At 72.6% G+C, this 55306-nt stretch carries 57 protein-coding genes and 2 pseudogenes; 27 read left to right on the forward strand and 32 right to left on the reverse strand.

What is annotated here, in order from left to right; genetic code table 11:
• Window positions 1-330: 330 nt before the first annotated feature.
• The 5 genes and pseudogenes from tatC to MCBG_RS05275 form a co-directional block, all read right to left on the reverse strand.
• The gene (gene tatC, locus MCBG_RS05255; RefSeq protein ID WP_043324366.1) at window positions 331-1284 is read right to left on the reverse strand and encodes a twin-arginine translocase subunit TatC; all 954 of its coding nucleotides are present in this window, start codon (window positions 1282-1284) and stop codon (window positions 331-333) included.
• Window positions 1285-1305: 21 nt separating this feature from the next.
• The gene (tatA, locus tag MCBG_RS05260) at window positions 1306-1620 is read right to left on the reverse strand and encodes a Sec-independent protein translocase subunit TatA (protein ID WP_043324368.1); all 315 of its coding nucleotides are present in this window, start codon (window positions 1618-1620) and stop codon (window positions 1306-1308) included.
• A 216-nt stretch (window positions 1621-1836) separates the two neighbouring features.
• A complete protein-coding gene (locus tag MCBG_RS05265; RefSeq protein WP_043324371.1) occupies window positions 1837-2085 on the reverse strand; it encodes a hypothetical protein in 249 nt (82 codons plus the stop codon).
• A 10-nt stretch (window positions 2086-2095) separates the two neighbouring features.
• Complete coding sequence (locus tag MCBG_RS05270) at window positions 2096-3103, reverse strand: helix-turn-helix transcriptional regulator (RefSeq protein WP_043324373.1); 1008 nt, start codon at window positions 3101-3103, stop codon at window positions 2096-2098.
• A pseudogene (locus MCBG_RS05275) lies at window positions 3100-4099 on the reverse strand (helix-turn-helix transcriptional regulator). Before MCBG_RS05275 ends, MCBG_RS05270 begins: the two are co-directional and overlap by 4 nt.
• 104 nt (window positions 4100-4203) lie before the next feature.
• Here MCBG_RS05275 and MCBG_RS05280 point away from each other — a divergent pair.
• Window positions 4204-5193 (forward strand): cation diffusion facilitator family transporter, encoded by a 990-nt coding sequence (locus tag MCBG_RS05280; protein ID WP_043324375.1) that lies wholly within the window; start codon window positions 4204-4206, stop codon window positions 5191-5193.
• 44 nt (window positions 5194-5237) lie between these two features.
• On the forward strand, window positions 5238-6323 hold the full coding sequence (locus tag MCBG_RS05285) for a DUF3866 family protein (protein ID WP_043324377.1): 1086 nt from the start codon (window positions 5238-5240) through the stop codon (window positions 6321-6323).
• Window positions 6324-6335: 12 nt separating this feature from the next.
• Here the strand turns inward: MCBG_RS05285 and MCBG_RS05290 are convergent, their stop codons facing one another.
• Window positions 6336-6884, reverse strand: coding sequence for a carboxymuconolactone decarboxylase family protein (locus tag MCBG_RS05290; RefSeq protein WP_043330172.1), 549 nt, complete (start codon window positions 6882-6884; stop codon window positions 6336-6338).
• Between the two features lie 239 nt (window positions 6885-7123).
• Here MCBG_RS05290 and MCBG_RS05295 point away from each other — a divergent pair, with 239 nt between their 5' ends.
• Window positions 7124-8068 carry a hypothetical protein gene (locus MCBG_RS05295; RefSeq protein WP_043324379.1) on the forward strand — a complete coding sequence of 315 codons (945 nt, stop codon included), beginning with the start codon at window positions 7124-7126 and terminating at the stop codon, window positions 8066-8068.
• Between the two features lie 7 nt (window positions 8069-8075).
• Here MCBG_RS05295 and MCBG_RS05300 read toward each other — a convergent pair whose 3' ends face one another.
• The 8 genes from MCBG_RS05300 to arc form a co-directional block, all read right to left on the reverse strand.
• Entirely contained in the window at window positions 8076-8294 is a 219-nt protein-coding gene (locus tag MCBG_RS05300; protein WP_030504132.1) for a hypothetical protein, read from the reverse strand.
• 62 nt (window positions 8295-8356) lie between these two features.
• On the reverse strand, window positions 8357-9715 hold the full coding sequence (pafA, locus tag MCBG_RS05305; RefSeq protein WP_030504131.1) for a Pup--protein ligase: 1359 nt from the start codon (window positions 9713-9715) through the stop codon (window positions 8357-8359).
• A gap of 149 nt (window positions 9716-9864) precedes the next feature.
• The gene (gene prcA / locus MCBG_RS05310; RefSeq protein WP_043324381.1) at window positions 9865-10698 is read right to left on the reverse strand and encodes a proteasome subunit alpha; all 834 of its coding nucleotides are present in this window, start codon (window positions 10696-10698) and stop codon (window positions 9865-9867) included.
• A 63-nt stretch (window positions 10699-10761) separates the two neighbouring features.
• Window positions 10762-11601 (reverse strand): proteasome subunit beta, encoded by an 840-nt coding sequence (gene prcB / locus MCBG_RS05315; protein WP_030504129.1) that lies wholly within the window; start codon window positions 11599-11601, stop codon window positions 10762-10764.
• Complete coding sequence (locus MCBG_RS31495; protein ID WP_223201082.1) at window positions 11520-11801, reverse strand: endonuclease domain-containing protein; 282 nt, start codon at window positions 11799-11801, stop codon at window positions 11520-11522. Before MCBG_RS31495 ends, prcB begins: the two co-directional genes overlap by 82 nt.
• Window positions 11779-11985 carry a ubiquitin-like protein Pup gene (locus tag MCBG_RS05325; protein WP_030504127.1) on the reverse strand — a complete coding sequence of 69 codons (207 nt, stop codon included), beginning with the start codon at window positions 11983-11985 and terminating at the stop codon, window positions 11779-11781. Before MCBG_RS05325 ends, MCBG_RS31495 begins: the two co-directional genes overlap by 23 nt.
• Before the next feature lie 107 nt (window positions 11986-12092).
• A complete protein-coding gene (gene dop / locus MCBG_RS05330; RefSeq protein ID WP_036344014.1) occupies window positions 12093-13610 on the reverse strand; it encodes a depupylase/deamidase Dop in 1518 nt (505 codons plus the stop codon).
• A 167-nt stretch (window positions 13611-13777) separates the two neighbouring features.
• Entirely contained in the window at window positions 13778-15559 is a 1782-nt protein-coding gene (arc, locus tag MCBG_RS05335; RefSeq protein ID WP_043324384.1) for a proteasome ATPase, read from the reverse strand.
• Window positions 15560-15736: 177 nt separating this feature from the next.
• Here arc and MCBG_RS05340 point away from each other — a divergent pair, with 177 nt between their 5' ends.
• On the forward strand, window positions 15737-16030 hold the full coding sequence (locus tag MCBG_RS05340; protein ID WP_043324386.1) for a ferredoxin: 294 nt from the start codon (window positions 15737-15739) through the stop codon (window positions 16028-16030).
• A gap of 61 nt (window positions 16031-16091) precedes the next feature.
• Here MCBG_RS05340 and MCBG_RS05345 read toward each other — a convergent pair whose 3' ends face one another.
• The 3 genes from MCBG_RS05345 to MCBG_RS05355 all read right to left on the reverse strand — a co-directional run bounded on the left by MCBG_RS05345 (window position 16092) and on the right by MCBG_RS05355 (window position 18923).
• Window positions 16092-16664, reverse strand: a complete 573-nt coding sequence (locus MCBG_RS05345) for a hypothetical protein (RefSeq protein ID WP_043330176.1) — start codon at window positions 16662-16664, stop codon at window positions 16092-16094.
• A gap of 175 nt (window positions 16665-16839) precedes the next feature.
• Window positions 16840-17784, reverse strand: a complete 945-nt coding sequence (locus tag MCBG_RS05350) for a tRNA (adenine-N1)-methyltransferase (protein ID WP_043324388.1) — start codon at window positions 17782-17784, stop codon at window positions 16840-16842.
• Complete coding sequence (locus tag MCBG_RS05355) at window positions 17781-18923, reverse strand: M50 family metallopeptidase (protein ID WP_369799271.1); 1143 nt, start codon at window positions 18921-18923, stop codon at window positions 17781-17783. Before MCBG_RS05355 ends, MCBG_RS05350 begins: the two co-directional genes overlap by 4 nt.
• A 118-nt stretch (window positions 18924-19041) precedes the next feature.
• On the opposite strand from MCBG_RS05355, the gene MCBG_RS05360 reads away from it, so the two are divergent.
• From MCBG_RS05360 to MCBG_RS05375, 4 genes are all read left to right on the forward strand, one after another.
• Window positions 19042-19956, forward strand: a complete 915-nt coding sequence (locus MCBG_RS05360) for a RecB family exonuclease (RefSeq protein WP_043324392.1) — start codon at window positions 19042-19044, stop codon at window positions 19954-19956.
• A 606-nt stretch (window positions 19957-20562) separates the two neighbouring features.
• Window positions 20563-21246, forward strand: a complete 684-nt coding sequence (locus MCBG_RS05365) for a response regulator (protein ID WP_043324394.1) — start codon at window positions 20563-20565, stop codon at window positions 21244-21246.
• A 261-nt stretch (window positions 21247-21507) separates the two neighbouring features.
• On the forward strand, window positions 21508-22272 hold the full coding sequence (locus tag MCBG_RS05370; protein WP_043324396.1) for an ABC transporter ATP-binding protein: 765 nt from the start codon (window positions 21508-21510) through the stop codon (window positions 22270-22272).
• Window positions 22272-24821, forward strand: coding sequence for an ABC transporter permease (locus MCBG_RS05375; RefSeq protein WP_043324398.1), 2550 nt, complete (start codon window positions 22272-22274; stop codon window positions 24819-24821). Before MCBG_RS05370 ends, MCBG_RS05375 begins: the two co-directional genes overlap by 1 nt.
• 52 nt (window positions 24822-24873) lie before the next feature.
• On the opposite strand, the gene MCBG_RS05380 is transcribed toward MCBG_RS05375, so the two are convergent.
• Window positions 24874-25512, reverse strand: coding sequence for an HAD family hydrolase (locus MCBG_RS05380; protein ID WP_043324400.1), 639 nt, complete (start codon window positions 25510-25512; stop codon window positions 24874-24876).
• A gap of 115 nt (window positions 25513-25627) precedes the next feature.
• Window positions 25628-26368, reverse strand: a complete 741-nt coding sequence (locus tag MCBG_RS05385; protein ID WP_043330177.1) for a neutral zinc metallopeptidase — start codon at window positions 26366-26368, stop codon at window positions 25628-25630.
• Window positions 26369-26533: 165 nt separating this feature from the next.
• Between MCBG_RS05385 and MCBG_RS05390 the strand changes: the two genes are divergently transcribed.
• Window positions 26534-26899 carry a hypothetical protein gene (locus MCBG_RS05390; protein WP_051610953.1) on the forward strand — a complete coding sequence of 122 codons (366 nt, stop codon included), beginning with the start codon at window positions 26534-26536 and terminating at the stop codon, window positions 26897-26899.
• 9 nt (window positions 26900-26908) lie between these two features.
• Here MCBG_RS05390 and MCBG_RS05395 read toward each other — a convergent pair whose 3' ends face one another.
• Entirely contained in the window at window positions 26909-27088 is a 180-nt protein-coding gene (locus MCBG_RS05395) for a hypothetical protein (RefSeq protein ID WP_043324402.1), read from the reverse strand.
• Between the two features lie 257 nt (window positions 27089-27345).
• Between MCBG_RS05395 and MCBG_RS05400 the strand changes: the two genes are divergently transcribed.
• The 5 genes from MCBG_RS05400 (at window position 27346) to MCBG_RS05420 (ending at window position 30462) form a co-directional block, all read left to right on the forward strand.
• Complete coding sequence (locus tag MCBG_RS05400) at window positions 27346-27681, forward strand: YnfA family protein (protein WP_043324404.1); 336 nt, start codon at window positions 27346-27348, stop codon at window positions 27679-27681.
• A 72-nt stretch (window positions 27682-27753) separates the two neighbouring features.
• Window positions 27754-28755, forward strand: coding sequence for an RNA polymerase subunit sigma-70 (locus MCBG_RS05405; RefSeq protein WP_369799272.1), 1002 nt, complete (start codon window positions 27754-27756; stop codon window positions 28753-28755).
• 5 nt (window positions 28756-28760) lie between these two features.
• Window positions 28761-29441 carry a DUF6069 family protein gene (locus MCBG_RS05410; protein ID WP_223201083.1) on the forward strand — a complete coding sequence of 227 codons (681 nt, stop codon included), beginning with the start codon at window positions 28761-28763 and terminating at the stop codon, window positions 29439-29441.
• Window positions 29442-29587: 146 nt separating this feature from the next.
• Entirely contained in the window at window positions 29588-29989 is a 402-nt protein-coding gene (locus MCBG_RS05415; protein WP_043324410.1) for a hypothetical protein, read from the forward strand.
• 71 nt (window positions 29990-30060) lie between these two features.
• A complete protein-coding gene (locus MCBG_RS05420) occupies window positions 30061-30462 on the forward strand; it encodes a hypothetical protein (protein ID WP_043324412.1) in 402 nt (133 codons plus the stop codon).
• Between the two features lie 141 nt (window positions 30463-30603).
• Here MCBG_RS05420 and metH read toward each other — a convergent pair whose 3' ends face one another.
• Window positions 30604-34119 carry a methionine synthase gene (gene metH, locus MCBG_RS05425; protein WP_181373792.1) on the reverse strand — a complete coding sequence of 1172 codons (3516 nt, stop codon included), beginning with the start codon at window positions 34117-34119 and terminating at the stop codon, window positions 30604-30606.
• Between the two features lie 241 nt (window positions 34120-34360).
• On the opposite strand from metH, the gene MCBG_RS05430 reads away from it, so the two are divergent.
• Together MCBG_RS05430 and MCBG_RS05435 are read left to right on the forward strand one after the other, a co-directional pair.
• Window positions 34361-35230, forward strand: coding sequence for a PAC2 family protein (locus tag MCBG_RS05430; protein WP_030504102.1), 870 nt, complete (start codon window positions 34361-34363; stop codon window positions 35228-35230).
• A gap of 115 nt (window positions 35231-35345) precedes the next feature.
• Window positions 35346-36143: a GntR family transcriptional regulator gene (locus tag MCBG_RS05435; RefSeq protein WP_043324416.1), complete on the forward strand. Its 798-nt coding sequence runs from the start codon at window positions 35346-35348 to the stop codon at window positions 36141-36143.
• A gap of 433 nt (window positions 36144-36576) precedes the next feature.
• Here MCBG_RS05435 and mshC read toward each other — a convergent pair whose 3' ends face one another.
• From mshC to MCBG_RS05455, 4 genes are all read right to left on the reverse strand, one after another.
• On the reverse strand, window positions 36577-37815 hold the full coding sequence (gene mshC, locus MCBG_RS05440) for a cysteine--1-D-myo-inosityl 2-amino-2-deoxy-alpha-D-glucopyranoside ligase (RefSeq protein ID WP_043324419.1): 1239 nt from the start codon (window positions 37813-37815) through the stop codon (window positions 36577-36579).
• A 67-nt stretch (window positions 37816-37882) separates the two neighbouring features.
• The gene (locus MCBG_RS05445) at window positions 37883-38701 is read right to left on the reverse strand and encodes an SCO1664 family protein (protein ID WP_043324421.1); all 819 of its coding nucleotides are present in this window, start codon (window positions 38699-38701) and stop codon (window positions 37883-37885) included.
• Window positions 38698-39279, reverse strand: coding sequence for a DUF3090 domain-containing protein (locus tag MCBG_RS05450; RefSeq protein ID WP_043324423.1), 582 nt, complete (start codon window positions 39277-39279; stop codon window positions 38698-38700). The genes MCBG_RS05445 and MCBG_RS05450 overlap by 4 nt, the downstream gene beginning before the upstream one ends.
• A gap of 86 nt (window positions 39280-39365) precedes the next feature.
• Window positions 39366-40079: a histidine phosphatase family protein gene (locus MCBG_RS05455; RefSeq protein WP_043324425.1), complete on the reverse strand. Its 714-nt coding sequence runs from the start codon at window positions 40077-40079 to the stop codon at window positions 39366-39368.
• Window positions 40080-40334: 255 nt separating this feature from the next.
• Between MCBG_RS05455 and MCBG_RS05460 the strand changes: the two genes are divergently transcribed.
• Window positions 40335-41519: a DDE-type integrase/transposase/recombinase gene (locus MCBG_RS05460; RefSeq protein WP_083297081.1), complete on the forward strand. Its 1185-nt coding sequence runs from the start codon at window positions 40335-40337 to the stop codon at window positions 41517-41519.
• Window positions 41520-42066: 547 nt separating this feature from the next.
• A complete protein-coding gene (locus MCBG_RS05465; protein WP_043323960.1) occupies window positions 42067-42657 on the forward strand; it encodes a hypothetical protein in 591 nt (196 codons plus the stop codon).
• 56 nt (window positions 42658-42713) lie between these two features.
• Here the strand turns inward: MCBG_RS05465 and MCBG_RS05470 are convergent, their stop codons facing one another.
• Window positions 42714-43550, reverse strand: coding sequence for an undecaprenyl-diphosphate phosphatase (locus MCBG_RS05470; RefSeq protein ID WP_043324430.1), 837 nt, complete (start codon window positions 43548-43550; stop codon window positions 42714-42716).
• The gene (locus tag MCBG_RS05475; RefSeq protein WP_043324433.1) at window positions 43547-44599 is read right to left on the reverse strand and encodes an LLM class F420-dependent oxidoreductase; all 1053 of its coding nucleotides are present in this window, start codon (window positions 44597-44599) and stop codon (window positions 43547-43549) included. Before MCBG_RS05475 ends, MCBG_RS05470 begins: the two co-directional genes overlap by 4 nt.
• 163 nt (window positions 44600-44762) lie before the next feature.
• On the opposite strand from MCBG_RS05475, the gene MCBG_RS05480 reads away from it, so the two are divergent.
• Both MCBG_RS05480 and MCBG_RS05485 read left to right on the forward strand, forming a co-directional pair.
• On the forward strand, window positions 44763-45731 hold the full coding sequence (locus MCBG_RS05480) for an aldo/keto reductase (RefSeq protein WP_030504007.1): 969 nt from the start codon (window positions 44763-44765) through the stop codon (window positions 45729-45731).
• 70 nt (window positions 45732-45801) lie between these two features.
• Window positions 45802-45993, forward strand: a complete 192-nt coding sequence (locus tag MCBG_RS05485; protein WP_043324435.1) for a DUF5703 family protein — start codon at window positions 45802-45804, stop codon at window positions 45991-45993.
• Between the two features lie 54 nt (window positions 45994-46047).
• On the opposite strand, the gene MCBG_RS05490 is transcribed toward MCBG_RS05485, so the two are convergent.
• Window positions 46048-46701 carry a hypothetical protein gene (locus tag MCBG_RS05490; RefSeq protein WP_030504008.1) on the reverse strand — a complete coding sequence of 218 codons (654 nt, stop codon included), beginning with the start codon at window positions 46699-46701 and terminating at the stop codon, window positions 46048-46050.
• 62 nt (window positions 46702-46763) lie between these two features.
• Window positions 46764-48092 (reverse strand): M20/M25/M40 family metallo-hydrolase, encoded by a 1329-nt coding sequence (locus MCBG_RS05495; protein ID WP_043324436.1) that lies wholly within the window; start codon window positions 48090-48092, stop codon window positions 46764-46766.
• Between the two features lie 127 nt (window positions 48093-48219).
• On the opposite strand from MCBG_RS05495, the gene MCBG_RS05500 reads away from it, so the two are divergent.
• From MCBG_RS05500 to MCBG_RS05510, 3 genes are read left to right on the forward strand one after another with little or no spacing between them, the layout of a single operon-like run.
• Window positions 48220-48837, forward strand: a complete 618-nt coding sequence (locus tag MCBG_RS05500; RefSeq protein ID WP_043324439.1) for a hemerythrin domain-containing protein — start codon at window positions 48220-48222, stop codon at window positions 48835-48837.
• A 47-nt stretch (window positions 48838-48884) separates the two neighbouring features.
• Window positions 48885-49871 carry a LysR family transcriptional regulator gene (locus MCBG_RS05505; protein WP_043324440.1) on the forward strand — a complete coding sequence of 329 codons (987 nt, stop codon included), beginning with the start codon at window positions 48885-48887 and terminating at the stop codon, window positions 49869-49871.
• A gap of 20 nt (window positions 49872-49891) precedes the next feature.
• Window positions 49892-50128 (forward strand): hypothetical protein, encoded by a 237-nt coding sequence (locus MCBG_RS05510; protein ID WP_043324442.1) that lies wholly within the window; start codon window positions 49892-49894, stop codon window positions 50126-50128.
• A 47-nt stretch (window positions 50129-50175) separates the two neighbouring features.
• On the opposite strand, the gene MCBG_RS05515 is transcribed toward MCBG_RS05510, so the two are convergent.
• From MCBG_RS05515 to MCBG_RS05520, 3 genes and pseudogenes are all read right to left on the reverse strand, one after another.
• Window positions 50176-50526 carry a DUF3140 domain-containing protein gene (locus MCBG_RS05515; RefSeq protein WP_043324444.1) on the reverse strand — a complete coding sequence of 117 codons (351 nt, stop codon included), beginning with the start codon at window positions 50524-50526 and terminating at the stop codon, window positions 50176-50178.
• On the reverse strand, window positions 50526-50696 hold the full coding sequence (locus MCBG_RS32900) for a hypothetical protein (RefSeq protein WP_166456064.1): 171 nt from the start codon (window positions 50694-50696) through the stop codon (window positions 50526-50528). The genes MCBG_RS05515 and MCBG_RS32900 overlap by 1 nt, the downstream gene beginning before the upstream one ends.
• 62 nt (window positions 50697-50758) lie before the next feature.
• A pseudogene (locus tag MCBG_RS05520) lies at window positions 50759-53310 on the reverse strand (ATP-dependent Clp protease ATP-binding subunit).
• 112 nt (window positions 53311-53422) lie between these two features.
• On the opposite strand from MCBG_RS05520, the gene MCBG_RS05525 reads away from it, so the two are divergent.
• From MCBG_RS05525 to MCBG_RS05540, 4 genes are all read left to right on the forward strand, one after another.
• Window positions 53423-53800: a PIN domain-containing protein gene (locus MCBG_RS05525; protein ID WP_043324447.1), complete on the forward strand. Its 378-nt coding sequence runs from the start codon at window positions 53423-53425 to the stop codon at window positions 53798-53800.
• Window positions 53801-53974: 174 nt separating this feature from the next.
• Window positions 53975-54235 carry a hypothetical protein gene (locus MCBG_RS05530; RefSeq protein WP_030504016.1) on the forward strand — a complete coding sequence of 87 codons (261 nt, stop codon included), beginning with the start codon at window positions 53975-53977 and terminating at the stop codon, window positions 54233-54235.
• 9 nt (window positions 54236-54244) lie between these two features.
• Entirely contained in the window at window positions 54245-55123 is an 879-nt protein-coding gene (locus tag MCBG_RS05535) for a hypothetical protein (RefSeq protein ID WP_043324449.1), read from the forward strand.
• The coding region (locus MCBG_RS05540; protein ID WP_043324451.1) for a hypothetical protein at window positions 55116-55306 on the forward strand (191 nt) is incomplete at its 3' end. The genes MCBG_RS05535 and MCBG_RS05540, both read left to right, overlap by 8 nt.

Raw genomic sequence — 55306 nt, forward strand, 5'->3', positions numbered from 1 at the left:
GGTCGACGGCGCCGAGACCATAGCCGCCATCCTCCACCCCGACGCGCTCCCCGCCGCCGCTCCCAACGCAGCCCGCCGCATCACCTGACCCCCCGGCCCCGGCCCGGCCCCGGCCCCGGCCCCGGCGATCTTGCACTTCCTGCCCGGGCAAAGTGCGGAAACCGGTCATCCGAGGGGCAGCAAGTCCATGATCAACGTGAGGGCGGGCCGTCGCGCGGGCATCGAGTTCAAGGTCGGCGGAGGGCACTCGGCGCGGCGGCGAGGGGCGGCTGCGGAAACGCGGACGCCGCCCCCGTGCGATGGGGACGGCGTCCGGGTGAGCGGGGTCGGTCAGGTCATGTCGTCGTAGCGGCGTTCGATCGGCTTCGGGGCGACGACGGGCTCGGGCGCCCCGATCGGCTCGGACGCCTCGATCCGGCCCCCGGCGGGCACCGGCTCGGTCGACAGGTCCAGCGGTGACACCTCGTCGTCGGCGATGCCGGCGTAGACCTCACGCCCGCGACCGCGCCGCTTGTCGTTGATGAACGCCACCCCCACCGCGGCGAAGTAGAGCGCGCAGAGGCAGATCGCCAGCGCGGTCATGCCGAACGGGTCGGGCGTCGGCGTGACTACGGCGGAGAACGCGAAGAACACGAACACCGCCACCCGCCACCAGCTGAGCAGCCGCTTGGCGCTGGCCAGGCCGACGAAGTTGAGCATCAGCACGATCAGCGGGAACTCGAACGCCACCCCGAACAGCAGGATCAGGTTCGTGACGAACCCGACGTAGCGGGTGATGTCGAGAGTGGTGGTCACGTCGCCGCCGCCGGAGACGTTGAGCAGGAACTCCAGGCCCTTGGACGTGACGAAGTACGCCAGCACCGCGCCGGCCGCGAACAGCGGGGCCGCCAGCGCGGTGAAGAAGTACGCGTACCGCCGCTCGTGCCGGTGCAGGCCGGGCGCGATGAACGCCCAGAGCTGGTAGAGCCAGATCGGCGCGGCGATGATCAGGCCGACCCAGAGGGCCACCTTCATCTGCAGCAGGAACAGGTCGGCGGGACCGAGCTGGACGAAGTTGCAGTTGCCGTCGATCAACCGCGCCTTGGGCAGGTCGCAGTAGGGCTTCTGCAGGATGTGCAGCACCGGCCCGGACAGCCAGACGCCGAAGCCGAAGCCGACCAGGATCGCCAGCGACGCGCGGAACAGCCGGTTGCGCAGCTCACGGATGTGCTCCATGAGCGTCATCGAGCCGTCGGCGGCCCGCGCGAAGTTGCTCGGGCCGCGCTTCTTCAACCCGAAGGCCACGGTGGTTGGGGCCCTCTCGGATCAGTTCTCGCGGACGCGCTGCACCGGGTCGGCCGGCGGCGCGACCGGCTGCTGCGGCTGCGGCGTGTACGGCTGCTGCTGCGCGTACGGCTGCCCCTGCACCGGCTGCTGCGGCGGGAGCGGCTGGTAGCCGGCCTGCGCGTCCGCCTTCTCGGCGAGGTTACGGTCGTCGTCCTGCAGGCTCTTGGTCTCGGCCTTGATGATCCGCAGGGATCGGCCCAGCGAGCGGGCCGCGTCGGGGAGCCGCTTCGCGCCGAACAGCAGGATCAGCACGACCACGAGTACGGCGATGTGCCACGGCTTGAGGGCACCCATGGGAAGCTCCAGTCGCTCTGTGTCGGTGAGGGTGGGTCGCCGCCCATCGTACGTGCGTCGCAGCGGCTTGCCACCCCGGTGGGCCTGCTGGTGCGGGCCCGATCGGTGAAGTTTCGACCAACCCGAAGTGTCCCGTCAACCGTCCAGGTCCGCGCATTTCTGCGCGCAACCGCCCGGTTACGCGCAAACGACGCTCACCGGGCCGGGGGCCCTCGATCAGTCGCCGCGCTTGGCCTTGATCAACGTCATCCGCTCCTGCGCGACGACGATCCGTTCCTGGAGCGACTCGGCCCGCGCCTGCAGCTGTTCGGCGGCGGTACGCAGCGACTCCGCCTCGGCCGCCCGGCGCTGCAACGCCAGCGCGGAACGGCGCAGCCCGGACAGGCGGCTCACCACCGGACGGACCGCCAGCGCCAGGACGACAAGCGCGAACAGCACGACTCCGAGCACGATCCACTTCACCACGGCGGTCAGCCTATCGGGTGACGCCGGCGGCCGCCGGGTCGGCGGTGCCGGCCGGGGTCGCGTACGCGTCGAGCGCGGCCACGGCCTGGGCGCGTACCTGCTCGGCCAGCTCGGCCGGGGCGACCACCGTCACCTCCGGGCCCAGCCCGAGCACGAACCGCCGGGCCCACCCGAGGTCGGTGACGCGCAGCGACACCAGCCACTGCTCGCCGTCGGCCTCGACGCGCTCGCACGGATAGTATTCGGTGATCCACCGCTCGCCCCGGCCGATCCGCAGCGTGATCAGCGGCAGGTCGGCCGACGGGCGGAACACGCCGTCACTGAGGTCGTGCGGGCGGGCCTGCGGCGGCACGACCGCCTGCTCCGGCAGCTCGGCCACCGCGTCGATCCGGTCGGCCCGGAACAGCCGCACCGCCTCGGCACGGCGGCACCACGCCTCCACGTACGCCCGGCCGCCGACCATCAGCATCCGCAGCGGGTCGATGGTGCGCTCGGTGGTCTCGTCCCGCGCCGCGGTGTAGTAGGTGATCCGCAGCGCCCGGCCGCGCTCGACGGCGGCGCGCAGCTCGCGTACCCGGGCGCTGTCGCCGGGCAGGCGGACCTCCACCGGCGCGCCGGCCAGGTCACCGGCGGCGTTCTCGATCTTGGCGAGCGCCCGCTCGACCGCCTCCCGGTTGGCCACCCCGGGCGTCTCGGCGATCATCCGCAACGCCACCACCAGGGCCAGCGCCTCGTCGGGGGTGAGCCGCAGCGGCCGGTCGATGCCGGCGTCGTAGGTGATGGTGACCCGGTCGCCGTCGAACGCCATGTCGATCAGGTCACCGGGGCCGTAGCCGGGCAGCCCGCACACCCAGAGCAGTTCCAGGTCCTCCCGGAGCTGCTTCTCGGTCACCCCGAGGTCGTGCGCCGCCTCGGCGATCTCGATGCCGGGGCGGGCCAGCAGGTAGGGCACCAGGTTGAGCAGCCGGGCCAGCCGGTCGGCGGAGGCACGGCCGGCGCGGGCCGCCGGGCGGGTCACCGGGCACCCCCGGCGGTCGCCAGCTCGTCGTGCCGGGCGGCGACCTCCTTCAGCCGCTGGATGACCGCCTCCCGTACCTCCGGTGGCTCCAGGACCCGCACGTCCGGGCCGTACCCGACGATCTGGCCGGCGAGGTAGTCGGCGTCGGCGTACGGCAGCACCAGCCGGTCGCCGTCCGGGCCGGCCTGGCACTCCACCGCCCAGCGGCGCAGCCCGGCGGCGCGGCCCGGAGTGGCCAGCACCGTGGCCCGGCCGGTGCGCTCCACCGGCCCGGACCAGCGGGCCACGTGGCTGATCAGGTCGACGCCGACGGGCGGCTCGTAGGCGCCCGGCTCGCCGGTCGCCCGGACCGTGCCGACCACCCGGGACAGCCGGAAGCAGCGGGTCGCCGCGCGGTCCAGGTCGTGACCGACGACGTACCACCGGCCGCGCCAGCAGACCACCCCCCACGGCTGGAGGCGGCGCCGGGTGGGCGCGTCCCGGTCCGGCACCCGGTAGTCGAAGCTGACCTCGCGGCGGTCCCGCGCAGCGGCGGTCAGCGGCGCGAACGCCGGGGTCGACCGTGACCATGGGCTCCAGGCCGAGCGTGGCCTGCGGGTCCACGTCGATGCCGGCGGCGCGCAGCTTCGCCAGCCCGGACGACGCGGCAGCGGCCAGCCCGGCGTGCTGCCACAGCCGCGCGGCGATGCCCACCGCCGCGGCCTCGTCCGGTTCGAGCGGGATGTCGGGCAGCGCGTAGGCGCGCGGCGCGATCCGGTAGCCCGGCTCGGCGTCGAAGACGCTCGCCGTGCCGGTCTCCAGCGGCACGCCCAGCTCACGCAGCTCGGCCTTGTCGCGCTCGAACTTGCGCTGGAACGCCTCGTGGTCCTTGGCGTCGTCCGGGTCGTGCTCGTAGCCGGGCACGGTCGCGGCGATCTGCGCGGCGGTCAGGAAGCGTCGCGTCGACAGCAGGCAGATCACCAGGTTGACCAGGCGTTCGGTACGGGTCCGGGACACGTGCAAACGCTAGCAGCCCGCGCATGGCGCGCGGGCACCCGCGCGGCGCGGCGCGGAGGTGTTCCCGACCGGCGACGGGCATCGACCGGTCATAGGGTGAGCGCATGGTGGAAGCGGAGGTCAAGACCGAGAGCGTCGGCACGGTCGTGGTGGCCGGCGCGGCGAACCTCGCCATCGCCGTCGCCAAGCTGGTCGCGGGCCTGATCTCCGGCTCCGCGGCGATGCTCTCCGAGGCCGCCCACTCGCTCGCCGACACCACCACCGAGGTGCTGCTCTATCTGGCGCTGCGCCGGGGCGCGCGGCCCGCCGACACCCGGCACCCCTTCGGGTACGGCAAGGAGAGCTACGTCTGGGCGTTCCTCGCCGCGCTGTTCACCTTCGTCGCCGGGGCCGGCTTCGCCATCACCCACGGCGTCACCACCATCCTGGTGCACGAGCACAGCGGCGAGTACCTCGTCGCGTACGTGGTGCTGGCGGTCTCGTTCGCCATCGAGTCGGTGTCGCTGGCCCGGGCGGTGCGGCAGGTGCGCGGCGAGTCGCGCCGCTGGGGCACCACCCCTCGCCGCTACCTGCGCCTGACCGCCGACACCACGGTCAAGGCGGTCTTCCTGGAGGACAGCGCCGCGCTGGTCGGCCTGCTGATCGCCGCCGCCGGGCTCACCCTGTCCCACCTCACCGGCGACGAGCTGTACGACGGGATCGCCTCGATCCTCATCGGCGTGCTGCTGCTCGTGGTCGCCGTCGTGCTGGCCCGCAGCAACATCTCGCTGCTGGTCGGCCGTTCGGTCTCCGACCGGCTGCACCGGCGCATCGAACGGGAGCTCGCGGACGTGCCGACCGTGGACCGGATCGACACGCTGATGACCATGTTCCTCGGCCCCGACGACATCCTCGTCGCCGCCAAGGTCGACTTCCACGACGACGCCACCGGCGCCGACATCGAGGCCGCCGCCGACGAGGCCGAACGCCGGCTCACCGGGCGCTTCCCGGAGATCGCGTACGTCTTCCTCGACCCCACCCGCTCCCGCACGGCCGGGCGGCCCGCCCGCACCACCCAGGACGAGACGGGTCGCCCGCTCGACGGCGACACCTGACCCGCCCCCGGCCCGCCCGCACCCCGGCCGATACCGTGCACCGCATGGTGCGATGGCGGTCCGGCACGGTCACGGCGGTACGGCGACGGTGGTCCGGCGCCGTCGAACTCGACGTCGACCTGCCCGACGGCGTCCGGATGCGCGCCCTGGCCTACCCGGCGCTGGTCGGCGAGCCGGAGCCCGGCGACCGGGTGCTGCTCAACGCCGGGGCGCTGCTGATGGGCCTCGGCACCGGCGGCTACGCGCTGGTCGTCGCGCTGCCCGACCGGCTGCCCGCCGACCCGCCGCAGGCCGGCGACAGCCGCGACGCCGGGCACCTGGTCAAGGCCCGCTACACGCCGCTGCAGCCGATCCTGCTGGGCGTGGACGAGGAGGCGTCGCCGCACCACGAACTGCTCGCCGCCGCCGAGTCGGTCGACGGCATGCCGGTGGTCACCGCCGACCTGCACTCCGCGCTGCCGGCGATCCTGGCCGGGGTACGCGCCGACGCGCCCGACGCCCGGGTCGCGTACGTGCTCACCGACGGCGGGGCGCTGCCCGCCTGGTTCTCCCGCACCCTGGCCGGCCTGGCCGGTCACCTCGTGGGCACGGTGAGCGTGGGCCAGGCGTTCGGCGGCGACCTGGAGGCGAGCACGCTGCACAGCGGCCTGCTCGCCGCCCGGCACGTACTCGGCGCGGACCTGACGATCGTCGCCCAGGGCCCCGGCAACCTCGGCACCGGAACCCGCTGGGGCTTCTCCGGCGTCGCCGTCGGCGAAGCCGTCAACGCGGTCGCCACGCTGGGCGGGCGCCCGGTCGGCTCGCTGCGCATCTCCGACGCCGACGCCCGGCCCCGGCACCGTGGCGTCTCCCACCACAGCCTGACCGCGTACGGCCGGGTCGCGCTGGCCCCCGCGGAGCTGGTGGTGCCGGACGGCCTCGACCCCGCCCTCGCGGCGGAGGTCGCCGCGGCGCTCGCGCCGCTGGCCGACCGGCACACGATCGTCACAGTGCCCACCGACGGCCTCGACGCGGCTCTGCGGGCCGGCCCGGTCGGCCTGTCCACGATGGGCCGGGGCCTGGACGCCGACCACGCCTACTTCCTGGCCGCCGCTGCCGCCGGCCGCCACGCGGCCCGCCTGCTGGGCTGAGCCCCGCCGCCCTCAGATCGCCAGGTAGCCGTTCGCGACCAGGTGGTCTGCGGCCCGCGCGAACACCTCGGGATCCTGCGGCGTCCACGTGCCCAGCCCGTCGACGTAGCGGTTGAACATGCAGAACGCCGCCGCGATCAGCACCGTGTCGTGGATCTCCAGGTCGGTGGCGCCCTCCGCGCGTGCCGCCTCCACCAGCTCGGTGGTGACCTCCCGGCCGCTGCGCCGGACCGCGGCGGCGATGTGCAGCAGCGCCCGCAGCTTCGCGCCGACCGGCGCGGTCGCCACGTCCGCGCGCACCCGGTCGACGAACTCCATCCCCGTGGGCAGCTGCGCGGCGGCGAACGCCGCGTGTGACGAACAGCAGAAGTCGCAGTCGTTGAGGCCGGAGACGTACGCCGCGATCAGCTCCCGCTCCCCCGGCGTCAAGGTGGGATGCGGAGCGCGCAACAGCACCTCCGCCAGCTCGCCCAGCGGCTTCGCCGTCTCCGGACGGAACCGCAGCGGCCCCTGGATGCCCGGATAGGCCTTCTCGTCCAGCCCGAGATCGATGTGTGCGATGACGTCACGCTCCCCTGTCCGTGCCGGCCCGGTCACGCCGGCGGCCCGCCGTCCAGAGTGCCGCCACCCCCGCCGCCCGGGCCAGACACCGGAGACAGGTCAGCATGATCGAAGAACCAGGGCCCCACGCGGCCTCCCCATACTGTCCGGGAAATCGACTCCGGCCATCCCGTCACCGCCGTCCGCGCCAGGCAGCCGCGCGGGAAACGCGGCTGGCCGCCGTTAGGAGGCGACCCCCCATGGCACTGCGACAACTCCCGAACGCGGCCCCCGACGCCGGGATCTCCACCCACCGCCCGCCGCATCCCCTCCGACTCGCCCTGATCAGCGCGGCGGCCGGCGTGCTGCTGGCCGTCCTGTGGTCCTTCGAGCTCGTCGACAAGGTCATCGGCGACAACGTCGCCAACACCGTGCTCGGCCACGACGCCAAGGAGACCGCCATCACCGGCGCCGTCGCCGGGATGCTCTTCGCCTTCGTCTCCGGCTTCGCCGGCACCTTCACCGCCTGCAACATCGCCGTGGCGGCCTCGGTCGGGCCGATGAGCCAGGTCTCCGGCGCCGACCCCGCCGGCGGCACCCGGTCCGCGCTGCGCGCCCTGCTGCGCCCGGTCGGCTGGCTCGCGCTCGGCATGGTCGTCGTCTCGGCCGCCTACGGCATCATCGGCGTCCTGCTCGGCGACCGGCTGCCCCAGCTGTCCACCGAGACGGTCGGCACCGTCCCGGTACGCCTCATCCAGTCCTCGGTCGTCTTCGGCGTCATCGGACTCGCCCTCACCTACCTCGGGCTCGCCGCGCTCAAGCTCGTGCCGGACATCTTCGCGCACCGGCCCGTCGCCCGGGTGATCACCATCGGCGCGCTCGTCGGCGGGTTCCTCGTCGGCCGCCCCTACCCGATGTTCAACAAGCTGTTCCACTGGGCCGTCGACACCGGCAACCCGCTCTACGGGGCGCTGGCGTTCACGCTGCAGTCCCTCGGGAACATCCTGCTCGTCACGGCCGTCTTCGCCCTGGCCGTGGCGATCAGCCGCGGACGCTTCCTCGCCTGGATGGCGGACCCCCGCCGCGCCGCCGCCGTCACCGGAGCGCTGCTTGTCGCGCTCGGCGTCTTCACCGTCATCTACTGGGACATCCGGGTGCCGGCCATGTTCGGCTTCGGCTGGTTCCCCCGGATGCCGTACAACTGAGCCGAACTCAGCCGAGCAGCAGGATCAACGCCAGCCACCCGCCGACGATCAGCACCAGCGCCGCCGCCAGCACCCACGTCGGGACCGTGTAGTCACCGCGCCGGTTGCGCTCGATCTCGGCCCGGATCTTCTCCCGGCGGCGATCGATCCAGTTGAGCTTCTCGCCGCCGTCGCGGCCGGAGGACGTCTCACGGTCGGGGCGACCGGCGGATTCGGAAGTGTTCATCGCGACGACAGCCTACCCGTGCCACGGGCGGCCGGTGCCGGGCACCGGCCGCCCGTGGGCGGTCACATGCTGGCGATCAGGCGCTCCACCCGCTCGTCGTAGGCCCGGAACGGGTCCTTGCACAGCACCGTGCGCTGCGCCTGGTCGTTCAGCTTCAGGTGCACCCAGTCCACCGTGAAGTCACGCCGCTTCTCCTGGGCGTGCCGGATGAACTCGCCGCGCAGCCGCGCCCGGGTGGTCTGCGGCGGCGTCTCCTTCGCCTCGAAGATCTCCGGGTCCGTGGCCACCCGGTCCACCTCGCGGCGACGCTCCAGCAGCCCGTACAGGCCGCGCCCACGCCGCAGGTCGTGGTACGCCAGATCCATCTGCGCCACCCGCGGGTGCGACAGCGGCAGGTCGTGCTTGCGCTGGTACCGCTCGATCAGCTTCAGCTTCGTGACCCAGTCGATCTCCCGGGCCACCGGGTCCAGGTCGCCGGTCTCGACCGCGCGCAGCACCCGCCCCCACAGGTCGACCACCCGCTTCGCGGTCTGGTCACCGCCCCGGCGCTCCACGAACTCCGTCGCCTTGGCCAGGTATTCCTGCTGGATCTCCAGCGCCGAGACCTCCTTGCCGGCCGCCAGCCGCACCTTGCGCCGGCCGGTGATGTCGTGCGACACCTCGCGGATCGCCCGGATCGGGTTCTCCAGCGTGAGGTCCCGCATCACCACGCCCGCCTCGATCATCCGCAGCACGATGTCGGCGGTGCCGACCTTCAGCAGCGTGGTGACCTCGTTCATGTTCGAGTCACCGACGATCACGTGCAGCCGGCGGTACCGCTCCGCGTCCGCGTGCGGCTCGTCCCGGGTGTTGATGATCGGCCGGCTGCGGGTGGTCGCCGACGAGACGCCCTCCCAGATGTGCTCGGCCCGCTGCGACAGGCAGTAGACCGCGCCGCGCGGCGTCTGCAGCACCTTGCCCGCGCCGCAGATCAACTGCCGGGTGACCAGGAACGGGATGAGCACGTCGGCGAGCCGGCCGAACTCGCCGTGCCGGGACACCAGGTAGTTCTCGTGGCAGCCGTACGAGTTGCCGGCCGAGTCGGTGTTGTTCTTGAACAGGTAGATCTCACCCGCGATGCCCTCGTCGTGCAGCCGCTTCTCCGCGTCGACGAGCAGCCCCTCCAGGATCCGCTCACCGGCCCGGTCGTGCGCCACCAGGTCGGTCACCGAGTCGCACTCCGGAGTCGCGTACTCCGGGTGCGAGCCCACGTCCAGATAGAGACGGGCGCCGTTGCGCAGGAACACGTTGCTCGACCGGCCCCACGACACCACCCGCCGGAACAGGTACCGCGCGACCTCGTCGGGGGACAGTCGGCGTTGCCCGCGATAGGTGCAGGTGACGCCGTACTCGGTTTCGAGGCCGAAGATTCGCCGCTCCATGATGAGACATTAGCCGCCCGGAGCCTCCGATGGGCATCGCCGACGCTCACCGCTTGCGATCTCCCCCGCGCGGACCGCAAAGCCGGCGGCCTCCCGTACGCGAAAGACCCCGCCACCGCGACGCGGCGACGGGGTATTTCGCGCAGGTGTCACTCGGCGGGCTTGTCCTCCGCGTTGCCCTCCAGATCGGCCGAGCCCGCCGACGTGGTCGGCTTCTTCGCCTCCTCCGTCGGCACCGTCGGCGTCTTCGCCCGGCCCGGCGCGGGCGCGGTGTCGGCCTCCGCGTCACCGTCCAGCAGCGCGGTCAGCGCCGCGCCGGTGACCCGCCGGAACGTACGCCCCACCCGGCGCCGGTCCAGGACCGCAACCTCCAGCTGGTTCGCGGCGATCGTGCGGGCCGCGCCGCCCTCGCCGCCGACGCTGCTCAGCGCCTTCATGGCGGCGCGGACCGCCTCCGACAGCGACATCTCCGGCCGGTGCTCGTTCTTCAGCACCCCGCTGATCGCCTCGGCCTGGCCGCCCATCGCCATCCGGCCCGGCTCGTCGTTCACCGAACCGTCGTAGGTCACCCGGTAGAGGGAGTCGTCCTCGGGCGTGGCGCCCACCTCGGCCACGCAGATCTCCACCTCGAACGGCTTCGACTGCTCGGTGAAGATCGCGCCCAGCGTCTGCGCGTACGCGTTCGCGAGCGCCAGGCCGGTCACGTCCCGCCGGTCGTAGCTCAGGCCGTTGAGGTCGGCCATCCGCACGCCCGCGCGACGCAGGTTCTCGAACTCGTTGTACCGGCCGACGGCGGCGAAGCCGATCCGGTCGTAGATCTCGCTGACCTTGTGCAGCGTGCTGGACAGGTTCTCGGCGACGAAGAGCACCCCGCCGGCGTAGCTCAGGACCACCGCGCTGCGGCCCCGGGCGATGCCCTTGCGGGCCAGCTCGGAGCGGTCGCGCATGATCTGCTCGGGCGAGGCGTAGAACTGCATGGCCACGGCGGCGGTTCTCCTTCGGACCTGATGGTGCGGGACTGCTGAGTCGGTGGACGGGAAGCGGGATCAGCCGCCGGGGTTCTCCATCCGGCCGGCCACCACGCTCTCCGCGATCGCCGCCGTCTCGGCGTCGGTGAGCCGGTGCGTGCCCTCGGCGGTAGCGGTCATCACGACCGGGTAGATCCGCCGGGTCAGGTCCGGACCGCCGGTGGCGGTGTCGTCGTCCGCCGCGTCGTAGAGCGCCTCGACCGCCAGCCGCGTCGCGTCCTCGACCGACAGGCCGGTCCGGAACCGCTTCTTCAGCGCCGACTTGGCGAACAGCGAGCCGGAGCCGATCGCGTCGTAGCCGGTCTCCTCGTACGGGCCGCCGGTCACGTCGAAGCTGAAGATCCGCCCGGCCCGCGCCGGGTCGCTCGCCGCCAGGTCGAAACCGGCGAACAGCGGGACCACGGCCAGGCCCTGCATGGCCGCGCCCAGGTTGCCGCGGATCATCGAGGCGAGCCGGTTGGCCTTGCCGTCGAGCGAGAGCATCGCGCCCTCGATCTTCTCGTAGTGCTCCAGCTCCACCTGGAACAGTCGCATCAGCTCGATGCCGATGCCCGCGGTGCCCGCGATGCCGACCAGCGAGTACGCGTCGGCCGGGTGCACCTTCTCGATGTCGCGCTGGGCGATCAGGTTGCCCATCGTGGCGCGCCGGTCGCCGGCCATGACCACGCCACCGGCGGCCGAGATGGCCACGATGGTGGTCGCGTGCGGCGCCATGTCGGCGGCCATGCCGGGCGGCAGCGGCCGACGGCCGGGCAGCATCTCGGGGGCCACCTTGCTCAGGAACGCTGTGAAGGAGGACGTCCCCGCGTTGGTGAACACATCTGGAAGACGCCCGGATGGATCAAAACCCGCTGCCACGTGGTTCCTCTCAGGTACGTGATCGCCCCGGCCGGCCCCACGGGACTGTCCCGGGACCGGCCAAGACCACCGTTGCAGTTGAAGCAGAGTATCCCGCGCACCCATCCGGTGCGATCATCGCGGTGCCGACGGTTGACGGCCTGCCCGGCGCCCCGTGGGGCGAAACGGACATATGTCCTATTGGCCGCCCTTTTGTACATATCCCCTCACGAACTCCTCTGCGTTCTCCTCCAGGACGGAGTCGATCTCGTCGAGCAGGTCGTCGACGTCCTCGGTGATCTCGGCGTGCCGCTCGGCCACCTCGGGGTTCGCCTCCGCGGTGACCTCGTCGACCTCCTCGCGGGACTTGCCGGACTGGGTCTGCCCACCCTCTTGGGTCGCCATGGTGGTGCCTCCTCCACGATCGCCTGCGATCAACTTACCTCGCGGGAGCGACGAAAGGCCCGCCGCGCGCCCGGTTCCGGCACCCGACGGGCCTTCCGGCATCCGGGTCACCCGCCGGTGAGCGTCTCCAGCAGATCCTTGGCGCTCTCGCAGCGGTCGAACAGCTCACCGACGTGCGCCCGGGTGCCCCGCTCGGGTTCCATCATCGGCACCCGCACCAGCGACTCCCGGCCCACGTCGAAGATGACCGAGTCCCAGCTCGCGGCGACCACCTCGGAGGCGTACTGCGCCAGGCAGCGGCCCCGGAAGTAGGCCCGGGTGTCCTCCGGCGGCTCGGTCATCGCGGTGCGGGTCTGCTCGTCGCTGAGCATCGTCTTCATCGAGCCACGCTGCACCAGGCGGTGGTAGAGGCCCTTCTCCGGCCGCACGTCGGAGTACTGCAGGTCGACCAGCTGCAGCTTGTGCGAGCCCCAGCCGAGCTTCTCCCGCTCCCGGTAGCCCTCCAGCAGCCGCAGCTTCGCCACCCAGTCCAGCTCGTCTGCGCACTCGAACGCGTCGCGGCCGAGCCGGTCCAGCACGCTCTCCCAACGGCGCAGCACGTCGGCGGTCTGCGCGTCCACGTCCTTGCCGTAGCGGTCGTCCACGAAGGAGCTGACCCGTTCCAGGTACGCCCACTGCACGTCCAGCGCGGTGAGCTTGCGGCCGTCGCGCATCCGCATCAGGTGCTTCAGCGACGGGTCGTGGCTGACCGCGCGCAGCTCCCCCACCGGGTCGGCGATGCCCAGGTCCGCGCCGAGCGCCTTCTCCTCGATCATGGTGAGGATCAGCGCGGTGGTGCCGACCTTGAGGAACGTGGAGATCTCGGAGAGGTTGGCGTCGCCGATGATGACGTGCAGCCGGCGGTACTTGTCGGCGTCGGCGTGCGGCTCGTCGCGGGTGTTGATGATGGGCCGCTTGAGCGTCGTCTCCAGCCCCACCTCGACCTCGAAGAAGTCGGCCCGCTGGGAGATCTGGAAACCGGTCTGGCCGCCGTCCTGGCCGATGCCGACCCGCCCGGCGCCGCAGACGATCTGCCGGGTGACGAAGAACGGCGTCAGGTACGCCACGATGTCGGCGAACGGCGTCTGCCGGCGCATCAGGTAGTTCTCGTGCGCGCCGTAGCTGGCGCCCTTGTTGTCGGTGTTGTTCTTGTACAGGTGGATCGGCTGGGTGCCCGGGATGGTCGCGGCCCGCCGGGCCGCCTCGGCCATCACCCGCTCCCCCGCCTTGTCCCACCGGACCACGTCGAGGGGGTTGGTCACCTCGGGCGTGGAGTATTCCGGGTGGGCGTGGTCGACGTAGAGCCGCGCGCCGTTGGTGAGTATGACGTTGGCGAGGCCGAGGTCCTCGTCGGCGAGCGCCTCGGCCGGGTCGTACGCGGCGCCGGAGTAGGTGAACCCGCGCGCGTCGCGCAGTGGCGACTCCTCCTCGTAGTCCCAGCGGGCCCGGCCGCCCCGGTTGAGTTCCGGCCGCGCCCCGTAGGCGTTTACCACCTGGGAGGAGGTGACCATCGGGTTGGCTCCGGCCTGACCGGGCACGGAGATGCCGTACTCGACCTCGGTGCCCATGATCCTTCTGACGCTCATCGACCTGCCCGCTCCCGCTCGCCGTCCCGGTCCCCGTCATGTCGAGCGTAGTCGGCGTGACGCGCCGAGGGGGCGTGGCGGCAGCGCCGGGTCCGGTGTGGCGGCTTCCCTGCGTACGCGCGAAGGCCCGTGGCGGGTGTGCCACGGGCCTTCGTCGCAGGGTCGGACTACAGGTACTGGCCGGTGTTGCTGGCGGTCTCGATGGACCGTCCGGCCTCGGCGCCCTTGCCGCCGGAGACGAGCGTGCGGATGTAGACGATCCGCTCGCCCTTCTTGCCGGAGATGCGCGCCCAGTCGTCGGGGTTGGTGGTGTTGGGCAGGTCCTCGTTCTCCCGGAACTCGTCGACGCAGGCGTCGAGCAGGTGCTGCAGGCGCAGCCCCTTGCGGCCGGAGGTGAGGAACTCCTTGATGGCCATCTTCTTGCCCCGGTCGACGATGTTCTGGATCATCGCGCCGGAGTTGAAGTCCTTGAAGTAGAGGACTTCCTTGTCGCCGTTGGCGTAGGTGACCTCGAGGAAGCGGTTCTCCTCGGTCTCGGAGTACATCCGCAGGACCACCGCGTCGATCATCGCCGCGACGGTGGCCTGGGCGTCGCCGCCGTGTTCGGCCAGGTCGTCGGCGTGCAGCGGCAGGCCGGCGAGGATGTACTTGGAGAAGATGTCCTTCGCCGCCTCGGCGTCCGGCCGCTCGATCTTGATCTTCACGTCGAGCCGGCCGGGACGCAGGATCGCCGGGTCGATCATGTCTTCCCGGTTGGAGGCGCCGATGACGATGACGTTCTCCAGGCCCTCCACGCCGTCGATCTCGCTGAGCAGCTGCGGGACGATGGTGTTCTCCACGTCCGAGGAGACGCCGGAGCCGCGGGTGCGGAACACGGAGTCCATCTCGTCGAAGAACACGATCACCGGAGTGCCCTCACCGGCCTTCTCCCGCGCCCGCTGGAAGATCAGCCGGATGTGCCGCTCGGTCTCGCCGACGTACTTGTTGAGCAGCTCCGGGCCCTTGATGTTGAGGAAGAAGCTGGTGTGCCGCTCCTTGCCCTCCCGCTCGGCGATCTTCTTGGCCAGCGAGTTGGCCACCGCCTTGGCGATCAGCGTCTTACCGCAGCCGGGCGGACCGTAGAGCAGGATGCCCTTCGGCGGCCGGAGCTGGTGCTCACGGAACAGGTCGGAGTGCAGGAAGGGCAGCTCCACCGCGTCGCGGATCTGCTCGATCTGCGCCTGGAGGCCACCGATGTCCTCGTAGTTGACGTCGGGCACCTCCTCCAGGACCAGTTCCTCGACCTCGCTCTTCGGGATCCGCTCGTAGGCGTACGCCGAGCGGGGCTCGATCATGAGCGAGTCGCCGGCCCGGATCGCGCTGCCGATCAGGGTCTCGGCGAGGTGCACGATCCGCTCCTCGTCGGAGTGCGACACCACGAGCGCCCGGTCACCCGGCGCGCCGTCCGGGCCCGCCAGGATCTCCTTGAGCATCACGACCTCGCCGACCCGCTCGAAACCGAACGCGTCGACGATGTTGAGCGCGTCGTTGAGCAGGACCTCCTGGCCACGGCGCAGCTCGTCGGCCTCCAGCGACGGCGAGACCGCCACCCGGAGCTTGCGCCCGCCGGTGAACACGTCCACCGTGCCGTCGTCGTGCTTGGCCAGGAAGACGCCGTAGCCACTCGGTGGCTGGGCGAGCCGGTCGATCTCCTCCTTGAGCGTCACGATCTGCGCGCGAGCCTCCTTGAGGGTGCTCACGAGCCGTTCGTTGTTCTCGGTCAGCCGCGCCAACTGGGCCTGGGTGGCCGCCAGCCGCTCTTCGAGCTGCCGGACGTGTCGAGGGCTTTCGGTCAACTTGCGCCGCACCAGAGCGAGTTCCTCTTGCAGGAACGCGACCTGCGTGGAGAGATCGTGGGCTTCCTTTTCCCACCGTGCGGCGCGCGAGTCCGCGTCGTCGCTGCGTGCCACGTCCCACCTCCCCGGGGGGCTTGAACGTTCTGACCTAACACTAGCCGCTATGAGCCCGATTCGGTCCACAGCAACGCGCTCGTCACCGAAGCTTGATCGCGAAGGGCTGGTCGCGGGGTGGGTACGGGCGTTCGGGTACCGTCGGAGCGTGGGACGGGAGAACATGGGGGGTGCTTCGTGACCGACGTCGCGACCGACCAGTTGCAGGTCTGGGTCGACCAGGACCTCTGCACCGGTGACGGGCTCTGCGTGCAGTACGCGCCGGAGGTCTTCGAGTTCGACGTCGACGGCCTGGCGTACGTCAAGGGCCCCGACGGCGAACTGCGGCAGGCCCCCGGCGCCCGGGTGGACGTGCCGGAACACCTGCGCCTCGAGGTGATCGACTCGGCGAAGGAGTGCCCGGGCGAGTGCATCCACGTCGTGCGCGGCAGCGACGGCGTGGAGGTGGCCGGCCCGGAGGCCGACGACTGAGGCCCGGACAGCTGCACGACGGGCCGGGGACCACACGTCCCCGGCCCGTCGTTCGTCCGCCTCAGAGCAGGGGCCGGCCGACCACCGAGGCGACCAGCCGGGCGAACTCCTCCAGCCGGGCGATCTGCCCCGCCCCGCCGTCGTCGAGGGTCTTGCCGAAACGCAGCGCGTCGTGCCGGGGCGCGCCCGCCACCTCGTCGCTGGGCGGCGCCTCGTCCAGGGAGCTGAGCAGCAGGTACACGTCGATGCTGTCGACCCGTACGGTGCCGTTCTCGGCCCGCATGAGCCGCCGCCGGCAGCCGACCTCGGTGACTGTCGACAGCGGCACCACCCGCAGCGACGAGGTCATCGCGCCGGGCGGCCCCTCCCCCGGCGGCACGTCCTCGCCGTGCCAGAGCACCAGCCGGCTGCCGTCGCAGACGACGACCTCCTGCCACACGCCGTTCACCTCGTTGACGAACCGCTCCAGCGTGAAGCCGAGCACTGAGGCGCCGCGCAGCACACCGTCGAGCGCCTCCAGCGCGATGTCCGGGTCGCGCAGGTACGCGCGGGCGGCCGACTCCAGGTCGGTGTAGGGCGACCAGTCCGGGAAGACGGCGGGCAGGTCACCGTTGCCGTAACCGGGGTTGCTCACGCCGCCTCCCACCGGGCCGCGCCGCCGTGCTGCCACCGGTCCAGGTCACCGGCACGGGCGCGCCGCCCGACGCGCGCCCCGATCCGCTCGCTCATGCCACCGTCTCCACCCGCTCAGGTGTCGTGCCCACCGGCACACATGATCCGCCCGTACGCGCGCGCCCGCGCGTCGGGGGTCAGGACTCCTGCGGCTCCTGCTCCGCGCGGGCCGCGGCGGCGGCGCGCAGGGCGTCGCGGCGCTGCGCGTACGCCTCGGCGCCCTTGCTGGGCTTGCGGCGGCGCGGCGGCGCGGTGACCCCGGGGGCGAGCTTGCGGGCGGAGACCAGGAACGCGGTGTGGGCGATCATCCGGTGGTCCGGGCGGACCGCCAGCCCTTCGGCGTGCCAGTCGCGCACCAGCGACTCCCAGGCGCGCGGCTCGGTCCAGCCGCCACGCTCGCGCAGCGCCTCGACCAGCTCGGACAGCTGCGGCGTGGTGGCCACGTAGCCGATCAGCACGCCGCCGGGCACCAGCGCCCGCTCGACCATGTCGAGCATCTCCCACGGCGTCAGCATGTCCAGGATGATCCGGTCGAAACCGGTCTCAGCGCAGTCGGCGACGTCGCCGACGTGCAGGTTCCAGGCCGGGTGCGGGCCGTTGAAGAACGCCTCCACGTTTCGGCGGGCGATCTGGGCGAAGTCGTCGCGCAGCTCGAACGAGTGCAGCTCGCCCTCGGTGCCGACGGCCCGCAGCAGCGAGCAGGACAGCGCGCCGGACCCGGCGCCGGCCTCCAGCACCTTGGCGCCGGGGAAGATGTCGCCCATGGCGACGATCTGCGCCGAGTCCTTCGGGTAGATCACCTGGGCGCCCCGCGGCATGGAGAGCACGTAGTCCGACAGCAGCGGCCGCAGCGCCAGGAACGCGGTGCCGCCGCCGGCGGTGGTGACCACGCTGCCGTCGGGCAGGCCGATCAGGGTGTCGTGCTTGAGGATCCCCCGGTGGGTGTGGAACTCCTTGCCGGGCTCCAGCGTCACGGTGTGCATCCGGCCCTTGGGGTCGGTCAGCTGGACCCGGTCGCCCGGCCGGAACGGCCCGCGGTGGACCGGGGGCAACGCCGGGACGGTGGAGATCTCTACGGTCACGTGTTCGTCTTCCGTTTGGGTTCCAGGAGCTGGGCGAGATCCGCGATATGCAGCACGCCGACCACATCTTCGCCTGCCGTCACGACGTACTGCGCGCCCGGGTGGGTGCGTACGGTCTCCAGGACCCGCTCGCCGTCCGCGCCGACCGGCAGGGCCGGCACCGCGGACAGGTCGCGGGCCACCTCATCCACCGCGACCCACGGCCTCCGTTCCGGGGGTACGGCGGCGGCGCGCGCCGGGTCGACCACGGCGACGGTACGGCCGGCGGAGTCGACGACGCCCAGCGCCGCGTCCGGGGTGGCCGCCTCGTCGCGGCGGCGCTGGGCCTCGGCCAGCGGCGTGCCGGTGGGCACCGGCAGCAGCGGGCGGGCCAGCCGGGCCAGGTCGACCAGGTGCAGGCGCCGGCCGATACGGGCCAGCCGGATGGACTGGCCGGCGCCGCGCCACAGCGTCAGCGCGACGAGCAGCAGCAGCGGCAGGGCCAGCGGGGCCAGCGCCCGGCGCATGGTGAGCACCACGACCAGCGCCAACGTGCCCAGCGCGACGGCCCGGCCGACCCAGCCGGCCACCTCGGTGCCGCGGTGCCGGTCGCGGGTGAGCGCCCACACCGCGGCGCGCAGCGCCCGCCCGCCGTCCAGCGGCAGACCGGGCAGGCTGTTGAAGATCGCCACCACGACGTTGCTGACCGCGAGCTGGAAGGCGAGCTGGTGGCCGAGAGTGCCGGCGGGCAACGCGAGGGTGGCGGCGACCGCGCCGGCGCCGAGTACGGCGGACACGGCCGGCCCGGCCAGCGAGATCAGCAGCTCGATCCGCGGCGTGGGTGCGTCGCGGTCCATCTCGGTGTACCCGCCGAGCAGTTCCAGCGTGATCCCGCGCACACCGATGCCGTAGCGGCGGGCGGTCAGCGCGTGCCCCAGCTCGTGCAGCAGCACCGAGCCGAGCAGCGAGACCACGAAGCCGAACCCGACCAGGTAGCCGCCGAGCGGGCCGAGGTCGAGCTGGCGGCGGGCCAGCGCCGCGTACAGCACCGTGACGACGACGGTGAGCAGCAGCATCGAGGCGTCGACGCGCAGCGGCACCCCGAGCACCCGGCCGAGGCTGAGCCCCGGCCGGCGGGGTCCTCGGCTCCGCTGCTGCACCGGCCCGATGCTACGTGAGCGTGCGCGGCGGGCCGCCGCGGTCACTGAGAGGGAGATCCGATCATGCTCCGGTGCGGCGACGGTGGCGGTGTCACAGGCGTGGCCTAACCTTCCGGGCATGACGGCGGAACCGATGATCGACAGCCACGGCGACCAGACGGCACCGGCGCCGGTCACGGTGCGGGCGTCGCTGTCGCCGTCCCGGGCGGCCGACTTCAAGACCTGCCCGCTGCTCTACCGGTTCCGCAGCATCGACCGGCTGCCCGAGCGGCCGACTGTCGAGCAGGCCCGGGGCACGCTCGTGCACGCCGTGCTGGAGCGGCTGTTCGACCTTCCGGCCGCCGCCCGCACCCCTGAGTCGGCGGGCGATCTGGTCGCGCCGCAGTGGGACCGGCTGGTCACCGAGGAGCCGGAGCTGGCCTCGCTGTTCGCCGACGGCGACACCGCCGGGCCGCAGGAGTTCCTCCGGTCGGCGACGGCGCTGCTGGACGGCTACTTCGCGGTGGAGGACCCGCGCCGGCTGGAGCCGGCCGAGCGGGAGGCGCTGATCTCCGCGGTGGTGGACGACGAACTGCTCATCCGGGGCTACCTCGACCGGCTCGACGTGGCGCCCGACGGCGCGCTGCGAGTGGTCGACTACAAGACCGGCGGCGCGCCGCGCGAGGCGTTCGAGGCGCGGGCGTTGTTCCAGCTCAAGTTCTACGCCCTGGTGCTGTGGCGCACCCGGGGCGTGGTGCCGCGGGTGCTGCGCCTGCTCTACCTCAAGGACGCCGAGGTCTGCGACTACGCCCCCGACGCCGACGAGCTGGTGCGCTTCGAGCGCACAGTGGTGGCGCTGTGGCGGGCGATCGAGCAGGCCACCGCCCGGCAGGACTTCCGGCCCCGCCCGAGCCGCCTGTGCGACTGGTGCAGCCACCAGGCGCTGTGCCCGAGCTACGGCGGCACGCCGCCGCCGTTCCCGGTGGCCGCCGCCGCGCCCGACCCGCTGGTGGACGCCCGCTCCCGCCCGGTGGCGCCCGGCGCCGACGAGTAACCTCCGCTCCCGCCCGAGGCGGGCAGAGCGCCGTGGAGGGGACCGACCACACCGCGGTGGCCCGCTCGGTGGTGGTAGAACTGACCGCCCGCCCCCGCCGCCGGCCCTTCCGGTCGCGGATGACCGGGTACGCGCACCACTCCGGCGAGGTGGCGGGGTCGACGGGGGTGCGATGCAGCCACCTCCCGAACAGATGTGGATCATGCGTGCGGGCGTGCACCACCAGCCGGGACGGGTTCGCCGAGCGCGGCGCGCGGCGCTCCCCGGGCCGGGTGAATCCGGCGCCGGGTCGCCCGTCGGACGAATCGGGTATCGGATCGTCCCACGGACGATCGCGGTGCCGGACCACCGTGGAGCGCCCGCGAGCCCGGCACACAGACCGCCCACGATCCGCGCGGACCCGGCGCGCAGAGCGCCTGCGATCCCGGGCGGGCCTGAGCGCGCGGAGCCCGGCCAACCTGCGGGATCGGGGCGGCCTGATCGGCGACCGCGCGACCGGTGACCTCTACGGTGGTTACCGCGGCCCGGCTCACGCCGGGCGGATCGCGCGCGTGCCGGCGCCGACGGGTCCCGGCCGGACCGCCGCCCGGACGACGAGGGGGACGCATGACCGACGGCGCCGTGTCCCGGCCGGTGCGGGTTCTGCTCGCCGACGACCAGCCGCTGCTGCGTACCGGATTCCGGATGGTACTGGGCGCGGAGGACGACCTGGACGTGGTGGGTGAGGCCGGCGACGGCGCGGAGGCGGTGGGCCTGGCGCGGCGGCTGCTGCCCGACGTGGTGCTGATGGACATCCGGATGCCGCGGATGGACGGGGTGACCGCGACGCGCGCGATCGTGTCCGCGCGGCTACCGGTTCGGGTGCTGGTGCTCACCACGTTCGAGCAGGACGAACACGTCGTCGGGGCGCTGCGGGCCGGCGCCAGCGGGTTCCTGACCAAGGATGTGCCGGCCGAGGACCTGGTCGCGGCGATCCGCACGGTGGCGGCCGGGGACGCGGCGATGTCTCCGCGCATCCTGCGCCGGCTGCTGGACCGCTTCGCCGAGATGCTGCCCGATCCGGCCGCCGCGCCGGCGCGGGCACTGGACCCGCTGACCGACCGGGAGCGGGAGGTGCTCACCCACATGGCGCGCGGTCTGTCCAACGCGGAGATCGCCCGGGTGCTGTCGGTCAGCGAGACGACTGTGAAAACCCATGTCGGGCACGTGCTGACGAAGCTACGGTTGCGCGACCGGGTTCAGGCGGTCGTGCTCGCGTACGAGACGGGTCTGGTTCGTCCGGGGCGGTGAGGTGGCGCGGGTCACCTACCGTGACCAGCGGCGGGGCTGATGTGTTGACCATCACGCCGGGTGAGGCTCTAGCGTCGGCGCCGCCGGCCGGTCAGGGGTCACCCTGAGCCCGGATGGGGGTCGACCCTCACCGGAAGATCGGCACGGATTCCACCCCAGGTCGGAGGGCTTTCGGGCTCGCGACCCCGAGGATGGATTCCGCCGCACCGACCAGCGGGGGCGGTGCGGCATTGAGAACGACAGACGGAAGAGGTACATGACGTGACCGCGACGGTAGGCCAAGAGCAGGCCGCGGCCCGGGCGAACGATGTGTGGAAGGTGTACGGCAGCGGCGAGGCGCAGGTCGCCGCGCTGCGGGGGGTGAGCGCCGAGTTCGAGCGCGGCCGGTTCACCGCGATCATGGGGCCGTCGGGTTCCGGGAAGTCCACACTGATGCACTGCCTCGCGGGTCTGGACACGGTGACCAAGGGCACCGTGATGATCGGCGACACCACTGTGACCGGTCTCAACGACGCCGGTCTGACGAAGCTGCGCCGGGACAAGGTCGGCTTCATCTTCCAGCAGTTCAACCTGCTGCCGACGCTCACCGCGCAGGAGAACATCCTGCTGCCGCTGTCGATCGCCGGGCGCAAGCCCGACCCGGCCTGGTACGACGTCGTGATCGACACGGTCGGCCTGCGGGAGCGGCTCGGGCACCGCCCGGCGCAGCTCTCCGGTGGCCAGCAGCAGCGCGTGGCGTGCGCCCGGGCACTCGTGGCCCGCCCCGAGGTGATCTTCGCGGACGAGCCGACCGGCAACCTGGACTCCCGCTCCGGCGCCGAGGTGCTGAAGTTCCTGCGCAACTCGGTACGCGAGCACGGCCAGACCATCGTCATGGTCACGCACGACCCGACCGCCGCCGCGTATGCCGACCGGGTGGTCTTCCTCGCCGACGGGCAGATCGTCTCGGAGTTGATCGAGCCGACCGCCGAGACGGTGCTGGACACGATGAAGAAGCTGGACGCCCCGGTCGAGGTGGGCAACTGATGCTGCGGGCAACGCTCAAGAGCCTGCTGGCGCGCAAGCTGCGCCTGCTGCTGTCCGGGCTGGCGGTGGTGCTCGGCGTCATGTTCGTCTCCGGCGCGTTCGTGCTCACCGACACGCTCGGGCGGTCCTTCGACGCGGTCTTCGCCGACGCGTACGCCGAGGTCGACGTGAGCGTCGAGGCCAAGCCGAAGATCGACGTCTCCACGGCGGAGGGGATGCCGCTGAGCACCCCGATGCCGGCGTCGGTGCTGGACCGGGTCAAGGCGGTGCCCGGCGTCGCCGACGCCGAGGGTGTGGTGGCCGCCGAGGGTGCCCGGATGATCGGCAGCAACGGCAAGGTGGTCACCTCGTTCGGCCCGCCGCAGCTGGGCCAGAACTGGCTCGGTGAGAGCGACCTGCTGGAGCTGCGCGAGGGCCGCGGCCCGCAGGCCGACGACGAGATCGTGATCAACGCCGCGCTGGCCGAGGCGGGCAAGGTCAAGGTCGGCGACCGGGTCGGCGTGCTGACCCTCGCCCCGAAGAAGGAGTTCACGCTCGTCGGCGTGTTCGGCTACAGCGGCGGCCGGGACTCGATCGGTGGCGCGAACGAGGTCCACTTCACGACCCCGGTGGCGCAGCAGCTGATGCTGGGCAAGCCGGACGTGTTCAGCAACATCAGCGTCCAGGCCGCCGACGGCACCACGCCGGCCGCGCTGCGCGACGAGCTGGCCCGCACGCTGGGCGCCGACTACCAGGTCAAGACCGGCGAGCACCTCGCCGCCGACGCCTCGGCCGGCCTCAAGGAAGGGCTGTCGTTCTTCAACAAGATCCTCCTCGGGTTCGCCGCGGTGGCGCTGCTGGTCGGCACGTTCCTGATCCTCAACACGTTCTCGATCATCGTGGCGCAACGCACCCGTGAGCTGGCCCTGATGCGCGCGATCGGGGCCAGCGGCAAGCAGGTCATCGGCTCGGTGGTGCTGGAGGCGCTCGCGGTCGGCCTGATCGCCTCGGTGCTGGGGCTCGCCGCCGGCATCGGCGTGGGCGCGCTGCTGGCGTACCTGTTCGGTCAGCTCGCCGGGGGTCTCACCCTGGCCGGGCTGGGCGTGCCCGCCTCGGCGGTGATCGGCGCGTTCGCGGTCGGCATGCTCATCACTGTGGTCGCCGCGCTGCTGCCGGCGCTGCGCGCCTCGCGCATCCCGCCGATCGCCGCGATGCAGGACGTGGCCACGCCGGACCGGCCGCTGACCAAGGTCACCATCGGCGGTGCCGTGGTCACCGGCATCGGCGCGGTGCTGCTGTTCCTCGGTCTCGGCGGGCACGCCGGCGACAGCACCCTGGCGACCATCCTCGGCGGCGTGCTGTTCGCGTTCATCGGGGTGGCGCTGCTGACCCCGATCATCAGCCGGCCGGTGGTCTCGCTGCTCGGCGCGATGTTCTCCTGGTCGGTGCCGGGCAAGCTGGGCCGGCTCAACTCGGGCCGCAACCCGCGCCGTACCGCGATCACGGCCGCCGCGCTGATGGTGGGCATCGCCCTGGTCACCGGCGTGACGGTGATCCTGGACTCGGCCAAGGGCAGCATCGGCGCGCTGGCCGAGGACACCATCAAGGCGGAGCTGGTGATCTCCGGGTCCACGTCCGGGCCGCGTCCGGCGAGCTTCGACCCGGCGGTCCTGGAGAAGGCCGCCGCGATCCCGGGCGTGCAGATGGTCGACGGTGAGTACGGCGACATGGCAGTGGTCGGCGGCGAGCGGACCTGGGTGGCCGTGTCGAGCAACGTGGCCGCGCTGCAGCAGATCTTCGGGGCGAAGGCCGCCGCCGGTGACATCAGCAAGCTGGCGCCGGACCAGATGCTGGTCAGCTCGGACACCGCGAAGGCACGCAACCTCAGCGTCGGTTCGACGGTGCCGGTGCAGCTGTCCCGTGGCGACGCCCGCACCTACACGGTCAGCGGCATCTACGAGAGTTCACAGCTGACCAACCCGGTGACGCTGCCGCCGCAGGCAACGGCGGACTTCGCCATCCCGCAGCCGATCCAGGGTTTCCTGCAGCTCGCCCCCGGCACGTCGGTGGACGCGGTGCAGCCGCAGATCGAGCGGCTGCTGGCGGACAGCCCCGAGGTGTCGGTGGCCGACCGGGCCGGGTTCATCGAGCAGCAGACCGGTCAGCTGGACTCCCTGCTCCAGATGATCCAGATCCTGCTGGCGCTGGCCATCGTGATCGCCGTGCTGGGCATCATCAACACGCTCGCGCTGTCGGTGCTGGAACGCACCCGGGAGCTGGGTCTGCTGCGGGCGATCGGCCTGCGCCGCGCCCAGACCATGCGCATGATCACGGTCGAGGCGGTGGTGATCTCCATCTTCGGCGCGCTGCTCGGCGTGGTGGTCGGCACCGGTCTCGGCGCGGCGGTGGTGGAGGCGCTCAAGGACGAGGGCATCACCGACCTGATCCTGCCGTGGGGTCAGATGGTGACGTTCCTGATCCTGGCCGCGATCATCGGCGTGGTCGCCGCGGTGCTGCCGGCGATCCGCGCCGCGCGGATCAACGTCCTGGGCGCCATCGCCCACGACTGACGTGAAAGGAAGGGCCCCTTCTTAACGCCTCGTGCATAAGAAGGGGCCCTTCCTAACGGTTGAGCAGCGCCGCGAGCAGCTCCAGGTCCGCCCCGAGCAGGCTCTCCATCTGGTGTACGCCGTCGGCGGGCGCCAGCGGCACCTCGGCCGGAACGGCCAGCACCGCCGCACCGGCTGCCAGCGCGCTCGCCACGCCGGTGGGTGAGTCCTCGATCGCCACGCACCGCTCGACCGGTACGCCCAGCAGACGCGCGGCGGTCAGGTACGGCTCCGGGTGCGGCTTGGCCGCGTCCACCTCGTCGCCGCAGACCACCGCGTCGAAGCTGTCCCGGCCCAGCGTGTCCAGGGCCACCTCGACCAGGGACCGGCCGCTGGAGGTGACCAGCGCGGTGGGGATGCCGGCGTCCCGTACCGCCCGCAGCAGCGCCAGCGCGCCCGGACGCCAGCGCAGCCCGGTGCGGAACAGCTCCAGGATCCGGGCGCTGATCCAGTCGGCGCTTTTCTGCACGTCCCGCTCCGGCTGGCCCAGGTCGTCGTGCACGATCCGCATCGCGTCGGCCATCCCGGTGCCGACGATCGCACGGCGGGCGTCGTCGGACAGGACACCGCCGTAGACGGCGGCCAGTTCCTGCAACGCGACGTCCCACAGTTTCTCGCTGTCGACCAGCGTGCCGTCCATGTCGAAGAGCACGGCGGCGGGGTGCTTGCTGCTCAGCGGGGGCCTCCTTCGATACGGGTACCCCGCCGATCCTGCCAGCCACGCCGGGCCCGCCCGTCACCGTCCCCGCCCCTGGTGACCCGCGGCATCACCCGAGACCGCACGCGCCCAGCGACTTCTCGTATCCCCGGAAGAACGAATCGCTGCGCTGCTCGGCGGTGCCGTGCGAGCCCTCGGCGAACCACGGCTGGTCGGGGTCGTCGCCGACCGCCAGCAGCCCTTCCCGGAACTCCTCCAGGTCGCCGTCCTCCAGCTCCAGCACCCCGGCGCGCACGCTGTCCCCGAGGTACGCCCCGGCCATGCAGTCGGCCTGCAGCTCCTGCTGGATGGTGAAGTTGTAGCGGATGCCGAGCCGCACCTGCATGCCGTGGGCGTACTCGTGGCCGAGCAGGTAGAACAGGAACGCGTCGCCGATCTGCCGGAACGCCGCCACCGACCAGTTCACGTCGTAGGCGATGAAGTCGCCGGCCGAGCAGTACACCGCGTTGTTGCGCGGCAGGCCCTGCCCGGCACAGGCCACCTCGCCCTCCCGGCTGTAGGGCACCACCCGCCGGATCGGGGTGAACCGCTGACCGGAGGCGCGGAACTGCTGCGCCCAGTACCGTTCGGCCAGCCGGACCGCGTCCTCGATGTCCTGCTTGAACTCGGCGACGCTCGTGGTGCCGTCCGCCCGGGTGGTCTGCGACTCGGGCTGCGCGCTGCGCGGGGGTACGGGCTGCTGCGGCTCGCCCTGGTCGACGCCGCCGGCCATGCAGCCGGCCGCGACCAGCGCGGCCACCACCAGCCCGGCGATCGGCCCGCGCCCCTGACGTCCCGCCCTGTCCCCCACCATGACCTCCCGGTTTTCGTACCCGTGTCCCGCAGCAGTACCCCCGGCGGACGCCGGTGATGCTCACCGGCTCACACGCACGGCCGCCGGGAAACGTTCACCAGGCGACGGCCTCCCGGGCGCCCGCGCCGGTCACGCTGGATCGGCCCGGGTACCGTCGCCGGGATGGAGCCGCACCCGTCGTACGCCGGAATTGTCTACTGGCGACGTAGCCTCTGGAACGGCCTGCGGTGCGTGCCGGTGCTGATGACCCTCGACGAGGGCTGGCTGCGGGCCGGCGACCGGCACGGCGCGGAGGTGTTCGCCGCGCCCGTCGGGCAGGTCGAGGCCCGGGGAACGATCTTCGGCACGATGCTGCTCACCGTCGGCGGCCACCGGTACGCCCTGGTCGGCGTGGGCGCCACCGTCTCACCGTCACCGAGCAGGGAACAACTGCGGCGGCTGGACGAGCTCAGCGCCCGCGCCGAGCCGGTGCCCGACCTCGCGTCCTGGTGGGAGACGCTGGCGCGGGCCGGCGTGACGGTGCGCTGAGCGGCGTGGTCAGTCCAGGCCGCGCATGATGTGCGGTTCGCCGTCGTCGTCGCCGAAGCAGCGGTGCAGCACCTGGGCACGCGCCCACAGGTCCAGGCTGCTCGGCGGTCCGACCGGCCCGGTGCCGGCGGGCGCGCTCAGCACGGGAGCCGGGTCCGGCGGGACCTGCGACGTCACCTCGTCGGTCATGTCCGCCCCTTTCGTCGTACCCATGCTCGCCCTCGGGCGTTTCCGCCACGTCAACGCCGACGGCGGGGGCGTGGACGCGCCGCCTGGTCCGGCGTCGGCCCGTACTCCGGTGACGGTAGTCCGCCGAGCCGCCGAGCACAGCCGTATTCCCGACGTCGCCGCAGGTGGCGGCTGGTGATCACGCCTGCGGACCGGGCGGCCCGCAGGTGTCGCCGTGCCAGGCGTCGCGACCCTCGCGCCCGGCTACGGTCTGACGCATGACTGTCGTCCGGTCCATCCTGCTGTTCCTGCTCGCCGCGCTCGCCGAGATCGGCGGCGCCTGGCTGGTGTGGCAGGGCTGGCGGGAGAACCGCGGCCTGCTCTGGATCGCCGCCGGGGTGATCGCGCTCGGCGCCTACGGATTCGTCGCCACGTTCCAGCCGGACCCGAACTTCGGCCGCATCCTCGCCGCCTACGGCGGCGTGTTCGTCGCCGGGTCGCTCGCCTGGGGCATGGTCGTCGACAAGTTCCGGCCCGACCGCTACGACCTCGCCGGCGCGGCCATCTGCCTGGTCGGCGTCGCGATCATCATGTACGCCCCGCGCACGAGCTGACGGCGCGGTGATGAGTTTCCGCGCCCGTTCCCGTCACACAGACGACGGGACACGACGACGCGGGAGGATGACGTGATGGGTGCGGAGCCACGGCGGGCGGAGCTGGGCGTACGCGATCTGGGCGAGGTCGACGAGCCGGCGTTCGCCGGGCTGGCGCAGCGGCACCGGCGGGAGCTGCACGTGCACTGCTACCGGATGCTCGGATCGTTCGAGGACGCCGAGGACACCGTCCAGGAGACGTTCCTGCGCGCCTGGCGGCGGCGCGAGACGTTCGCCGGCCGCTCCACGTTCCGGGCCTGGCTGTACCGCATCGCCACGAACGCCTGCCTGGACCTGCTGGCCAAGTGCCGGCCCGAGCCCGCGACCGGCGGCGAGGTGCGGTGGCTGCAGCCCTACCCGGACCGGCTGCTCGACGAGCTGCCCGCGGCCGGCGCGGACGAGCCGGAAGCCGTCGCGGTGGCGCGGGAGACGATCGAGCTGGCGTACCTGGTCGCGGTGCAGCACCTCGCGCCACGCCCGCGTGCCGTGCTGATCCTGCGCGACGTGCTCGGCTGGCCGGCCAAGGACGTCGCGGAGCTGCTCGGCGACTCGGTCAACTCGGTGAACAGCGCGTTGCAGCGCGCCCGCGCCGGCATGCGGGAACACCTGCCCGCGCAGCGGCAGGACTGGACCGGCGACGAGACCGACACCCGCACCCGCGAGCTGGTACGCCGCTTCACCGACGCCGCCGTCGCCAAGGACGTCGCCGCTCTCGCCGCCATGCTGCGCGACGACGTGCGCTGCTCGATGCCCCCCACCCCGGGCCTGCAGATCGGCCGGGACGCGGTGGTCGCCGACTGGGTCGCGGACGGCTTCGAGAGCCTGGGCAGCATGCGGGCCGTGCCCACCGCCGTGAACCGGCAGCCCGCCGTCGCGTTCTACCTGTGGCAGGAGAGCGACGGCGCGTACCTGCCGCTCACCGTCGACGCCCTGCGCGTCACCGGCGGGGCGATCATCGAGATCGTCACGTTCCACGCCGACCAGTTCCCGCGCCTCGGGCTGCCCGAGCGCCTGCCGGCCGACCGTACCCCGTAGTGCCGGTGCGGACGCTCGCGCTGCCCGGCGGCGCGCGCGTCGCGGTGGTCGCGGCCCAATGGCATTCCGCGTACGGCGTGGTCACGCGCGGACGGGTGCAGCTGGAGCTACGCGACGGCGCCCCCGGGCCGGTCCTGCGCCGCGACGCCGGCTTCTGGCTGCGCGACACCGGCGTACGCGCGCTGCGCAACCCCGGCCGCCGCACCGCGACGGTGCGGATCCTGACCCCCGACTTCTGGAGGAGCGACATGATCAGCAGCACCGGCACCGGCGTGGGCTCTCGCCGTTCGCACGGCTTCCGGCGGCTCGCCGTCACCGGCGTCGTCGCCACACTCGTCGCGATGACTGCAACCACGCTCGGCGCGGCGCTCGCGCGGGCCGCCGGCGTCGACTTCGCGATCCCGGACGGCGGTGACGAGGCCATCCCGCTCGGCGGATTCACCGTGGTGACCGGCTTCTTCTCGCTCGTCGGGGTCGTCATCGCCGCCGTACTGCTGCGGTTCAGCGCGCGTCCCGCGTCGCGGTTCGTGTGGACGGCGGTGGCGCTGACCGCGCTGTCGCTGGCGCCGCCGTTCCTCGTCGGGGCCGCCGCCACGACGAGCGTCACGCTGGTCGCGCTGCACCTGGTCGCGGCGGCGGTGATGATCCCCGCCCTGACGCGATGCCTGGTCGCGAGGACCGACTGACACTCCGCTCCCGGTGAGTGGGCCGGGCCACAAAACACTCTCGATTCGCAGGGTTCGATCGAAAACGACCGGGCACTCCGATATGGACCGAACGCCGGGCGCCGCAAGTCGGCGCCCGGCACCACGTTCGACCGAGAGGTGACACCATGACCTTCCGCGCCAGGCTCGTCGGAGCCGCACTCGCCGGGACGCTCGCCGCCGGGGCATCGGCACTGGCTGGGGCCTCCGCGGCCAGCGCGCAGGCAGAACCCTGCGTTCAGCGCATCGCCGTGGTGAACAACGCCGCCTTCGTGATGTCCTTCAGCGTTCAGGCGAGCAACGGTCTGGAGACGGCGAACACCGACACCTACCCGATCAACCAGTCGCGGACGATCGATCTCACCACCACGGCGCTGCCGGTCAGCGCCGACGTCCGCCCGGTGGTCGACGCGGTGGCCGGCGCGACGCGGACCCCGAGCAGCTTCGTGTCGTACTGCGAGAACGGGCAGACCGCCACGTACTCGGTGACCGGGACGACGTACGACTACTCGGTCACGCTGATCGGCTGACCGGCACGTCGACGCTTCGGGGCGTCCGCCGTCATGGCGGGCGCCCCGCGCTCGTACGCTACGTTGATCGGGTGCCCGTACCCCGGCTGATTCCCATCGCGCACGAGCCCGGCCACCGGACGGACACGATCGGCCGCTACGACGAAGGGCTGTTCCTCGCCTCGGCGTGGGACCACCACGCGTACGTGCACCTGTTCGACCACGACGGGACGTACCGGAACTCGACCATTACGCGGGTTCCGCATCGAGGCGCGCTGAGCGAGGCGCTCGACGGGCTGCTCGCGAGCCTGCCCGGCAGGTCGTACGGCGACATCGCCGTACAACTGTTCCAGACCCGTCAGGACGGCGTCGTGTTCGGTCTGGTCGACGAGTCCGGCGACCGGGCGGGCGACGGCAGCCACGTCGACTGGGTCGAGCTGTATCCGGATCGCCTAGGGTTCCACGAGCCGTGGGACGGCCTCTACGACACGTGACGGCACACCGACCACATGAGTAAGGGCGGCGTTGTTCCGCCGGTTCGAGGCTGCATGGTCACGGTTCGGCACCGTTGGTCCACCTCTAACGGCTGGAGCTTGCCGTAGGCGCTCCACCGGAGGTCAGAGCGCCTACGGCGATCACTTGGCGTTGAAGTAGTTCGCCTCCGGGTGGTGCACCACGATCGCGTCGGTGGCCTGTTCCGGCACCAACTGGAACTCCTCGGACAACTGCACCCCGATCCGCTCCGCGCCCAGCAGCTCCACGATCTTCGCCCGGTCCTCCAGGTCCGGGCAGGCCGGGTAGCCGAACGCGTACCGGCAGCCCCGGTAGTCGGTGCGCAGCAGACCCGCCAGGTCGGCTGGGTCGTCGTCGGCCACGGTGCCGCCGCCGGGCAGCACCAGCTCGGCGCGGATCCGCCGGTGCCAGTACTCCGCGAGGGCCTCGGTGAGCTGCACCGACAGGCCGTGCACCTCCAGGTAGTCGCGGTACTCGTTGCCGGCGAACATCTTCGCCGTGTACTCGCTGATCGGCTGCCCCACGGTGACCAGCTGCAACGCCACCACGTCGAGCTGGTCGCCCTTGGGCCGGAAGAAGTCGGCCAGGCACAGCCGCCGCTCCTGCCGCTGCCGGGGGAAGGAGAACCGGGCCCGCTCGCTGTGCCCGTTCTCGTCCAGCACCACCAGGTCGTTGCCCTCGGAGTACGCGGGGAAGTAGCCGTACACCACGGCCGCCTCCAGCACCTGGTCGGAGATCAGGCGGTCCAGCCAGTACCGCAGCCGGGGCCGGCCCTCGGTCTCGACCAGTTCCTCGTACGACGGGCCCTTGCCGCCGCGGGCGCCGCGCAGTCCCCACTGGCCCAGGAACGTGGCCCGCTCGTCCAGCAGCGCCGCGTAGTCGGCCAGCGGCACGCCCTTGACGACGCGGGTGCCGAAGAACGGCGGCTTCGGCACGGCAACGTCCACCGCCACGTCGGAGCGGACCGAGGCGTCGTCCAGTTCGGGCAGTGCCTCGCGCACCTGCGCGCGCTGCCGCTCGCGGCGCTCCCGGCGGGCCGCCAGCGCCGCCTCGCGCTCCGGGTCGACCACCGGCGCGCCGCCGCGCTTGGCCGCCATCACGCGGTCCATCAGGGACAGCCCTTCGAACGCGTCGCGGGCGTAGTGCACCTGACCCGGGTAGATCGAGCGCAGGTCGTCCTCCACGTACGCGCGGGTCAGCGCCGCGCCGCCGAGCAGCACCGGCCAGCGCTCGGCCACGCCGCGGGAGGCCATCTCGGCCAGGTTCTCCTTCATGATGACTGTGCTCTTGACCAGCAGGCCGGACATGCCGATCGCGTCGGCGCGGTGTTCCTCGGCCGCGTCGAGGATCGCGTTGATCGGCTGCTTGATGCCGATGTTGACCACGTCGTAGCCGTTGTTGGACAGGATGATGTCGACCAGGTTCTTGCCGATGTCGTGCACGTCGCCCTTGACGGTGGCGAGCACGATCCGGCCCTTGCCGTCGTCGTCGGTCTTCTCCATGTGCGGCTCCAGGTACGCCACCGCGGTCTTCATCACCTCGGCGGACTGGAGCACGAACGGCAACTGCATCTGGCCGGAGCCGAACAGCTCGCCGACCACCTTCATGCCGTCCAGCAGCAGGTCGTTGATGATGGACAGCGGCGTACGCCCCTGCGCCATCGCGGTGTCCAGGTCGGCCTCCAGGCCGTTGCGCTCACCGTCGATGATCCGCCGCTTGAGCCGCTCGTCCAGCGGCAGCGCGGCCAGTTCCTCGGCCCGGGTGGCGCGCGCCGACGCCGCGTCCACGCCCTCGAACGCCTCGATGAACCGCTGCACCGGGTCGTAGCCCTCGCGGCGCCGGTCGTACACCAGGTCGAGCGCCACCTCGCGCTGCTCGTCCGGGATCCGCGACATCGGCAGGATCTTGCTGGCGTGCACGATCGCCGAGGTCAGCCCGGCCTGCGCGCACTCGTGCAGGAACACCGAGTTGAGCACCTGCCGGGCCGCCGGGTTGAGGCCGAACGAGACGTTGGAGATGCCGGCGGTGAAGTTGACGCCCGGATAACGGGCGGCGATCTCCCGGATCGCCTCGATCGTCTCGATGCCGTCGCGGCGGGTCTCCTCCTGCCCGGTGGCGATCGGGAACGTCAGCGCGTCGATGAGGATGTCCTCCCGGCGCATCCCCCACCGGCCGGTCAGGTCGTCGATCAGCCGGGAGGCCACCCGTACCTTCCACTCGCGGGTGCGGGCCTGGCCCTCCTCGTCGATGAGCAGCGCCACGACGGCGGCGCCGTGCTCCTTGACCACCGGCATGACCCGCGCGTAGCGGGAGTCGGGGCCGTCGCCGTCCTCGAAGTTGACCGAGTTGACCACGCACCGGCCGCCGAGCATCTCCAGGCCGGCCTCGATCACCGCCGGTTCGGTGGAGTCCAGCACGATCGGCAGCGTCGACGCGGTGGCGAACCGGCCGGCCAGCTCCCGCATGTCCTGCGTGCCGTCGCGGCCCACGTAGTCGACGCAGAGGTCGAGCAGGTGCGAGCCGTCCCGGGCCTGGCTGCGGGCGATCTCCACGCAGGCCTGCCAGTCCCCGGCGAGCATGGACTCGCGGAACGCCTTCGAGCCGTTGGCGTTGGTCCGCTCCCCCACCATCAGGATGCTGGCGTCCTGGGCGAACGGCACGTGGTGGTAGATCGAGGAGACCCCGGCCTCCGGCTTCGGCTCCCGCGCCACCGGCGCCCGCCCGCCGAGGCGCTCCACCAGCACCCGGATGTGCTCCGGGGTGGTGCCGCAGCAGCCGCCGATCAGGCCCACGCCGTAGTCGGTGACGAACCGCTCCAGCGCGTCGGCCAGCTCGTCCGGGCTGAGCGGGAAGTACGCTCCGTCGGCCGTGAGCACCGGCAGGCCCGCGTTCGGCATCACCGAGATCGGGATACGCGAGTGCTGCGCCAGGTAGCGCAGGTGCTCGCCCATCTCCGCCGGGCCGGTCGAGCAGTTCAGCCCGATCAGGTCGACGCCGAGCGGCTCGATAGCGGTCAGCGCCGCGCCGATCTCGCTGCCCAGCAGCATCGTGCCGGTGGTCTCCACCGCCACCTGACAGATGATCGGCACGTCCCGGCCCGCGTCGGCGCGGGCCCGCTTCGACCCGACCACCGCCGCCTTGACCTGGAGCAGGTCCTGACAGGTCTCGATGATCAGCGCGTCCGCCCCGCCGGCGATCAGGCCGGCGGCGTTCTCCTGGTACGCGTCACGCAGCGAGGCGTAGCTCGCGTGCCCGAGCGTGGGCAGCTTGGTGCCCGGACCCATCGAGCCGAGCACGAACCGGGGGTGCTCCGGCGTCGCGTACTCGTCGGCGGCCTCCCGCGCGATCCGCGCGCCCGCCTCGGACAGCTCCCGGATGCGGCCGGGGATGCCGTACTCGGCGAGGTTGGGCAGGTTCGCGCCGAACGTGTTGGTCTCCACGCAGTCCGCGCCGGCGGCCAGATAGGCGTCGTGCACGCCGCGGACCACGTCCGGCCGGGTCACGTTGAGGATCTCGTTGCAGCCTTCGAGGCCGTCGAAGTCGTCAAGGGTGAGATCGGCGGCCTGGAGCATCGTCCCCATCGCGCCGTCCGCGATCAGGATCCGATCGGCCAGCAGGTCACGCAACGAAATAGGCACATGGCCCAGGTTAGTGCGCCCGAGTACGCCAGACTCACCCGAACCGGGCCTTCCCACATACTGCCCGGCCGACCGGCGTACGCCTTTGCGCCGGTTCGCCCGGGTGGTCACCCTCGGCGACCGGCGCGGCCGACGGGCCGGCCCCGTCGGCGGCACGTAGGCTGGCGGACGTGAAGGACAACAGGGGTGCGACAGTGCGACGGGGCGACGCCGCGCCCGACGAGCAGGGTGAGGTGACGGCGTGACCGAGTTCGACGGGCTGCCGGTACTGCGCTCGCCGGTCGCCATCGCGGCCTTCGAGGGCTGGAACGACGCCGCCGACGCCTCCACCGCCGCCGTGGAACACCTGGAGCAGGTCTGGCAGGCCCGGCAGGTGACCGAGCTGGACCCGGAGGACTTCTACGACTTCCAGGTCAGCCGTCCGACGATCACCATGGCCGACGGGGAGACCCGGCGCGTCGAGTGGCCCACCACGCGGTTCATGGTGGCCAGCCCGGAGGGCACCGAGCGGGACGTGGTGCTGATCCGGGGCATCGAGCCGAGCATGCGCTGGCGGACGTTCTGCGAGCAGGTGCTGGAGATCTGCCACAGCCTGGAGGTCGAGCGGGTGGTGCTGCTCGGCGCGCTGCTGGCCGACGTGCCGTACACCCGGCCGCTGCCGATCAGCGGCAGCGCGTCGGACGCCGACGCGGCCAAGCGCTACCAGCTCACCCCCACCCGGTACGACGGGCCGACCGGCATCGTCGGCGTGCTGCACGACGCCTGCACCCGCGCCGAGGTCGACGCGGTGTCGTTCTGGGTGCACGTGCCGCACTACGCCAACAACCCGCCCTGCCCGAAGGCCACGCTGGCGCTGCTGCACCGGGTCGAGGAGGTGCTCGACCTGCCGGTGCCGATGGCCGACCTGGCCGAGGAGGCCGCCGAGTGGGAGCAGCGGGTGCGCAGCGCCGCCGAGCAGGACGCGGAACTCGGCGAGTACGTGCGTGAGCTGGAGGAACGGGTCGGCGACGCCGGCATCACCCCGTTGACCGGGGACGAGATCGCCCAGGAGTTCGAGAAGTACCTGCGTCGCCGCGGCGGTTCCGCCGGGCCGACAGCGGGTTCCTGGTAGCCGTTTCCCGTCGAAGCCGGGTCCCCTTGCCGGGGCCCGGCTTCTGCGTGTCCGGGGTGGCGCTGTCACACCCTCTAGGGCATCCTAGGAACCTAGCTGTTCTGAGGAGGCCCGGATGCAGATCAACCCCGGCGCGGCCGAGTTCCCGCACCGGCAGATCGCCGCGCAGCTCAAGGCCCAGGTGCGCCGCGGCGACTGGGGTCCCGGCGAGCGGCTGCCGTCCATCCCGGCCATCGCCGAGATGTTCGGCGTGGCGAAGCAGACCGTGCAGCGCGCCGTCGACCAGCTGCGGGTCGAGGGCATCCTGATCACCAAACCCGGCTCCGGTACGTACGTCCGGGGCACCCGGCGCCGCCTCAACCGCCTGTCCCGGGGCCGGTACGGTGGCTTTCGCGGCTACCACACCGACCTGGCCGCCCGGTACCGCCAGCAACTCGTCTCGGTCGGCCGCTCCCCCGCCCCGGCCGAGGTGGCCGACGCGTTCGGCGTCGCCGACGGCACCGAACTGCTCTGCCGCCGGCACCTGGTACGCACCGACGACTCCCCGGTCGAGGTCGGCGCGTCCTGGTTCCTGCCCGCCGACACCGCCGGCACGTCACTGGAACGCGCCGAGGCGTTCGGCCGCCCGCTCTACCAGGAGGCCGAGGAGGTCACCGGCCGGCGGTACGTCACCGCCACCGACACGATCAGCGCGCGCCAGCCCAGCCGGGAGGAGGCGGAGATCCTCCAGATCCGACCCGACACGCCGGTGCTGCACCTGCTGCACGTGGCGTACGACGAGCGACGCAAGCCGATCGAGGTCGCGCAGGCGACCTGGCCCGGCCCGATGACCACGCTCACCGAGGAGTACAGGATCCCCGCCCCGGCTCCCGACCAGGACCCCGACCCCGACCCCGGCCTGGTCCTGGGCTGACCGCTTTGCCCCCGCCCCGGCGATCTTGCACTTTCCGCCCCGGCAGACGGCGCATTTCCGACGCTCCAGGGGCCGCGAGTGCAAGATCGCCGAGGCGTGCCGGCGGGGCCGGCGCACACATGCTCCCGGAACGGCCACGCCCGGGCGGAGCCCCCCGGGTCGGGTCGTGCCGGGTGGAACACCGTGGGTGTCAAACCGCCCTCGAGACACCCGTCACGTTCCACCCGCCCGCCGAGCGACGCGATCTTGCGGTTTCGAACCCCGCAAACTGGGGCGAAACGGCGAGAAGGCCGGCCGCAAGTGCAAGATCGGCGAGGCGAGGCGAGGCGGAAGCGAGGCGAGGCGAGAGCGACGCGAGGACGAGGCGCGGCGCGGGGGCGGGGGCGGGGACGGGTGAGCGAGGGACGGGTGCGCGGGCGGCCGGGCGGAACGGCTACAGGGCGATGCCGAGGAGCGCGTCGACCGTGTCGGTGAACAGCACCGGGGCCTCCGGGTCGTCCGTGACGCCGTTCAACGCTCCGTCGGCCCAACGGTCAGCCGCCGCCAGAGCGCCCGGCGTGTCCAGATCGTCGGCCAGGCGCTCGCGTACCTCGGCCAGCAACGCCGCCCCCGACGGCCCGGCCGGCGCGGCGGCGGCCCGCCGCCAGCGGCCCAGCCGCTCCCGCGCCTCGGTGAGCAGATCCTCGGTCCAGGAGCGGTCGCTGCGGTAGTGGCCGCTCATCAACGCCAGCCGCACCGCCATCGGGTCGACCTTGTCGGCCCGCAGCCGGGACACGAAGACCAGGTTGCCCTGGGACTTCGACATCTTCTCGCCGTCCAGGCCGATCATGCCGGCGTGTACGTAGTGGTCGGCGAAAGGCGCCTCGCCGGTGAGCCGCTCGGCGTGCGCGGCGGAGCACTCGTGGTGCGGGAAGATCAGGTCGTTGCCGCCGCCCTGCACGTCGATCCGGTCGCCGAGCAGGTTCAACGCGATGACCGTGCACTCGATGTGCCAGCCGGGGCGGCCCGCGCCGAGTTCGCCGCCGGGCCAGGACGGCTCGCCCTCGCGGGCGCCGCGCCACAGCAGCGGGTCGAGCGGGTCGCGCTTGCCGGCGCGCTCCGGGTCGCCGCCGCGCTCGGCGAACAGTTCGAGCATCTCCTCGCGGGACAGGTTCGACTCGTAGCCGAAGCGCGGGGCGGCGGAGATGTCGAAGTAGACGTCGCCGGTGCCGTCGTCGAGCCGGTACGCGGCGCCGTCCTTGAGCAGCACCAGCACCTTCTCGGCGATCTCCGGGATCGACTCGACGGCGCCGACGTAGTGCGCCGGCGGGATCATCCGCAGCGCCTCCATGTCCTCGCGGAACAGCGCGGTCTCCCGCATGGCCAGGACCTTCCAGTCCTCGCCGTCGCGCTCGGCGCGTTCCAGCAGCGGGTCGTCGATGTCGGTGACGTTCTGCACGTACCGCACGTCGAGGCCGGCGTCGCGCCACATCCGCTGCACCAGATCGAACGCGATCATGGTGGCGGCGTGCCCCAGGTGCGTGGCGTCGTACGGGGTGATGCCGCAGACGTACATCGAGGCCGCGCCCTCGGGCCGGCTGGGATGGGCGCCCTGCCGCGCCGAGTCGTACAACCGCAGCGGCACGCCCTCGCCGGGCAGCCGCGGCACCTCGTGTCCCGCCCAAGACTCCATGACGGCCAGCCTAACGATCCGTCAGACGCTCGGGTGCCGCCCTACGGGTGATCAACGCGACAGCGGCTCACATCGGCGGCCAGGGCATCGCCGGCCACTCCTCGGGAGGCAGCGGGAACCGGCCGGTCCCGCGCAGCCGCTCGACGCGGGCCGCCAGCGCCGCCGTCTCGCCGATCGTCAGGTGCTCGGCGAGCTCCTCGCCGAGCGGGCCGCGAAGCTGACCGGCCAGGCCGTCGAGCATCTCCACCGCGTCCGGCGGCAGCTCGCGGCCGGCCCAGCCCCACAGCACCGTACGCAGCTTCTCCTCGACGTGGAAGCTCACGCCGTGGTCGACGCCGTAGATCCGGTCGTCCGGGCCGACGAGCACGTGACCGCCCTTGCGGTCGGCGTTGTTGATCACCGCGTCGAGCACGGCGAGCCGGGCCAGACGCGGGTCGTCGGCGTGCGCCAGCGCGTACGCGGCGCCGTCGTCGTCGCGGGCCGCGGCCACCGGGAACCAGCGCGGCGGGATCTCCCGCGCCGGCACGAACCCGACCAGTGGCTCGGCGTCGTCCGGCTCGTCGATCCAGAGCTGGCAGGAGCCGGGGCCGAACGGGCCGTCCCGCAGCACCGTGGGGGGCACCAGGTCCCAGCCGGTGGCCCGGGACACCAGGTAGGCGGCCACCTCGCGGCCGGCGAGCGTACCGTCCGGGAAGTCCCACAGCGGGCGCTCACCGCGTACCGGCTTGTAGACACAGTGGGCGGTGACGTCGCCGAGCGCGACGACGGCGCGCAGCGTGGCGTTGGAGGCGTCGACAAGCCGCCCCTCCAGGGTCAGCTCACCGTCGGCGAGCAGCCGCAGCGCCTCGGCGCCGTCCTGTCGGGGCTGCAGTTCCGACGACGTCACCGGTGATAGCCGTTGTTCCGGGGGCAGAGGTGACCGGCCGGGTCAAGCGGCTGCCCGCACAGCGGGCAGGGGGGACGGCCGGCGTTGACGACGCGCTTGGCCCGCTCGATGAACTCGCGGGTCGCCTCCGGGGTCAGTCGGACCCGGAGCCGGTCGAGGTCGTCGTCCGGCTCGTCCGGTTCCTCGTCGGCGTCGTCGTCCGCGTCGCCCAGCTCGACCTCGACTTCCGCCTCGCCCACGGCGATCGCCTCGATCACCACTGTCGCGGTGTCCACGTCGAAGGCCAGGCCCAGCGTGCCGACGCGGAACTCCTCGTCCACCGGGGTGTCGAGCGGCTCGTTGTCGCCGCCCGTCGGCGGCGCGGCCTCCGGCAGCTGCACGCCGAAGCGGCGCTGCGCCTCGGCGAGCAGCTCCTCGAGCTTCTCGGCGAGCAACGACACCTGGACCTTCTCCAGCGACACGCTGACCAGCCGGCCGCCGCCGCGCGCCTGGAGGAAGAACGTGCGCTCCCCCGGCGGGCCGACCGTACCGGCGACGAACCGCTCCGGCGGCTCGAAGGCGTGCACCTGGTGCGTCATACCCACGACCCTATCCGGCGCGTGGAAGTGCCGCGCAGCCCACCGACGCCGAATCCGCCCAGAGCGAACGCGCCGCGCCGGGCCGGCTATCCGGCCGCGCCCGCGCCCCCGCCGACCGCCGCGTCCGACTCGGCCGGCCGCGCCGCGCGCCGGCGCCGCTTGCGCGGCGGCGGGACCAGCGCCGACAGGTCGCCGCCAGTGTCGTTGAGCCGGACCAGGAACGGCCGCAGCGGCGTGTAGCGGATCGCGGTCACCGACGCCGGGTCGGCCACGATCCGCTGAAAAAGATCAAGGTGTACGCCGAGCGCGTCCGCCACGATCGCCTTGATCACATCACCGTGGCTGCACGCGAGCCAGACCGCCTCCGGTCCGTGCTCGGCGGTGACCCGCGCGTCCCACGCCCGTACCGCCGCCACCGCGCGCGCGGACATCGCCGCCATCGACTCCCCCTGCGGGAACGCGGCGGCGCTCGGATGCTGCTGCACCACCGGCCAGAGCGGCTCCTTCGCCAGCTTCTTCAGCGACTGCCCCTCCCAGTCGCCGTACCCGCACTCGATCAGCCCGTCGTCCACCACGGGCTCGGCGTCCGGCAGGGCCAGTTCGAGGGTCTGCCGGCAGCGGATCAGCGGGCTGGTCACCACCGCCGCGAGCGGCAGCCCGGCGAGGCGCGCGCCCACCGCCGTCGCCTGCGCCCGGCCGGTGTCGTCCAGCTCGACCGGTTGCCGCCCGGCCAGGCCGCCGTCGGCGTTCGCGGTGGTCCGGCCGTGTCGCAGAAGCAGAAGGGTCGCCACGCAGACCACCCTAGGCGGTACGCCCCGACGTTGATCGTCCCGCCACGACGCCCGCCTTCCCCGCCCTCACACCCCGTCCCCGCCGACCGTGATCGCCCGTCGTATTGCGCGGCTCGTTCGTCTCACGCGGCACTCCGCCGGAGATCTTGGAAGATTTGGGCCCCTATGAGGGCTGTTCAGTCCCATGACATCTGTCAGCGTTGAAGTCCCGATACATGTGTCACGTGGTAGGGATCTTGGGTCGGGTGGTATGTGCTGCCGGGCATGGCTTCTCGGCGGCATGTGATGAACCTGCTGGACGCGCTGCTGGCGGCGGGGGTTCGGGTGAACGCGGCCGAGTTCGCGCGTGAGCACGGGGTGTCGGTGCGCACGGTGTACCGGCACCGCGCACGTATCCGGGCCGAGGGTCAGTGGCAGGAACGATCCCGGCGGCCGCGTACCAGTCCGCGGGTCACGCCGCCGGAGGTGGACGCGTGGATCTGCAAACTGCGCGCTGAACTGGGCCCGGACAACGGGGCTGACTTCATCCGAGACGCGTTGGACGATGTGCGCCGGCGCACCGACGCGTCCTGGTCGGTGCCGTCACGCTCGACGGTCAACCGGGTGCTGGCCCGGCATGACCTGCTCGTGGCTACTCCGGCTAAACGACCGCGTAGCTCGTGGCGGCGTTTCAGCTATGCCCGGCCCCGCGACTGCTATCAGATCGACGCCACCGAAGTGAAACTCGCCGACGGCCGCACTGTCGTCGTCTTCGACGTCCTGGACGACTGCACCCGCACCCTGGTCGCCTGCCACGCCGCCGCCGCGGAGACCGCCCGAGCCGCGATCACCGCGATCAGACAGGCGTTCACCGCCTACGGCGTGCCGGCCATCGTGCTCAGCGACAACGGCATCGCGTTCACCAGCCGCCGCACCCGACCCGGATCAATCTCCACCTTCGTGCAGACCCTGATCGACCACGGCACCCGCCCGATCAACTCCAGCCCCTACCACCCACAAACCTGCGGCAAGGTCGAACGCCACCACCAAACCCTCAAAAAATGGCTGAGCACCCAACCCCCACCACAGACCCTCACCGCCCTGCAAACACTCCTGGACACCTACCGCCGCTACTACAACACCCAACGCCGCCACAGCGCCCTACCCCACCGCACCACACCCGCCCACGCCTGGACCCACGCACCCACCCTCGGCGGACCCACCAGCCCACCCCTGCAAACCGACGCCACCCTGCACCACTGCCCCGTCGCCAGCAACGGCGCCATCGCCGTCGCCGGACACCGCACCAGCGTCGGCACCACCCACGCCGGCACCACCGTCACCGCCATCCGCGACAACAACCACGTCACCATCTACCACCCCGACGGCCAACCCATCGGCTACCTCCACCTCAACCCCGACAAGAACTACATCCCCCTCACCCCCACCCCCACGATCCACAACCCCTGACACATCTATCGGGACTTCCCGTTGACACATGTCCCGGGACATGACAGCCCCTATGAGGGCCCTTTCCTTCCAAGATCTCCTGAGGTAGCGGCGCACGCCGGAGATCTTGGTACGTTCCCGCCCTTGTAGGGGCCGTTCCGTACCAAGATCTCCGGCCAGCCCTGCCGTCGGCGACCCGACCTCCCACACGATCATGAGGTTGACGGCGACAAAACGGACACGAGGTGCCGTCAACCTCATGATCGACGCTTCGGGGTCACGGGAGGGTGAGCCGGGGTGTCGGGTGGGGTGGGTGTCGGGTTTCGGGGTGGTCGGGGACACCCGGGTGGCGGAATCGGTGGCGGGGCGGGGGCGTTATACCTGGTGAACGACCGCAGCAGCATCCCCCGGCACCCCCGGAATGATCCCGGGGCGGCGGTCGTTGGACATGTCTCCGGCCCCCGCAGCCACGGGCAGCGAGCCGGATCCCCCCGAAGACTTCTCTGAGCGCCTGACGGTGCCCACGCACTCGCCCCCGGGTGCGTCGACCCCCGAATGGAGCCCCCTCATGAACACGATCCTGCGCAAGAGCATCCTCGGTATCGCCGGTCTGACCGTCGCCGGTGGCCTCGCCGCCGGCCCCCTCAACCACGACACCAGCACCCCCACCACCCGCGACGCCGCCGCGGTCACCACCACGCAGGCCGCGAAGCTGGACAGCGCCGCGCTGATCCCGCACGGCGTGCAGGGCACCCAGTCCCGCATCGACCTGGGCGACGAGCAGACCGCCAACGTCAAGGCCATCATCGCCGCCACCAAGAAGGCCGGCATGGATGAGCGCGCCGCGGTCGTGTCCATCGCGACCGCGTTGCAGGAGTCGAAGCTGGAGAACCTCGGCCACCTGGGTGACCGTAACGACCACGACTCGCAGGGCCTGTTCCAGCAGCGCCCCTCCAGCGGTTGGGGCACGGTCGAGCAGATCACCGACCCCGAATACTCCACCACCGCGTTCCTGAAGGGCCTCAAGCAGGTCGACGGCTGGCAGGACATGCCCCTGACCAAGGCCGCCCAGACCGTCCAGGTCTCCGCCTACCCCGACCACTACGCCCAGTGGGAGCAGCAGGCCGCCGACCTGGTCGCCGAGCACTGGAACAGCTGAGACAAGCAGAAGGCCGGCACCCCGAACATCGGGTGCCGGCCTTTCGCATGACAGCGTCAGGTGGCGCTGATCGTGCCGGTGGCCAGCAGGCAGATCACCAGGCTGCCCAGCGCGACCCGGTAGAGCACGAAGACGTACAGCGTGTGGTGTGCGACGTAGCGCAGCAGCCAGGCGATGGCCGCGTACCCGACGGCGAACGCGATCAGCGTCGCCACCACCATCTGCGCCACGCTCGGCGCGGCGGTGCCGGGCGCGGACGGCTCGAAGACGTCCGGCAGGCTGAACACGCCGGAGATCACCACGGCCGGGATGGCCAGCAGGAACGAGTAGCGGGCCGCGGTCTCCCGGGTCAGGTTGAGCAGCAGGCCCGCGGTCAGCGTGCCGCCGGAGCGGGACACGCCTGGTACGAGCGCCGCGGCCTGGGCGAAGCCCATCACCACGCCGTCGCGCATCCGGAAGTTCTCCAGCGTACGGGTCTGCCGGCCCCAGTACTCGGCGAAGGCCAGCAGCACGGCGCCGATGATCAGCGTGCAGGAGATCAGCCAGAGGTTGCGGCCGGCGGTGCGGATCTGGTCCTTGAAGATCAGTCCGAAGATGCCGATCGGGATGGTGCCGACGATGACGTACCAGCCCATGCGGTAGTCGAGGCTGGAGCGCACCGAGCGGTCGAACAGGCCCAGGCACCAGGTGCGGACGATCCGCCAGATGTCCTTGGCGAAGTAGATCAGGACGGCGGCCTCGGTGCCGAGCTGGGTCACCGCGGTGAACGACGCGCCCGCGTCCCGGCCGAAGAACAGCTCCGAGGTGATCCGCAGGTGCCCGGACGAGGACACCGGAAGGAACTCGGTCAGCCCCTGGACCAGGCCCAGGACGATGGCCTCGATCCAGGTCACTCCCCGACTCCGGACAGCTCCAGCGCCTCGGCGACGGTCCGCAGGGTCTGCACCCCGCTCTCCCGGTCGGCCACGAACAGCGACACCGACAGCGTGGTCACGCCCGCGGCGGCGTACTCCCGCATGCGCTCGGCGATGCGCTCCTTCGGGCCGAGCAGCGAGGTGCGGTCGATGAACTCCATCGGTACGGCGGCGGCCGCGTCGCGCTGCCGCTTGGCCAGGTAGAGGTCCTGGACCTCGCGGGCCGCGTCGCCGTAGCCCATCCGGGTGGCGAGCTGGTTGTAGAAGTTCTGCTTGCGGCTGCCCATGCCGCCGACGTACAGCGCGGCGTACCAGCGGACCAGCTCGGCGCAGGTGGCGACGTCGTCGCCGACCACCACCGGCACGGACGGCACCACGTCGAAGCCGGCCAGTTCCTTGCCGGCGGCGGCGCGGCCGGCCCGGACCGAGGCGAGGTGCTCCTCGGCGAACTCTGGGGAGTAGAAGACGGCCAGCCAGCCGTCGGCGATCTCGCCGGCCAGCTCCAGGTTCTTCGGGCCGACGGCGGCCAGGTAGATCGGGATGTGCTCGCGCGGCGGGTGGAAGCCCAGCCGCAGCGCCTTGCCCGGGCCGTCCGGCAGCGGCAGCGTGTAGTGCTCGCCGTCGTACGCGACCTCCTTGCGGGCCACCGCCAGCTTGACGATGTCCACGTACTCCCGGGTGCGGGCCAGCGGCTTGGCGAACCGCACGCCGTGCCAGCCCTCCGAGACCTGCGGGCCGGACACGCCCAGGCCGAGCCGGAACCGGCCGCCGGAGATCGTGTCGATGGTCGCCGCGGTCATCGCGGTCATGGCGGGCGAGCGGGCCGGGATCTGCATGACCGCCGACCCGACGTCGATCCGCTCCGTCTGTCCGGCGATCCAGGACAGGATGCTCGGCGAGTCCGAGCCGTACGCCTCCGCGGCCCACACGACCGAGTAGCCGAGCCGGTCCGCCTCCTGGGCCAATGCCAGGTGGTCGAACGGCGTGCTCCACGCCGTTTGGTATCCGAGGTTGAGCCCGAGTCGCACTGATCCTCCCGCCATCCGCACCACAGGTCGCATCAGGTTACGCAATGAGCGTGGCGCCCTCGACGTCCGGCTCACCCGAACATGTCACACCGGTCTGATGTCGCGCGGGAACTTGACTGCGGCGAGGATATCCGTGACGCCGGGTTCGAAATAAGGTTCACGCATGCAACAGCGACCGCTCGGCCGAAGCGGGCTGGCGGTATCGCGGCTCGCGCTCGGCACCATGACCTGGGGACGCGACACCGACGCCGACGACGCGGCCGCCCAGCTGAAGAGTTTCCTCGACGCGGGCGGCAACCTCGTGGACACCGCGGACGTGTACGCCGACGGCGACGCCGAATCGGTGATCGGCTCGCTGCTGGGCAGCCTGGTGGACCGCGACGAGCTGCTGATCGCCACCAAGGCGGGGCTGCGGCCGGGCAGCCGCCGCCGGGACGGCTCGCGCGGGCACCTGCTGCGCACGCTCGACGCCTCGCTGCGCCGGCTGGGCACCGACCACGTCGACCTGTGGCAGGTGCACGGGTACGACCCGGACACGCCGCTGGAGGAGACGCTCTCGGCCCTGGACCATGCCGTGTCGAGCGGGAAGGCCCGCTACGTCGGCGTGTCGAACTTCTCCGGCTGGCAGACCGCCCGCGCCGCCGCCTGGCAGGCCGCCTGGCCGGGGCGCGCCCCGGTGGTCGCCGCGCAGGTGGAGTACTCGCTGCTGGAGCGCGGCGTGGAGCGGGAGGTGCTGCCCGCCTGCGCCGGGATGGGGCTGGGCGTGCTGCCCTGGTCGCCGCTGGGCCGGGGCGTGCTGACCGGCAAGTACCGCAACGGCCGCCCGGCCGACTCGCGGGCGGTGTCGCCGCACTTCGAACGGTTCGTCGCCACCTACCTGGAGCCGCGCTGCTCCAGCATCGTGGAGGCGGTCGCCATCGCGGCCGGCGGGCTCGGCGTGTCGCCGCTGGAGGTGGCGCTGGCCTGGGTGCGGGACCGGCCCGGCGTGACCGCGCCGATCCTGGGCGCCCGGACCGTCGGGCAGCTGCTCGGCGCGTTGCAGGTGGAGCGGATGACGCTGCCGGAGGAGATCGTCACGGCGCTGGACGACGTGTCGGCGGTGCCGGTGGGCTACCCGGAGCGCGACGGATGAGCCGCGCCGGGGCGGTCCGGGTCACCGTCAGGGGGTGGCGGAGGGCCCGCGACCTGGGCAGCATAGGGGCATGGACTACGAATACGCGCCGCTGCGGTTGCCTTCGAACGTCGATCGGCTGACCGCCGCGGCGCAGCTGGCGATCCAGGCCGAGTTCTCCGGTTGGGAGCTGGCCCGGGTGCGGCTCTACCGGGACGGCACGCGGCAGGTGGTGCTGCGGCGCCGCCTGGTGAACAAGCCGCAGCCGGGCCTGTCGTACTGACGGGCCCGTCCCCGGGGCCGCGCGACGCGGCGCCGCCCCGGGGACGCGCACGGCCTAGTGCGCGTGGTCGTGCTCCTCGTCGAGCTCCATGAACGGGTGCTCGTCGAGCCGGCCGACCAGCCGGTCGTCGGCGGCGGGCTGGAACGGCCCGACCGGGTCGTCGTCGTCGAACGACTCCAGGTCGACCGGGGTGCCGACCTCGCTGACCATGACCACGCCGTCGAGCGGCTCCAGCTCCGGCACGTCCAGCGCGGACAGCGAGCCGTCGCCGCTCTGCAGCAGCTCCAGCACCGCCTCGCCGACGCCCTCCACCGGGGCCGGCTCGTCGTCCTCCGGGGTGCCGTCGCGGCGGGCCGCCTCGGCGGCACGCAGCAGCGCGGCGACGCTCGGCACCCGGTAGTCGCGCCGCTGCCGCACCGAGATGACCCGCGGGTGCGGGTCGGTGGGCTCGCCGCCCTCCACGGCGCCGAAGCGCTCGTCGGCCTCGTCCGGGTCGATCGACTCCACGTCCCAGGGCGTCACCTCGCCGAACGCGTCGAGCAGCTGCTCGTCGTAGGCGAACGAGGCGTTGTTCAACGCGACGTACGCCTGCCAGACGGCGTCGTCGTCGATCCGGCCCTGAGCGGCCCGGACGGCGGCCAGGTGGGCGCGAGCGGCGTCGATCACCCGCTCGAGGGCGGCATCCAGCTCACCGTGCTGGTCGGTCATGTGTGGCAGTCCCTTCGCGATGGGGGGAGGGTTCCGTGCCGACGGCGCCGCTGTGGGCGCGGTCAGCAGGTACGCAGGAAGCGGTCCAGAACCCGCACGCCGAACTGTAGTCCGTCCAGCGGAACCCGCTCGTCGATGCCGTGGAACAGGCCGGAGAAATTGAGGTCGGCGGGCAGCCGCAGCGGCGCGAAACCGAAGCAGCGGATGCCGAGCCGGGAGAACGCCTTGGCGTCGGTGCCGCCGGAGAGCATGTACGGCACCGGGTGGGCGCCGGGGTCCTCGGCGCGCAGCGCGGCCGACATGCCCGCCACCAGGTCACCGTCGAACGTGGTCTCCAGGGCCGGCTGGCGCTGGACGTACTCGATGGCGATGTCCGGCCCGACCAGCTCGCGCAGCTGCCGTTCCAGCTCCTCGCTCTGCCCGGGCAGGCTGCGGCAGTCGATGGTGGCGGTGGCCCGGCCGGGGATCACGTTGTCCTTGTAGCCGGCGGCCAGCCGGGTCGGGTTGGCGGTGTTGCGGATGGTCGCGCCGATGATGTTGGCGATCGGGCCGAGCTTGGCGATCGCGGTCTCCGGGTCGTCCGGGTCGATCTCGATGCCGAGCACGTCGGACACCTCGGCCAGGAAGGCGCGTACGGTGTCGGTCATCACCACCGGGAAGCGGTGCCGGCCGATCCGGGCGACCGCCTCGGCCAGCGCGGTGACCGCGTTGTCGTCGTGCATCATCGAGCCGTGGCCGGGCCGGCCCTTGGCGTGCAGGCGCAGCCAGTCGATGCCCTTCTCGGCGGTCTCGATCAGGTAGAGCCGGCGCTGCTCGTCCACCGAGTAGGAGAAGCCGCCGACCTCGCCGATCGCCTCGGTGCAGCCGTCGAACAGGTCTCGGTGCCGCTGGGTGAGGAAGTGCGCGCCGTAGTCGCTGCCGGCTTCCTCGTCGGCGGTGAACGCGAGCACGATGTCGCGCCGGGGCCGGACGCCGGCGCGCTGCCAGCCGCGGACCACGGCGAGGACCATGGCGTCGAAGTCCTTCATGTCGATCGCGCCGCGGCCCCACAGGTAGCCGTCGCGGATCTCGCCGGAGAACGGGTGCACCGACCACTCGTCCGGGTCGGCGGGCACGACGTCGAGGTGGCCGTGCACGAGCAGCGCGTCGCGGCCCGGCTCGGTGCCGGGGATGCGGGCGACCACGTTCGCCCGGCCGGGGGCGGACTCGTGGATCTCGGCGTCGACGCCGGCCTCGGCGAGCTTCTCCGCCACGTACTCGGCGGCGCGCCGCTCCCCCACGCTGGTGTCGTTGTCGCCGGTGTTCGTGGTGTCGATGCGCAGCAGGTCGCGGCAGAGGTCCACGACCTCGTCGGTGGCGTCGGGCCGGGCGGGGAGGGCGTCGCTCGTCATCGCTTCCTTATATCAGCAGGCGGGGTCGTCGCGGCCGTCGGTGCGCGCCGCGGTTTCGTGGATCTCCCGGCCGGGTACCGGCGGAGGCGCCCGGGACATCGACCCCGGCCGTCACGAGGAGGGCCCCATGACCGTCCCGCTGCCGCCGCTGCCGCCCGCCGCCGACGACGCGTACCGGCCGGGTGGGCGAAGCGTGGCCGACCTCGTGGACACCGAGCACCGGGCGCTGCTGGGGCTGGCCGACCGGGTCAGCGACGCGGCGCTGACGGCGGCCGAGCGGCGCGACGTGCTGGACGTGCTGACCGCCGCGGTGTCCCGGCACCTGTCGGCCGAGGAGCAGTATCTGTTCCCGGCGGCCCGGGCCGCCATGCCGGACGCCGTCGAGCTGGTGGAGCGGGAGATCGAGGCCGACGCCGGGCTGCTGACCGCGCTCAAGGAGCTGTCCGGCGCGGACGACCCGGCGGTCGCCGACGTGGCCGAGCGGGTGCGCCGGCACGTCAGCCGCGTCGCCGCGCTGGTCACGCCGTTGCGGGAGGTGGCGAGCGACGCGGAGCTGATCCGGCTGGGCAACCGGTGGGAGATCGCGGAGGAGGCGGCGCCGACCCGGCCGCACCCCGGCACGCCGGCCACCCCGCCCTGGAACAAGATCGTCGAGCCGGCGGTCGGGGTGCTCGACAAGGTGCGCGACGCGGTCTCCGGACGGCGTACCCGGCTGAGTGACCTGGAACACCGCCGCCAGAGCTGAGCCGATCGCCCCTTTCGCGTATCGGTTCGTGGTCCTACCGTCACGGTATGGATCTGGAGCTGCGACACCTGCGTGTGGTCTGCGCGATCGCGGAGACGGGGAGCGTCACCAAGGCCGCCTCGGCGCTCGGCCTGGCCCAGCCGGCGTTGACCGCCCAGCTTCAGCGGATCGAACGGGCGCTGGGCGGGCCGCTGTTCGAACGGGACCGCCGCGGCGCCCGCCCGACCGCGCTGGGCGAGCTGGTGCTGGACCGGGCGCGGGTGCTGCTGCCGGCGATGAAGGGCCTGCGGGACGAGGCGGCCCGGATGGCCGGCGCGGGCGACCCGCTGCGCCGCTACCGCTTCGGCGGGGTGAACAGCCCGATCATGGGCCGGCTGGTGCACCGGCTCGCCGCCGAGCGGCCGGACGCGCAGATCACCACGTACGCCTCGTGGTCGGTGGACGAGCTGGCGCAGATGGTGGCCGGCGGCCGGCTCGACTTCGCCCTCACCGGGGTGTGCGGCGACTCGACGCCGTCGGCGGGGTTCGGGCTGAGCTGGCGGGAGGTGGCGGTGGAGCCGATCTGCGTGCTGCTGCCGCAGACCCACCCGCTGGCCGGTCGCGCCGAGATCGACCTGGTCGACCTGAGTCACGAGCGGTGGGTGGCCGCGCCGGGCGACGGCTGCTTCGGCGACTGCTTCGCCGCCGCGTGCGCCCGCGCCGGCTTCACCCCCAAGAAGGTGTACGAGGCGGACGTGCGGGCCGCCCTGGAGCTGGTGGACGCGGGCGAGGCGGTGGCGTTGTGCCAGGCCACGTTCCGGCCGGTCGCCGGGCTGGTCACGCGGCGGCTGGCCGGTTCACCGCTGCGCTGGCGGCTGCTGCTCGGCTGGCACCCGGACGTGCCGGCGGCCGCGGTGGCCGACCCGGTGCTGGCGGCGGCGGTGGCGGCGTACACGGACGCGCTGGCCAACCATCCCGACTATCTGGGCTGGTTGCTGGCGCACCCGGAGTTCGGCGTGCAGCCCAACGGCACCGGCGGGGTGCGAATCGCCTGAACCCGGGTAACACCGGCGACATGACTGATCTGTATCCGGCCGCCGACCAGCGGGAGCTGCTGCGTCAGGCGGCCACCGCGCACACCACCGCCGCCGCCGAGGTGGAGGCGTTCCTGCGGCGGCTGCCGGAGGTGCCGGACCCGGCCGACGTCACCGAGTACGCCAACCTGCTCAGCCGTGCGGAGCGGGCCCGGGACGACCTGCTGGCCGCGGCGGACGCGGCCGGGCTGCGGCTGCCCAGCCTGGAGTCGGAGTAGACGCCGGCGCCCGGGTGGGTGACCCGCCCGGGCGCCGGCGTACCGGCTCAGCGTTCGATCAGGACGTCGTGGCCGAGGTCGAGCAGGGCGTGCCGCCACTCGTCGTCGGCGTTGCCCCGGCGTGGCCGCTGCGCGGTCAGCTCCCGGATCCGGGTGATCGCCTCGCGCATCACCTCGATGTCCTCCGGCGTGAGGTCCACCTTGCGCTTGCGCAGCACGGCGAGGATCTGCCGGCCGGGTTCGGGCAGGTCGAGGTCCGGGCCGGGGCCGAACGCCTCCTCCCCCGAGCCGCGGGTCAGCAGCCACTGCCGCAGCGTCTCGGAGGACACGTTCACCTCGGCGTGGAAGTCGTCCCAGATCACCTCGACCTCGGGGTCGAGTCGCGCCTCGCGTGCCATCACGCCTCCTCTGCCGGCGGCGGCCCGGATGCCGGCTCGCCCTCGTTCGGTGTGTGCTGCTTCAGGCCCTCCGGCGGCACCCGCACCCGGGACGGGTTCGCCGTCGGGGCCGCCTCGATCGGCTCACCGGCCCCGATGTCGCCGTCGGGGACCTCCTCGGGTTCGGTCATGTCCGCCCTTTCGATCCGTCGGTGACGAGGCGGTCCGGCCCGTGGGAACGGACCGTCGCCGGTCATCGGGGATGAGACGTGGTGGCTGCCGCGTGCCCGCGTTCACCGGCGGTGACGTCGAATACCAGCTGGTCGTCGCGGGCGTCGACAATGACCTTCTGCCCCGGGGATATCTCGTTCTCCAGCAGCATCCGGGACAGCCGGTTGTCGACCTCGCGCTGGATCACCCGGCGCAGCGGGCGGGCGCCGAACTCCGGCTGGTAGCCGTGCTCGGCGAGCCAGTCCACGCCGGCGGTCCTGAAGTCGACCTGGATGTCCTGGGCGTGCATGCGGCGGCGGGTCTCCTCCAGCAGCAGCCCGGTGATCTGGCGCAGCTGCTCGGCCTCCAGCCGCTGGAAGATGATCACCTCGTCGATGCGGTTGAGGAACTCCGGGCGGAAGTTCTCCTGGAGCCGGCGCATCAGCCGTTCCCGCAGCTCGTCGCTCTCCTGCTGGCCGGGCGCGCCGCTGGCGAAGCCGACGGTGCGCTGGGCGCCGGTGATCAGCTCCGAGCCGAGGTTGCTCGTCATGATCAGCACGGTGTTCTTGAAGTTCACCGTCCGGCCCTGGCTGTCGGTGAGCCGGCCGTCGTCGAGCACCTGGAGCAGGATGTTGAACACGTCCGGGTGTGCCTTCTCGATCTCGTCCAGCAGCACCACCGCGTACGGGCGGCGGCGGACCGCCTCGGTGAGCTGGCCGGCCTCCTCGTAGCCGACGTACCCGGGCGGCGCGCCGACCAGCCGGCTGACCGTGTGCCGCTCCTGGAACTCGCTCATGTCCACCCGGACCATCCGGTCCGCCTCGCCGAACAGCGCCTCGGCCAGCGCGCGGGCCAGCTCGGTCTTGCCGACGCCGGTCGGGCCGAGGAACAGGAAGCTGCCCATCGGCCGGTTCGGGTCGGCCAGCCCGGTACGGGAGCGGCGCACCGCCTCGGAGACGGCGCTGACCGCGTCGTCCTGGCCGATGATCTTCTCGTGCAGGTGCCCCTCCAGGCGCAGCAGCCGGTCGCGTTCCTCCTCGGTGAGCTGGGTGACCGGGATGCCGGTGGCCCGGGAGACCACCTCGGCGATCTCCGTCGGCCCCACCTCGGGCACGTGGTTGGGTCCCTCGTCGCCGCGGGCGCGGCGCACCTGGTCCTCCAGCTCGGCGACCCGGTCGCGCAGCGCGGAGGCCCGCTCGTACTGCTCGTCGGAGACCGCCTGCTCCTTGTCCCGGCGCGTGTCCTCGAGCTGCTGCTCCAGCTCGCGCACGTCCTCGGCGGGTGTGCGCGTCCGCAGCCGCACCCGCGCGCCGGCCTGGTCGATCAGGTCGATCGCCTTGTCCGGCAGGAACCGGTCGGTGACGTACCGGTCGGACAGCTCACCGGCGGCGATCAGCGCCTCGTCGGTGAACCGGACCTGGTGGTGCGCCTCGTACCGGTCGCGCAGCCCGCGCAGGATCGCCACGGTGTCCTCCACGCTCGGCTCGGGCACCAGCACCGGCTGGAACCGGCGGGCCAGCGCGGCGTCCTTCTCGATGCTGCGCCGGTACTCGTCGAGCGTGGTCGCGCCGATGACCCGCAGCTCGCCGCGGGCCAGGGCCGGCTTGAGCATGTTCGACGCGTCCATCCCGCCCTCGCTGCCGGCGCCGCCCGCGCCGACCAGCGTGTGGATCTCGTCCAGGAAGATGATCAGCTCGTCGCGGTGGGCGCGGATCTCGTCGATCACCTTCTTCAGGCGTTCCTCGAAGTCGCCCCGGTAGCGGGTGCCGGCGACCAGGCCGGACAGGTCGAGCTGGATCACCCGCTTGCCGATCAGCGTCTGCGGCACGTCGCCGTCGCAGATCCGTTCCGCCAGCCCTTCCACGATCGCGGTCTTGCCGACGCCGGCCTCGCCGATCAGCACCGGGTTGTTCTTGGTCCGCCGGGACAGGATCTCCACCGCCTGCTCGATCTCGTCGGCGCGGCCGATCACCGGGTCGATCTGGTCCATCCGGGCCAGCTCGGTGAGGTCCTGCCCGTACTGGTCGAGGGTGGGGGTGCCGCGGTCCGGGCGCGGCGTGCCGGCCGCGCCCCGCTCGGCGCTAGCCGCCTGCAACGACTCCGGCTGGAACAAGAGCCGGCGGCGAGCATCCGGCCGGCCGGCGACTCGGGGAACAGGGGCAGCGCCATCAGGATGTGCTCGGGACCGATGTAGTTGGCGCCCATCGCGCGGGAGAGCTGGTGCGCGTCCAGCAGCGCCCGCTTCGCGGCCGGGGTCAGCGACAGGTTCGGCGGCACCTCGCCCCGGGGCGCGCCCTCACCCCGCCCGCCGAGCGCGTTGACGAGCGTGTCCGGGTCGGCGCCGGCCCGGCGTACCAGGTCGCGCAGCGGCTCGCGCTGCAACGCCGCCCAGAGCAGATGGTCGGTGTCCAGGTCGTTGCTGTGCTTCTGAGCGGCCCGGCGGGCCGCGTCGGCGAGCATCTCCCGGGCGTCGGCGGTCATCAGTCGGGTGATGTCGACCCGGTGCGCCGGTCGGCGTCCCCCCTCGCCCCGGCCGAAGTATCGGGCCAGGAACTCGTCCCAGGGGTCGTTGCCGAAGTCACCCGGTCCCATCATCATCGTCCTCCGCAGTCGGTCGGCACGACCGGTACCCGGCACGCGCGGCACGGTCGGCGGTGGCTACCCGGCGGTCGGCGCGACAAACGCGACCGGATGGCAGGCTGAGGGCATGGAGAGCAGACCGCTGCTGGTCGTGGACGGCGCGAACGTGGTGGGCTCGCGCCCGGACGGCTGGTGGCGGGACCGGGCCGGCGCGGCCGCCCGCCTGCGCGACGCGCTGGCGTCCGTCGGGGAGGCGGGCCTGCCGCCGGAGCTACCCCCGCCGGTGCAGGTGGTGCTGGTGGTGGAGGGCGCGGCCCGGCACGTCACCTCGGCGCCCGGCGTCGAGGTGGTGTCCGCGCCCGGCTCCGGCGACGACACGGTGGTGGAGCTGGTGGCCGCCGCGCCGCAGCGGCGGCGGGTGGTGGTCACCGCCGACCGGGAGCTGCGCGAGCGGGTGACCGCGCTCGGCGCGGAGGTACGCGGCCCGCGCTGGCTCGGCCGCTAGATCATCCGGTTCCGTCAACGGGACCGGCGGGCTCGCCGACGGGACCGGCGGCGAGGTCTTCGCGCACGTCAGGGCCACAACCGGACACGCGGGCGACAACCGCCTGAGGGTGGATGCTCGCCCACTCGTTCCGATGGGTTGTAATGGAGATCTCTTTTGCCCCCAGGAGGTTCCGTGGCGAGCGTCGCCGAGCTGAAGGCCGCCATCGATGTCGCGCTCCAGCAGATCGGTGACGGCCAGACAGCGGTGCAGGCAGCGGGCGAGAAGCTGGCCGAGGCACAGCAGACCCTGGCCGGCGCGCTGGAGGGCAGCGGCCACGAGACGGTCGAGGCGGCCCAGGCCTCGCTGACACAGGCCAGCCAGGAGCTGGAGGAGTGTCTCGCCGCGACACTCGTCGCGGTCGAGCAGGCGCAACTCTACGTCGCGACGCTCTGAGGCCGGGCCGTGTCCATCGTCGAGGACATCGGCGCCCAGGTCCGCGCCGCCGCCGAGGACCTGCCGCTGGCACAGCTCGCCGCCGCGCTGGAGAAGCTCGGCCAGGCGCAGGAGCGGCTGCGCTGGGTACGCCAGGAGTCGGCCGACCCGATGGGGGTGCCGGAGCTGTCCTCGGCCACCGAGCACGCCGAAACCGCCGGCTACGCGCTGCGTGTGGCGCAGGAGCAGCTCACCGCGTACCTGGCCGCGATCGGGCTGGCCCCCGACGGCGCGCCGCCGGCCCCGCCGGGCGAGCGGCCACCCAAGCACGACACGCCGCGCGGCGAAGCGCCGCCCGCGCCGGGCGCCGCGCCCGAGCCGGGCGAGCAACCCGCGGTACGGCGCTGGTGGGCGGTACGGGTGGCGGAGCTGACCGGCGGCCGGGAGGGTACGCCCGACGAACCGGACGAGCGCGTCGGGGACTCCCGGGAGCTGCTGCGCCGGGTGGTCGCCGGGGTCCGCTCCGGTGACCGGGACCGCCTGCACCGCGACCTGCGCGGCGCGCACGCCGACGTGGGGCTGGGGCTGGCCGCGATCGCCCCGCCGCTGCTGCGCGAGCTGGCCGGTGAGCTGCTCGGCCACCCGCCCCGCGCGGACGACCTGCCCCGGCTGCGCGGCGCGCTGGAGTCCCGGGTCCGTGACCTGCTGCCCGGCCTGCCGCGGCCGGTGCTGGACACGCTGCTGACCCGGGTGTGCCGGATGCCCCCGCCGCGCCGCGACGACGACGCGGAGCAGCCGCACGCGGCCGACCCGGCGGTCACCGCCGGCGTGCTCACCGGCGTGCTGCTCGACCGGCTCGGCCGGGACCTGCCGAAGGACACCGACGAACGGGAGACGTCCCGTGGCTGACGTCCGCACGCAACTGGTGACGCGGGTCCGGGGGATGCTCTCCGAGGCCTTGGGCGCCACCCGTACCCGGCTCGCCGCCGCCGAGGCGGAACTGACCGCGAGCCGGGAGCGGCTGGCGCGTACCCGCAAAGCCGCCGCCGCAGTGCCCGCCCGGGTGGGCGCGGCCCGCGACCGGCGCCTGGC

This window comes from Micromonospora sp. M42, assembly GCF_000568915.1.
Lineage (GTDB): Bacteria > Actinomycetota > Actinomycetes > Mycobacteriales > Micromonosporaceae > Micromonospora > Micromonospora chalcea.

Excerpts from the sequence above, each read along its gene's own strand:
- tatA (WP_043324368.1), bottom strand. The coding sequence starts at position 1,620 with ATGGGTGCCCTCAAGCCGTGGCACATCGCCGTACTCGTGGTCGTGCTG.
- MCBG_RS05280 (WP_043324375.1), top strand. The coding sequence starts at position 4,204 with ATGGTGGAAGCGGAGGTCAAGACCGAGAGCGTCGGCACGGTCGTGGTG.
- MCBG_RS05285 (WP_043324377.1), top strand. The coding sequence starts at position 5,238 with ATGGTGCGATGGCGGTCCGGCACGGTCACGGCGGTACGGCGACGGTGG.
- MCBG_RS05295 (WP_043324379.1), top strand. The coding sequence starts at position 7,124 with ATGGCACTGCGACAACTCCCGAACGCGGCCCCCGACGCCGGGATCTCC.
- MCBG_RS05300 (WP_030504132.1), bottom strand. The coding sequence starts at position 8,294 with ATGAACACTTCCGAATCCGCCGGTCGCCCCGACCGTGAGACGTCCTCC.
- pafA (WP_030504131.1), bottom strand. The coding sequence starts at position 9,715 with ATGGAGCGGCGAATCTTCGGCCTCGAAACCGAGTACGGCGTCACCTGC.
- MCBG_RS31495 (WP_223201082.1), bottom strand. The coding sequence starts at position 11,801 with ATGTACAAAAGGGCGGCCAATAGGACATATGTCCGTTTCGCCCCACGG.
- MCBG_RS05325 (WP_030504127.1), bottom strand. The coding sequence starts at position 11,985 with ATGGCGACCCAAGAGGGTGGGCAGACCCAGTCCGGCAAGTCCCGCGAG.
- dop (WP_036344014.1), bottom strand. The coding sequence starts at position 13,610 with ATGAGCGTCAGAAGGATCATGGGCACCGAGGTCGAGTACGGCATCTCC.
- MCBG_RS05360 (WP_043324392.1), top strand. The coding sequence starts at position 19,042 with ATGACGGCGGAACCGATGATCGACAGCCACGGCGACCAGACGGCACCG.
- MCBG_RS05365 (WP_043324394.1), top strand. The coding sequence starts at position 20,563 with ATGACCGACGGCGCCGTGTCCCGGCCGGTGCGGGTTCTGCTCGCCGAC.
- MCBG_RS05375 (WP_043324398.1), top strand. The coding sequence starts at position 22,272 with ATGCTGCGGGCAACGCTCAAGAGCCTGCTGGCGCGCAAGCTGCGCCTG.
- MCBG_RS05390 (WP_051610953.1), top strand. The coding sequence starts at position 26,534 with ATGGAGCCGCACCCGTCGTACGCCGGAATTGTCTACTGGCGACGTAGC.
- MCBG_RS05395 (WP_043324402.1), bottom strand. The coding sequence starts at position 27,088 with ATGACCGACGAGGTGACGTCGCAGGTCCCGCCGGACCCGGCTCCCGTG.
- MCBG_RS05400 (WP_043324404.1), top strand. The coding sequence starts at position 27,346 with ATGACTGTCGTCCGGTCCATCCTGCTGTTCCTGCTCGCCGCGCTCGCC.
- MCBG_RS05415 (WP_043324410.1), top strand. The coding sequence starts at position 29,588 with ATGACCTTCCGCGCCAGGCTCGTCGGAGCCGCACTCGCCGGGACGCTC.
- MCBG_RS05435 (WP_043324416.1), top strand. The coding sequence starts at position 35,346 with ATGCAGATCAACCCCGGCGCGGCCGAGTTCCCGCACCGGCAGATCGCC.
- mshC (WP_043324419.1), bottom strand. The coding sequence starts at position 37,815 with ATGGAGTCTTGGGCGGGACACGAGGTGCCGCGGCTGCCCGGCGAGGGC.
- MCBG_RS05450 (WP_043324423.1), bottom strand. The coding sequence starts at position 39,279 with ATGACGCACCAGGTGCACGCCTTCGAGCCGCCGGAGCGGTTCGTCGCC.
- MCBG_RS05460 (WP_083297081.1), top strand. The coding sequence starts at position 40,335 with ATGGCTTCTCGGCGGCATGTGATGAACCTGCTGGACGCGCTGCTGGCG.
- MCBG_RS05465 (WP_043323960.1), top strand. The coding sequence starts at position 42,067 with ATGAACACGATCCTGCGCAAGAGCATCCTCGGTATCGCCGGTCTGACC.
- MCBG_RS05480 (WP_030504007.1), top strand. The coding sequence starts at position 44,763 with ATGCAACAGCGACCGCTCGGCCGAAGCGGGCTGGCGGTATCGCGGCTC.
- MCBG_RS05485 (WP_043324435.1), top strand. The coding sequence starts at position 45,802 with ATGGACTACGAATACGCGCCGCTGCGGTTGCCTTCGAACGTCGATCGG.
- MCBG_RS05490 (WP_030504008.1), bottom strand. The coding sequence starts at position 46,701 with ATGACCGACCAGCACGGTGAGCTGGATGCCGCCCTCGAGCGGGTGATC.
- MCBG_RS05495 (WP_043324436.1), bottom strand. The coding sequence starts at position 48,092 with ATGACGAGCGACGCCCTCCCCGCCCGGCCCGACGCCACCGACGAGGTC.
- MCBG_RS05500 (WP_043324439.1), top strand. The coding sequence starts at position 48,220 with ATGACCGTCCCGCTGCCGCCGCTGCCGCCCGCCGCCGACGACGCGTAC.
- MCBG_RS05505 (WP_043324440.1), top strand. The coding sequence starts at position 48,885 with ATGGATCTGGAGCTGCGACACCTGCGTGTGGTCTGCGCGATCGCGGAG.
- MCBG_RS05510 (WP_043324442.1), top strand. The coding sequence starts at position 49,892 with ATGACTGATCTGTATCCGGCCGCCGACCAGCGGGAGCTGCTGCGTCAG.
- MCBG_RS05515 (WP_043324444.1), bottom strand. The coding sequence starts at position 50,526 with ATGGCACGCGAGGCGCGACTCGACCCCGAGGTCGAGGTGATCTGGGAC.
- MCBG_RS32900 (WP_166456064.1), bottom strand. The coding sequence starts at position 50,696 with ATGACCGAACCCGAGGAGGTCCCCGACGGCGACATCGGGGCCGGTGAG.
- MCBG_RS05525 (WP_043324447.1), top strand. The coding sequence starts at position 53,423 with ATGGAGAGCAGACCGCTGCTGGTCGTGGACGGCGCGAACGTGGTGGGC.